Annotated in this window: 56 protein-coding genes and 2 pseudogenes; 16 read left to right on the top strand and 42 right to left on the bottom strand. The window is 48.4% G+C overall.

The window, feature by feature from the left end; all coding sequences use genetic code 11:
• Positions 1-90: 90 nt before the first annotated feature.
• The 10 genes from K6V26_RS03770 to K6V26_RS03725 all read left to right on the top strand — a co-directional run bounded on the left by K6V26_RS03770 (position 91) and on the right by K6V26_RS03725 (position 4,349).
• Positions 91-306: a hypothetical protein gene (locus K6V26_RS03770; RefSeq protein ID WP_005850429.1), complete on the top strand. Its 216-nt coding sequence runs from the start codon at positions 91-93 to the stop codon at positions 304-306.
• An 11-nt stretch (positions 307-317) separates the two neighbouring features.
• Entirely contained in the window at positions 318-539 is a 222-nt protein-coding gene (locus K6V26_RS03765; protein WP_005850431.1) for a hypothetical protein, read from the top strand.
• Positions 540-551: 12 nt separating this feature from the next.
• On the top strand, positions 552-1,148 hold the full coding sequence (locus tag K6V26_RS03760; RefSeq protein ID WP_005850434.1) for a hypothetical protein: 597 nt from the start codon (positions 552-554) through the stop codon (positions 1,146-1,148).
• 15 nt (positions 1,149-1,163) lie between these two features.
• The gene (locus K6V26_RS03755; protein WP_005850436.1) at positions 1,164-1,586 is read left to right on the top strand and encodes a PcfK-like family protein; all 423 of its coding nucleotides are present in this window, start codon (positions 1,164-1,166) and stop codon (positions 1,584-1,586) included.
• A 2-nt stretch (positions 1,587-1,588) separates the two neighbouring features.
• A complete protein-coding gene (locus K6V26_RS03750) occupies positions 1,589-2,878 on the top strand; it encodes a PcfJ domain-containing protein (protein WP_005850438.1) in 1,290 nt (429 codons plus the stop codon).
• Positions 2,879-2,902: 24 nt separating this feature from the next.
• Positions 2,903-3,160, top strand: a complete 258-nt coding sequence (locus tag K6V26_RS03745; protein WP_005850441.1) for a hypothetical protein — start codon at positions 2,903-2,905, stop codon at positions 3,158-3,160.
• A gap of 20 nt (positions 3,161-3,180) precedes the next feature.
• On the top strand, positions 3,181-3,414 hold the full coding sequence (locus tag K6V26_RS03740) for a DUF3873 domain-containing protein (RefSeq protein ID WP_005850444.1): 234 nt from the start codon (positions 3,181-3,183) through the stop codon (positions 3,412-3,414).
• Positions 3,411-3,656 carry a DUF6956 domain-containing protein gene (locus tag K6V26_RS03735; protein WP_005850448.1) on the top strand — a complete coding sequence of 82 codons (246 nt, stop codon included), beginning with the start codon at positions 3,411-3,413 and terminating at the stop codon, positions 3,654-3,656. Before K6V26_RS03740 ends, K6V26_RS03735 begins: the two co-directional genes overlap by 4 nt.
• Before the next feature lie 45 nt (positions 3,657-3,701).
• Positions 3,702-4,010 (top strand): hypothetical protein, encoded by a 309-nt coding sequence (locus K6V26_RS03730; protein WP_005850451.1) that lies wholly within the window; start codon positions 3,702-3,704, stop codon positions 4,008-4,010.
• A 117-nt stretch (positions 4,011-4,127) separates the two neighbouring features.
• A complete protein-coding gene (locus tag K6V26_RS03725; protein WP_009276858.1) occupies positions 4,128-4,349 on the top strand; it encodes a DUF7688 family protein in 222 nt (73 codons plus the stop codon).
• A 50-nt stretch (positions 4,350-4,399) separates the two neighbouring features.
• Here K6V26_RS03725 and K6V26_RS03720 read toward each other — a convergent pair whose 3' ends face one another.
• The 20 genes from K6V26_RS03720 to K6V26_RS03625 all read right to left on the bottom strand — a co-directional run bounded on the left by K6V26_RS03720 (position 4,400) and on the right by K6V26_RS03625 (position 19,789).
• Positions 4,400-5,383, bottom strand: a complete 984-nt coding sequence (locus K6V26_RS03720; RefSeq protein WP_005850457.1) for a phage exclusion protein Lit family protein — start codon at positions 5,381-5,383, stop codon at positions 4,400-4,402.
• A 93-nt stretch (positions 5,384-5,476) separates the two neighbouring features.
• The gene (locus tag K6V26_RS03715) at positions 5,477-6,004 is read right to left on the bottom strand and encodes a glycoside hydrolase family protein (protein ID WP_005850464.1); all 528 of its coding nucleotides are present in this window, start codon (positions 6,002-6,004) and stop codon (positions 5,477-5,479) included.
• A complete protein-coding gene (locus tag K6V26_RS03710) occupies positions 6,001-6,507 on the bottom strand; it encodes a DUF3872 domain-containing protein (RefSeq protein ID WP_005850466.1) in 507 nt (168 codons plus the stop codon). The genes K6V26_RS03715 and K6V26_RS03710 overlap by 4 nt, the downstream gene beginning before the upstream one ends.
• Positions 6,508-6,525: 18 nt before the next feature.
• Positions 6,526-7,401 carry a toprim domain-containing protein gene (locus K6V26_RS03705; protein ID WP_010185927.1) on the bottom strand — a complete coding sequence of 292 codons (876 nt, stop codon included), beginning with the start codon at positions 7,399-7,401 and terminating at the stop codon, positions 6,526-6,528.
• Positions 7,402-7,409: 8 nt separating this feature from the next.
• Complete coding sequence (locus tag K6V26_RS03700) at positions 7,410-7,985, bottom strand: conjugal transfer protein TraO (RefSeq protein ID WP_005850473.1); 576 nt, start codon at positions 7,983-7,985, stop codon at positions 7,410-7,412.
• A gap of 2 nt (positions 7,986-7,987) precedes the next feature.
• Entirely contained in the window at positions 7,988-8,974 is a 987-nt protein-coding gene (traN, locus tag K6V26_RS03695) for a conjugative transposon protein TraN (protein WP_005850475.1), read from the bottom strand.
• A gap of 46 nt (positions 8,975-9,020) precedes the next feature.
• The gene (gene traM / locus K6V26_RS03690; protein WP_005850476.1) at positions 9,021-10,397 is read right to left on the bottom strand and encodes a conjugative transposon protein TraM; all 1,377 of its coding nucleotides are present in this window, start codon (positions 10,395-10,397) and stop codon (positions 9,021-9,023) included.
• Positions 10,366-10,686, bottom strand: a complete 321-nt coding sequence (locus K6V26_RS03685) for a TraL conjugative transposon family protein (protein WP_005850478.1) — start codon at positions 10,684-10,686, stop codon at positions 10,366-10,368. The genes traM and K6V26_RS03685 overlap by 32 nt, the downstream gene beginning before the upstream one ends.
• A gap of 6 nt (positions 10,687-10,692) precedes the next feature.
• The gene (gene traK / locus K6V26_RS03680) at positions 10,693-11,316 is read right to left on the bottom strand and encodes a conjugative transposon protein TraK (RefSeq protein WP_005850480.1); all 624 of its coding nucleotides are present in this window, start codon (positions 11,314-11,316) and stop codon (positions 10,693-10,695) included.
• A gap of 204 nt (positions 11,317-11,520) precedes the next feature.
• Positions 11,521-12,525 carry a conjugative transposon protein TraJ gene (gene traJ, locus K6V26_RS03675; protein WP_005850482.1) on the bottom strand — a complete coding sequence of 335 codons (1,005 nt, stop codon included), beginning with the start codon at positions 12,523-12,525 and terminating at the stop codon, positions 11,521-11,523.
• Positions 12,526-12,528: 3 nt separating this feature from the next.
• Positions 12,529-13,158, bottom strand: coding sequence for a DUF4141 domain-containing protein (locus K6V26_RS03670; protein ID WP_005850484.1), 630 nt, complete (start codon positions 13,156-13,158; stop codon positions 12,529-12,531).
• Positions 13,159-13,181: 23 nt separating this feature from the next.
• A complete protein-coding gene (locus K6V26_RS03665; protein WP_005850486.1) occupies positions 13,182-13,562 on the bottom strand; it encodes a DUF3876 domain-containing protein in 381 nt (126 codons plus the stop codon).
• 49 nt (positions 13,563-13,611) lie between these two features.
• Positions 13,612-16,116 carry a TraG family conjugative transposon ATPase gene (locus tag K6V26_RS03660; RefSeq protein WP_005850488.1) on the bottom strand — a complete coding sequence of 835 codons (2,505 nt, stop codon included), beginning with the start codon at positions 16,114-16,116 and terminating at the stop codon, positions 13,612-13,614.
• On the bottom strand, positions 16,113-16,445 hold the full coding sequence (locus K6V26_RS03655; protein ID WP_005944155.1) for a DUF4133 domain-containing protein: 333 nt from the start codon (positions 16,443-16,445) through the stop codon (positions 16,113-16,115). The genes K6V26_RS03660 and K6V26_RS03655 overlap by 4 nt, the downstream gene beginning before the upstream one ends.
• 10 nt (positions 16,446-16,455) lie before the next feature.
• Positions 16,456-16,767: a DUF4134 domain-containing protein gene (locus K6V26_RS03650; RefSeq protein WP_005850490.1), complete on the bottom strand. Its 312-nt coding sequence runs from the start codon at positions 16,765-16,767 to the stop codon at positions 16,456-16,458.
• Positions 16,768-16,968: 201 nt separating this feature from the next.
• Positions 16,969-17,688, bottom strand: a complete 720-nt coding sequence (locus K6V26_RS03645) for a hypothetical protein (protein WP_005850492.1) — start codon at positions 17,686-17,688, stop codon at positions 16,969-16,971.
• Positions 17,685-17,927: a DUF3408 domain-containing protein gene (locus K6V26_RS03640; RefSeq protein ID WP_005850494.1), complete on the bottom strand. Its 243-nt coding sequence runs from the start codon at positions 17,925-17,927 to the stop codon at positions 17,685-17,687. The genes K6V26_RS03645 and K6V26_RS03640 overlap by 4 nt, the downstream gene beginning before the upstream one ends.
• A gap of 19 nt (positions 17,928-17,946) precedes the next feature.
• The gene (locus K6V26_RS03635; RefSeq protein WP_005850496.1) at positions 17,947-18,294 is read right to left on the bottom strand and encodes a DUF3408 domain-containing protein; all 348 of its coding nucleotides are present in this window, start codon (positions 18,292-18,294) and stop codon (positions 17,947-17,949) included.
• 2 nt (positions 18,295-18,296) lie between these two features.
• Complete coding sequence (locus tag K6V26_RS03630; RefSeq protein WP_005850519.1) at positions 18,297-18,737, bottom strand: DUF3408 domain-containing protein; 441 nt, start codon at positions 18,735-18,737, stop codon at positions 18,297-18,299.
• Between the two features lie 2 nt (positions 18,738-18,739).
• A complete protein-coding gene (locus K6V26_RS03625; RefSeq protein ID WP_075316682.1) occupies positions 18,740-19,789 on the bottom strand; it encodes a ParA family protein in 1,050 nt (349 codons plus the stop codon).
• 420 nt (positions 19,790-20,209) lie between these two features.
• Here K6V26_RS03625 and mobA point away from each other — a divergent pair, with 420 nt between their 5' ends.
• From mobA to mobC, 3 genes are read left to right on the top strand one after another with little or no spacing between them, the layout of a single operon-like run.
• Positions 20,210-20,638 carry a conjugal transfer protein MobA gene (gene mobA / locus K6V26_RS03620; protein ID WP_004291488.1) on the top strand — a complete coding sequence of 143 codons (429 nt, stop codon included), beginning with the start codon at positions 20,210-20,212 and terminating at the stop codon, positions 20,636-20,638.
• Positions 20,617-21,864: a conjugal transfer protein MobB gene (gene mobB, locus K6V26_RS03615; protein ID WP_004291483.1), complete on the top strand. Its 1,248-nt coding sequence runs from the start codon at positions 20,617-20,619 to the stop codon at positions 21,862-21,864. The genes mobA and mobB overlap by 22 nt, the downstream gene beginning before the upstream one ends.
• A gap of 30 nt (positions 21,865-21,894) precedes the next feature.
• Positions 21,895-23,913 carry a conjugal transfer protein MobC gene (gene mobC, locus K6V26_RS03610; RefSeq protein WP_004291482.1) on the top strand — a complete coding sequence of 673 codons (2,019 nt, stop codon included), beginning with the start codon at positions 21,895-21,897 and terminating at the stop codon, positions 23,911-23,913.
• Between the two features lie 131 nt (positions 23,914-24,044).
• Here mobC and K6V26_RS03605 read toward each other — a convergent pair.
• The 3 genes and pseudogenes from K6V26_RS03605 to estT (K6V26_RS03595) form a co-directional block, all read right to left on the bottom strand.
• Positions 24,045-26,423: pseudogene (locus K6V26_RS03605) on the bottom strand (P-loop NTPase fold protein); the annotation flags it as partial.
• Positions 26,424-26,557: 134 nt separating this feature from the next.
• A complete protein-coding gene (locus K6V26_RS03600) occupies positions 26,558-27,430 on the bottom strand; it encodes an NmrA family NAD(P)-binding protein (protein WP_091905360.1) in 873 nt (290 codons plus the stop codon).
• Between the two features lie 195 nt (positions 27,431-27,625).
• Complete coding sequence (estT, locus tag K6V26_RS03595) at positions 27,626-28,540, bottom strand: macrolide hydrolase EstT (RefSeq protein WP_006744646.1); 915 nt, start codon at positions 28,538-28,540, stop codon at positions 27,626-27,628.
• A gap of 301 nt (positions 28,541-28,841) precedes the next feature.
• Between estT (K6V26_RS03595) and erm(F) the strand changes: the two genes are divergently transcribed.
• Positions 28,842-29,642 carry a 23S rRNA (adenine(2058)-N(6))-methyltransferase Erm(F) gene (gene erm(F) / locus K6V26_RS03590; RefSeq protein ID WP_004331461.1) on the top strand — a complete coding sequence of 267 codons (801 nt, stop codon included), beginning with the start codon at positions 28,842-28,844 and terminating at the stop codon, positions 29,640-29,642.
• 209 nt (positions 29,643-29,851) lie between these two features.
• Here the strand turns inward: erm(F) and estT (K6V26_RS03585) are convergent, their stop codons facing one another.
• The 17 genes and pseudogenes from estT (K6V26_RS03585) to K6V26_RS03505 all read right to left on the bottom strand — a co-directional run bounded on the left by estT (K6V26_RS03585) (position 29,852) and on the right by K6V26_RS03505 (position 54,932).
• On the bottom strand, positions 29,852-30,766 hold the full coding sequence (gene estT / locus K6V26_RS03585; protein ID WP_006744646.1) for a macrolide hydrolase EstT: 915 nt from the start codon (positions 30,764-30,766) through the stop codon (positions 29,852-29,854).
• 181 nt (positions 30,767-30,947) lie between these two features.
• A complete protein-coding gene (locus K6V26_RS03580; protein ID WP_153927921.1) occupies positions 30,948-31,811 on the bottom strand; it encodes an AadS family aminoglycoside 6-adenylyltransferase in 864 nt (287 codons plus the stop codon).
• Positions 31,812-31,982: 171 nt separating this feature from the next.
• Positions 31,983-32,771 carry an APH(3') family aminoglycoside O-phosphotransferase gene (locus K6V26_RS03575; protein WP_154138269.1) on the bottom strand — a complete coding sequence of 263 codons (789 nt, stop codon included), beginning with the start codon at positions 32,769-32,771 and terminating at the stop codon, positions 31,983-31,985.
• A 171-nt stretch (positions 32,772-32,942) separates the two neighbouring features.
• Positions 32,943-33,857 carry a macrolide hydrolase EstT gene (estT, locus tag K6V26_RS03570; protein ID WP_006744646.1) on the bottom strand — a complete coding sequence of 305 codons (915 nt, stop codon included), beginning with the start codon at positions 33,855-33,857 and terminating at the stop codon, positions 32,943-32,945.
• A gap of 48 nt (positions 33,858-33,905) precedes the next feature.
• Positions 33,906-34,781: pseudogene (locus K6V26_RS03565) on the bottom strand (P-loop NTPase fold protein); the annotation flags it as partial.
• Between the two features lie 16 nt (positions 34,782-34,797).
• Positions 34,798-35,928, bottom strand: coding sequence for an ATP-binding protein (locus K6V26_RS03560; RefSeq protein WP_004291480.1), 1,131 nt, complete (start codon positions 35,926-35,928; stop codon positions 34,798-34,800).
• Between the two features lie 301 nt (positions 35,929-36,229).
• Positions 36,230-36,835, bottom strand: coding sequence for an RteC domain-containing protein (locus K6V26_RS03555; protein WP_004304269.1), 606 nt, complete (start codon positions 36,833-36,835; stop codon positions 36,230-36,232).
• A 238-nt stretch (positions 36,836-37,073) separates the two neighbouring features.
• Positions 37,074-37,496 carry a dihydrofolate reductase family protein gene (locus K6V26_RS03550; protein ID WP_004291474.1) on the bottom strand — a complete coding sequence of 141 codons (423 nt, stop codon included), beginning with the start codon at positions 37,494-37,496 and terminating at the stop codon, positions 37,074-37,076.
• A gap of 279 nt (positions 37,497-37,775) precedes the next feature.
• Positions 37,776-39,098 (bottom strand): sigma-54-dependent transcriptional regulator, encoded by a 1,323-nt coding sequence (locus tag K6V26_RS03545; RefSeq protein WP_004291471.1) that lies wholly within the window; start codon positions 39,096-39,098, stop codon positions 37,776-37,778.
• A complete protein-coding gene (locus K6V26_RS03540; RefSeq protein WP_004291467.1) occupies positions 39,091-41,409 on the bottom strand; it encodes a hybrid sensor histidine kinase/response regulator in 2,319 nt (772 codons plus the stop codon). The genes K6V26_RS03545 and K6V26_RS03540 overlap by 8 nt, the downstream gene beginning before the upstream one ends.
• Positions 41,409-43,334 (bottom strand): tetracycline resistance ribosomal protection protein Tet(Q), encoded by a 1,926-nt coding sequence (gene tet(Q), locus K6V26_RS03535; protein WP_004291466.1) that lies wholly within the window; start codon positions 43,332-43,334, stop codon positions 41,409-41,411. Before tet(Q) ends, K6V26_RS03540 begins: the two co-directional genes overlap by 1 nt.
• Positions 43,335-43,991: 657 nt before the next feature.
• Positions 43,992-49,808 (bottom strand): N-6 DNA methylase, encoded by a 5,817-nt coding sequence (locus K6V26_RS03530; protein ID WP_005850525.1) that lies wholly within the window; start codon positions 49,806-49,808, stop codon positions 43,992-43,994.
• Positions 49,798-50,385, bottom strand: a complete 588-nt coding sequence (locus K6V26_RS03525) for a DUF1896 domain-containing protein (RefSeq protein ID WP_004291461.1) — start codon at positions 50,383-50,385, stop codon at positions 49,798-49,800. The genes K6V26_RS03530 and K6V26_RS03525 overlap by 11 nt, the downstream gene beginning before the upstream one ends.
• A gap of 27 nt (positions 50,386-50,412) precedes the next feature.
• Positions 50,413-52,500: a type IA DNA topoisomerase gene (gene topB, locus K6V26_RS03520; RefSeq protein WP_004291456.1), complete on the bottom strand. Its 2,088-nt coding sequence runs from the start codon at positions 52,498-52,500 to the stop codon at positions 50,413-50,415.
• Between the two features lie 60 nt (positions 52,501-52,560).
• Positions 52,561-54,132: a DUF3945 domain-containing protein gene (locus K6V26_RS03515; RefSeq protein WP_004291455.1), complete on the bottom strand. Its 1,572-nt coding sequence runs from the start codon at positions 54,130-54,132 to the stop codon at positions 52,561-52,563.
• 20 nt (positions 54,133-54,152) lie between these two features.
• Positions 54,153-54,503: a helix-turn-helix domain-containing protein gene (locus tag K6V26_RS03510; protein WP_004291454.1), complete on the bottom strand. Its 351-nt coding sequence runs from the start codon at positions 54,501-54,503 to the stop codon at positions 54,153-54,155.
• 3 nt (positions 54,504-54,506) lie between these two features.
• Positions 54,507-54,932 (bottom strand): helix-turn-helix domain-containing protein, encoded by a 426-nt coding sequence (locus tag K6V26_RS03505; protein ID WP_004291432.1) that lies wholly within the window; start codon positions 54,930-54,932, stop codon positions 54,507-54,509.
• Between the two features lie 138 nt (positions 54,933-55,070).
• Here K6V26_RS03505 and K6V26_RS03500 point away from each other — a divergent pair, with 138 nt between their 5' ends.
• Both K6V26_RS03500 and K6V26_RS03495 read left to right on the top strand, forming a co-directional pair.
• Positions 55,071-55,370 (top strand): helix-turn-helix domain-containing protein, encoded by a 300-nt coding sequence (locus K6V26_RS03500; RefSeq protein WP_004291426.1) that lies wholly within the window; start codon positions 55,071-55,073, stop codon positions 55,368-55,370.
• A 31-nt stretch (positions 55,371-55,401) separates the two neighbouring features.
• Entirely contained in the window at positions 55,402-55,707 is a 306-nt protein-coding gene (locus K6V26_RS03495) for a helix-turn-helix domain-containing protein (RefSeq protein WP_004291424.1), read from the top strand.
• A gap of 77 nt (positions 55,708-55,784) precedes the next feature.
• On the opposite strand, the gene K6V26_RS03490 is transcribed toward K6V26_RS03495, so the two are convergent.
• Both K6V26_RS03490 and K6V26_RS03485 read right to left on the bottom strand, forming a co-directional pair.
• A complete protein-coding gene (locus tag K6V26_RS03490; RefSeq protein ID WP_004291423.1) occupies positions 55,785-56,147 on the bottom strand; it encodes a hypothetical protein in 363 nt (120 codons plus the stop codon).
• A gap of 11 nt (positions 56,148-56,158) precedes the next feature.
• The gene (locus K6V26_RS03485) at positions 56,159-57,394 is read right to left on the bottom strand and encodes a site-specific integrase (RefSeq protein WP_004291422.1); all 1,236 of its coding nucleotides are present in this window, start codon (positions 57,392-57,394) and stop codon (positions 56,159-56,161) included.
• Positions 57,395-57,671 lie beyond the last annotated feature (277 nt).

Genomic DNA, 57,671 nt, shown 5'->3' with positions numbered 1-57,671 from the left:
AAACGAGAGGCAGATAAGATAGTTTGAAACTCAACTCCCTCAGCTCTTGAATCCGCATTAAAAAATAAAAAAATCAAAAACAGCGAAGATATGACGGCAACGGCAAATTTCAGACAAATGGCACAGTACATAGGGCTTGCGATATGCGGCTTGATGGTGCGCACCGCCTTCGGGGTGTTCGGCATCCTTTGGGGCATCATTAGAGAGATTGTAAACGGAGTGTTCCGAGTGGCGATAGGCGTAATCGTGGCTATCCTTTCCGCAACCGCCTTCTTCGGTTTCATCCTTTGGTTATTCACCCTTTAACCCTTACCGACATGGCAAAGAGAAGCAGCAAAACGGCAGCGCAGCAGTGCAGATACTACGAGGTGGACAATATCTTCGTGTATATGGTTGAAACGTACATCAACGGCAACATATCCGTGTTCCGTGAACTCTACCGAGAACTGAACAAGGACGCACGGAGGGACTTTACAGACTTCCTTTTGAGCGAGGTGCAGCCGACCTATTGGAGAGAGATACTGAAACAGACCATCTAAAACGACAGCGATATGAGAACGATAACAAGGACATACGACCTTTTCCAATTAGCTGAACTCTCCGCAGCAGCGAGAGATACCGCATACAACGAATGGTTGCGCACCTTTGAATACGGTTGGGACAGCGACAACCGCAACACGCTGGAAGCATTTGAAAGTGTGTTCAAGGTCAAAGTGAACGATTGGAGTTACGACACGTGCCGTTATTCCTACCGCTTCACCTCACGTTACAGCGGAGAGGAAGAGGAACTCTGCGGCATACGGCTTCTGAAATACATCGTCAATAACTATTGGCATACCCTATTCAAGCCGAAAGCCTACTACCTCAAAGGCAATTACAAGAAAAGGCGCAAAAGCAGGGTATTCACGGACAACTGTTGCGTACTGACAGGCTATTGCGCAGACGAGGACATCCTGCGACCCATCTACGACTTTCTGAAAGCCCCCGACACCCGAACCACTCTGTACGACCTCATGGACAAGTGCCTTGACAGCTTCTTCAAGTCGTGCCGTGACGATATGGAATTTCAGTGCAGCGAGGAGAGTTTCGAGGAGAGTTGCGCAGCCAACGACTACGAGTTTTTGGGAAACGGAAAAATGTATAACTGATAAAACGACAGCGATATGAAAGGAACAGACCATTTCAAGAGAACGATACAGATGTATTTGGAGCAGCGTGCAGCGGAGGATGCGCTCTTTGCGAAGAACTACCGCAACCCTGCCAAGAACATAGACGATTGCGTCACCTACATTCTCAACTACGTGCAGCGGAGCGGTTGCAACGGCTTCACGGACGGGGAGATATTCGGGCAAGCCGTCCACTACTATGACGAGAACGAGATAGAGGTAGGCAAGCCTATCCAATGCCAAGTGGCGGTGAACCACGTTGTGGAACTCACGGCAGAGGAAAAGGCGGAAGCACGGCAGAACGCAGTCCGCAGATACCAAGAGGAAGAACTCCGCAAGTTGCAAAACCGCAGCAAGCCGAGAACCGCCACCAAAGCGACCGCACAAGAAGTACAACAACCCAACCTATTCAATTTCTGATTATGAAACCGAGAACACCCATACAGCAGGAAGTCGCACGATTGAGCGAGCGACTGCCGAAATTGACCGCCATACAGAGGGCATACGCTTTCCGCCATTGCTTCAAGCATTACGCCATCAAGAGGGCGGACGGCACGAACATCTGCACCGAGTGCGGACATTCGTGGAGGAGTGAACACGACCTTGCGGACACCGTTTGCGGATGCACCTGCCCGCATTGCGGCATGGAGTTGGAAGCGTTGCGCACCCGAAAGAGCGTGTTCAGCGAGAACGAGTATTTCTCCATCGTCACCACCTGCAAGCAGTATCAAGTTATACGCTTCTTTTTCGTCAAGTCCCGATACAAGGCAGGACAGGCAGCCGAGTATTCCATTTATGAAGTGGTGCAAAGGTGGATTTCGCCAAAAGGTACAACTACCACCGTTGCCCGACTGCGTGGAATGTCCATACTTTACTATGACCTATGGGCGGAATACAGCGACATGGAAGTACGCAAGAACAACAAACTACGTGCATACGATATAAACCCCGTCTGCACCTATCCCCGACAGCGTTTCATACCCGAACTGAAACGCAACGGCTTCAATGGCGAGTACCACAACATACTGCCTTACGACCTTTTCACGGCTATCCTTTCCGACAGCCGAGCCGAAACGCTGTTGAAGGCAGGGCAATACCCCATGTTGCGCCACTACATCCGCAGTTCCTTTGACATGGAGAGGTATTGGGCATCCATAAAGATATGTATCCGCAACGGCTACACCATTGCTGACGGCTCCATGTGGCGTGACACCATAGACCTCCTGCGGCATTTCGGCAAGGACACGAACAGCCCGAAATACGTCTGCCCTGCCGACCTCAAAGCCGAACACGACAGACTTATGCACAAGCGCAACAAGGAGATAGAGCGCAAGAAATTGGAAGAACGCATCCGCCAAGCGAAGAAACACGAGAAGGCATACCGCAAACTCAAAGGCATATTCTTCGGCATTGCATTCACGGACGGCACTTTGCAGGTGCGTGTGTTGGAGAGCGTGGCGGAGTTTGCAGCGGAAGGGACGGAACTGCACCATTGCGTGTTTTCCAACTCCTATTTCCTTGAAAAGAACTCCCTTATCCTATCCGCCACCATTGACGGCAAGCGCATAGAAACGGTGGAGGTTTCCTTGAAGACATTGGAAGTGGTGCAAAGTCGTGGCTTGCACAATTCCAATACCGAGTACCACGACCGCATTGTAAACCTTGTGAACAGCAATGTGAACCTTATCCGCCAGCGGATGGAAGTGGCATAGTATTAACCTATAAAACCCAACAAAATGGAAGTAAGAATTGAAAGCATGGTTTGTCTGTGGGACGATAAAATCCCCACGATGTTCCTTGAATTTGTGAACCTCCTCACTCTTGCAACGAGTGAGGAGCAGTTAAGACGGAGTGTAAAGGACTTTGCCGAGAAGCACGGACTTGACAGGTTTTTCCTTTACGGCTTCGGCTCCCACCATTTCTACCTGCACCAACGCTATACGAGTGACCCCGAAATGGTGATGCGCAACAGAGTTTTGTCAGTACATTTTTAACCACTCTAAAATCAACGATTATGGCAACACGAATGACCATCAACGGTATAAGCACCTGCACCGAAGCAGGTACGGAGAAATATGAGCGTTTCCAATTAGGTATCGGCAGACGCAAGCGGACACTTGTGCAGTACGACTACCGCCACCCCACAGACGGAGAGTTGTTCTCTTGTGTCAAACCCACATTGGACGAGTGCCGAGCCGCACGGGATAAGTGGCTCACGGCAAAGGATGGAAAGGAGGACAACCGATGAACACAGCCTATCAAACGCTGATAGTGAAATTCAGCGAGCCTATCAAAGTATTGGACGGCATCTTTGACGATGCCGAAGCGTGGGGAGTTGATACCCTAAAAGGGTGGATAGACGACTACGAGAGCAGCAGGTTTACCGCCATCAACAGCCATACGGCAGTCATCACAAGCGAGTACAATATGGAGTGCCTGATGGAATGGTTGAAACGAAACACACCCATTGCCGAGATAACAGAATGTTAAACAAGTTGGCGGTGTCCGCACCGCCAACCTAAAACCAAGAAAAGCATGATAGCAAAGACGATTTTACAGCAGATAGGCGGCAGACGCTTTGTCGCCATGACGGGAAGCAAGGACTTCATAGACATGGGCAACGGCTTGCGCATGAGCCTTGCAAGGAACAAGACGAGCGCGAACCGCCTTGACATCATCTACGATGCAGGATTAGACCTCTACAATATGCGTTTCTACCGCAAGACGTTCAGTAAAAAGACATTCGAGTGCAAGACAAAGGACATTGCAACGCACGATGGCATATACTGCGATATGCTGGAAGAAATGTTCACGATGGTAACGGGACTTTACACCCGTTTTTGAGTGGCGACGGCGAAAGCCGCCCTACTTTCTTTCGGTGAGCATGATGGCGGACAAAGAAAGTAGCAAAGAAACCGCTGTCCCAATCTACGATAGTATTCACAAAAACAAGTTTCAATCATGGAAGAAATCAGACAGAACGGAAAAATCATCCTGCACAGCGATGACGGAACAAGCATAAGGATGATTTTCAAAAACCTCACGGGGAGGAATTTTCAAGGTCAGGAATATGCGGAGTATATCCGGCATATCGCAATCGGGGAGATGGGATTTTCGCCCGGCATCATAGAGCATTGCAGGGACGGTGAGGTAATCGGCAAAGGAAAAATCCCGAATGTATGAAAAGCGGAAACTCCGATGAAGTTGCGGCTTCATCGGAGTTTTTAATTTAGCTATATATCCCAATCAGGTTTTACAATTTTGGGATAACGTTGTTGTCTAACTGTTTTCAATTTCTCCATGTAAAATAAATAAATCTCCTTATATGAGCCAAAACCGGGCTGTTGCATATCCTCTTCGATAGACAAACCACCAAATACCAGCAACCATAATCTTAATGCAACACCTAAGTAGCCCCAAAGTGGATCCATTTCATGTAATTCCAGTTTAGTAACCAAATTTTCTATTCGGACATCCATATCTGGATGAGTTCCATCACCAGAAATAGAATCTTCGCTCATCAATAAAATGGCTGCTAATACAGTTGCGACACCTGCCTTATATGTATTTCCCCATGCAGAGTCATATTCAGTTTGAATAAAACTAATTGCCGTATCATCTGCGGCAATTTCATCATCTATAGTATGGGGAAACGTCTGTTGTATTTGTGTATGACCTAAATAATTATGTGAAAATTCGTGGGCATATATAAATGCTATCGCAGCACAATATACACCATTTGTGTGACTTATAATATTTTCAAATTGCTGGGGATTACAGATGTTGGGTGTTACCCAATAAACATCCCTATTGAAGTTATGCAACAATTGCCGTCCTCTAAAAAAGCAATCATTAGCATACTCTACATCAATCAGATTGGGTTTATAACCATATTTGTTTATGCCAACAGCATCCATTATTGGAATATGTATGACATTCTCAAAATAGGCATTAAGATAAATACATACAGACCATAAATACTGACAAAAGTTTTCGTTGATATAGATATGATTTAATCCATTGCTATCTTTTTTTATTTCCGCAACATCGCTAATAGCTTTTCCTTCCCTTATGAATGTAAATCGACGAGAAAAGTTATTGATATTGCAATCGTCTTTTATCGCATCTAACAGTTCAACAACTTTTTCAATACATTGAATAGCATCATCAGATAGCTGTTCAACAGGTAAATAATATATTTCTTTCGCTTCTTTCATTTTACAAATTTTACTTGCAAAGGTAATGTGTTAATTTGTATTAGACGCTAAAATTCCTTGCGATATTGTTTACCGCAAGGAATTTCAGTCGTATCACAGGATATACAGCAGCGCAAACTCCGCCTTTCTCCGTTTGAGCAGCATGGCGTGCCGTTTACCTTTGTAGTTGCAGAAAGCGATATATTCCCGGTAAATGTTCCTGTCGCCCGCCTCCAATTTTCGGATCAGTGTGCTTTTGGGTATCTTCCCGCTCCCCAAAAGCCGGTATGGACCGACATTGTAGGCGAGCGTGGCAAGGAGCAGACTGTCACGCCCGAACTTGCGGAACATGGCGCAGAACTTCCGCAAGTCTTTCCGCAGGAGTGCGTCCGCCTGCCGCTTCGTCATGGTGCGTGCCGAATACCTTTCCCCCGGCTGCACCTGATGCCCCCAGCCCACGTATGGGTGGTGTTTCTCCGAGTGCCAGCCTTCAAAATACTTCGTACAGCGAACCGCCCGCTCGAAAGGCGGCAGGCGGTAGATTGACGCCTGCCCGTCCGTCCCCTTCTGACAGCTGTCCCGTGCGGACACGGAGCAGACCGCCAGAAGGGAACAGAGGATAGCCATGAATACACGCATCATCGTGTAAGGGGTTTGAAGTTTCCGATTGGGACAATAGAGATAGCCCCGTCATCCTTCACGTTGCGATTGTTGAAGTCAAATTCCAATTCGTAGGAGTTGCTGAAATTATCTTCCACCACTACGATGAAGTTGTGCACCTCGTCACCTTGCGCCGTGTAGTACAGCCGGAACTTCTCGTTTTCGAGCAGGTAGCGGTCGTTGGGCAGGAACGTAATGCCGTTGTCCATTTTCAATGTTCCTTCTCCCTCGAATTGGAAATACCGGATGGTATATAGGGTGTTGGCGTAATCGCCCGTCTTTTTCAACTCACAGCGGATTTCCACCGTCTGCCCCTTCGTTACCTTGTTAGGCACGGGCATGGTTTCCACTGTGAAGGGATAGGATTGCTGGATGTCCATGTCATCGTCACACGATGCGAGCGTGAGCAACATGGCGGCGAACAGGCAGAGTGCCAACGCCTTGAAGATGGATGTTCTCTTGTTCTTGTTGTTCAGTATGTTCATTGTTCTTTGATTTTTAAGTTATTGTTCATTTTTTGCTGTCAGTTGCAGATACTCGTTCAAGTCCTTGTAACCGTCATGGAGTGCGGAACGGTCGGTGACACGTCCGCCGTAATATCCTTTGAGGGCTTCCAGCGTCCTCCGTCCGGCTTCGTCACGGTCGAGGAAGCAGTCTATGCGCCCGTACCCGTCCAAGTGTTTCACCGCCTTACCCACGTTGGCAACGGAGTTCAGCACAAGGCTGTCGCTATTGCCGCCTATACCGAGTGCAGCAGCGGACAGAAAGTCCATGAAGCCCTCAAACACGCTGCATACGTCAGAGGCGGTATCTTTCGGTTTTATCAGTGACACATCTTTCGGTGGTACGCAACCCTTGAAGTAGCGGCTACGGATTTCATAGCCGCCAGCCACGTTCGGGAAACCGATTGCGAAATACCGCTTTCCACGCACGCCGTAGTTCAGGCGGCAGCAGTGGCGGGATGCAACGGCATAAGGGATGCCCCGTTCCGCCAGATACTCTGTTAATGGTGAGCGGAGCAGCGGGACGGCTTCCACTCCCTCAAAGGCAGGTTCGGACGGCTCCGGCAGGAACAACGGCTTTTCCGATGCGACAAACGGCATACGGGCGGTTTCCGCTATGAATCTCGCCTGCGCCATGAAGTCGCCGCTTCGGGCAAACTCCCCGGCAAGCGTGAAGATGTCACCGCCCTTGCCCAAACCGAAATCGTACCAGAGCCGTTTCGCCACGTTCACGCGGAAAGAGGGCGTGCGCTCATTGCGGTACGGCGCGAGATACCACAGCTCGTTTCCGCTTCTCCGTACAGGCTCATGTCCCAGCCGTGCGAGAAAGTCCGCGAGGGATATTTGCCTCATGGTGTCTATATCCGTCCGTTCCATGCGGCGCATCAGTTGATGATGAACTTGATGCCGACCCCGAACTGCGTGTGGAACTTTCGTGTGTCGCCACCCCACAGGCAACGCTCCCGGAGATTGGCGAGCAGGGCGATACGGTCAGCCACGTAAAACTCCACGTCCAGCGTCAGCGCACCGCCATAGATGAAGGCGTCCCGGTTATGCAGGGTCGAGCCGTCTTGCAGCACCTTTTCGCCCCAATTCACCGATTCATATCCGACGAGAGCCGAAGCCCCCGCATAGACGAACATGATTTTACGGGCATCGGAAAGTATCTTGAAATAGTAGCCGCCTTCCGCCGTGAACTGCACCACAGGTATGGCGGTATCCTTGTACGGGTTGTTCTTCAGGAGATACTCACCTCCGAACATCCATTTGTTGCCCTTCTTCGTGTAGGTGGAGAGAGCCGCCCCGAAACTGTACCCGCCGTCGTTGCCGCCGGGTTTGAAGCCGTCCGCCAGATTCGCCCTTACCTCGATGCCCTGCATTTTCGGCAGACATCGCTGGGCGTACGCCTGCCCCGTGAACAGGGCAAGCGACGCGATGATGATTGCGATGTACTTTCTCATGGTCAGCGCACTTGGAGTTCGTTGATGTTATTGGCACGCACCAAATCCTCATTCTCGATCACGAAAGACTGATGACGACCTCCGTTCTTCTCGTTCAGCTCCACCACGAGACACTTGCCGTCGGGGATGGTGAACTTCGCCATCGTGAAGACCGTGCGTTCGCTTTTTTTGCCCGGCACGAGCGTGGCGTAGTTCTGCGCACGGAGCGGCAGGATGATACGCTCCTGCACTGCGGTACGCTTCATCACCTTCTTGTCCACGATTTTCCATGTGATGTAGTCCACATCGAAAGGCACGTTGCTCTGGTTCCTGATTTCCGTGTGGAAATACAGAAGCCCGTTGTGCGTGTAGATGCCTTTCAGAAGGTACTGGATGCCGAAACGCTTGCAGCCGATATGCTTCACCTCACGTTTGTTCTGCTTGTGGATGGACTTCATGATAAGGCGCACCAGCATGGGACTTTCACTGCCCAGCTCTTTCAGGTAGATTTCCTGCGCATTGTTCGGACGGTTCACCGCCTCGCCGTCATGGATGAAGTCGCACATCTCCACGTTGAGCAGCAGCGGTTCGGTGGCATACTTCACGTTGAAGGTGTAAAAACTCCCGTCCTCCGTGATTACGGACATGTTGGTTTCGTTCGGGAAGTTCCTCACGGTAGCCTTCACGCGGATGACGTTCTCCGCACCTTCGGCTTTGCCCGCAATCAGGTCGGGCGAGCCTAAATCGACATAGCGCACTTCCGCCGGGAAGATGACATGCACGGTCTTGTCGTAGGTCACTTCCAAGCCGTGCGGGGGAACCATGCGGTCAAAACCCAGCTTTCTCGTCAGACCGTGATACAGGTCGCCGTCCGCCTCCTTCTGCGGATAGACCTCCTTTGTCAAGGTCGGTTGTTCACTTCCGTTGCTTTGCCCAACGGTTACGTTTTCCTGCGCGTTGGCAGTTGCGATGCCCATAGCGAGGGCAAACATCATGATTACTTTTCTCATTACTTTGGATTTTTAGTGGTAAATAAAAATTTGATTGATTGTTTTCTTAATTCACTTCCTGATAGAGCATGACCCTGTACCCGGCTTTCAGATGCACCTTGACGGTGCGCATCTTCTTGGCAATGTACTGGCTCGTGCCTTGTATCAGCCCCTTGCCCAAGTCGGAGGCGAGCTGCGCCCCGGCATTGGTGGAGATGTTGATGCTGCTGCCGAGCGAGCCGCCCATGTTGGCGGCAACCTCCCTGACGGCGTTCATCTCCATCGAGTTGGGGATGAATATGCCGGGCTGCCCGTCCGTGTCATAGACCTCCAACTCCACCGGGATAATCGTACCGTCGTGTTCCAGAGAGGTGATTTCGATGCCGAGCCGTTCGCCCTGAATCTTGGCTGCGCCGACCACCACCGCATTACGGGGGATGATCCGGTCTGCTACCGCCATCGGCTCCAGCAAGCGCAACCTGACCGCCTGCCCGTCCGTCACGCTCTGCGTCCCATAGACATATGCCGGTATGGTGTTCCTGTCCGATACGGTCGTGACGCCCACCGCCGTGTTGAAACTGCGGTTGCGCTCCTGCGAGAAGGAAGCGACAAATTCGGCATTGCTCACGGGCTGTCCGAGCGAGGACACCACCTGATGCGTCACCTGCCTGACGGGTTTTGCCGTGTTCTTTCCGGCTTTCTGCACGGGGGACGGCTCTGCGGTCTGTCCCGCTGCCGCCTGCGTGCCGTTCTGCCCGCCCATGTACTTCGCCGCCAGCTCGTAGGATTTTTCCATGAGTGCCACCTGCTCGTCCATCGTGGAGCTTCTCTCTTTTCCGCTTTCCAGTTCGGATTCGAGGGTGGCGATGCGTTCCAGCAGTTCGTCCATCTCCGCATTGTCGTTTTTCGGCTGCTCGTAGAAGTTGCCGAGCGTGGCATTGAGGTCACGGTAGGCGGCTGCCGAGGATTGGATGGTCTTCGGTGTGGGCTTCACGGCCTCTTCTGTTCCGCCGGGATTGGCAAGGTCGAAATCGCTGTCTCCATCCGCTGCCGCAGTTTCGCGGTCGAACAGGTCGCCCAACTGCTGCATGGCGCGGCTGCGGTTCTCCTGCCTTTCCTCCATTGCGCCCTGTTCGTAGGCTTTCGCCTTGTCACCGATAATCCGGCGGTTCTCCTTGTCCGCGTCGGGCATCTCGATGTTGTAGCCGCCTGTTCCCGGCTCCTGCTCTTTGCCGGAGGACGGGGCGAATATCAGCCACATCGCCCCGATGAATACCAGCACCATAGCGGGCAGCACTATCATTTTCTGACGTTTCAGCCGTTGGGCTTCGGTCAGCGGCTTGCGCTCCTTTTTCGGCTTCCCCTTGTTGTCGGGTGCAGCCGTGCTTTCGGACTTGCTCTCCGTCTTGTTCTCAATCTTCGTTTCGTTCTTCGTCTGTTCCATATAAATAAGGTGTTACGTTATGATTGTTATCCGTCTTCACGGACAGTTCCACCTGTCCGGCATGGTCTGTCACCATCCGGCTGCCGTCATTCCTGCCGATGTCATACACGGCTTTGCCGAAGGTGTAGAGGGCAAGCGCGGAGAATGCGGCGAGCATCGCCAGCACGATGCGCCTGCGTGTCTTTGGCGGCAAGCCGTCCAGATAGCCCCTGAGCCTTGCCACCAGCATTTTCTTTTTGTCGTGGAGTTTCCAATATGCGCCCCAAAATGATTTCTTGATTTTCTTCATATCCGTTTACCTTTTGATGGTTTGTAAATCCTTGTTCTCGATGATGGTGAATCCCTCGATGGTGAACCCGTTCGGGTTGTTGTCCGAACGGGACGAGTTCAAGAGGCGGCACGTGGTCACGAGGCTGCGCTCGGTGACGTTGCTCTGCCGGATAATCTTCTGCGTGGCGTAGGTCACGGCACGGTAGGGATAGCCGTTGAAGTCGCATACCACGCTGTCCACCTTCAGCACTTGGTTGATGTTCCCGGCGATGATGCGGTTGTAGTACCCCTTCTCGGCGAAGTCCGAATAGTAGTTGTACACGCTCTTGTCCGCCAGCAACAACGCACGCTTTACGTTGTGTTCTATCGCGCTCTTTTCGGGCGAGAGCGTGAAAAACAGTTCGTGGAAGCGGCGCACATGCTCCCTCGCTTCCGCCGGACGGTTCTGCGACAAGTCCTGCGAGAGTGCCAGCATCAGCGACTTGCCGTTGTCCAGCACATAGATCTTCTCACGCTGCCGTTCCGCGAAGCGGTAGGAACTCCACACGCTCCATACCGTTATCACGGCGCACAGCGAGAGGAAGACGATACCGAACAGGCGTATCTGCCTGAACGATGATTCGATGTTTTTGAGTGACTTGAATTCCATTGTCTGATTTTATTTTTCGGTTCTTAATTCGTTATACAATAGGATTGGTATGCGGTCGTTTGCCACATACGTATGTAACGGGTTACCACATACGTATGTAATGAGCCGCTGCATACGTATGTAACAGGCTGCTACATACGTATGTCATGACAGGCTACATACGTATGTTACTTTTATGCGGATGCCTCTCCCGTAATTCAGCCTCTATTTCAGCAGTTTCCCGGCACGTCCGACCATGTTGCCTGCGGTAGCACCCGCCACGCTGCCCGCCATGCTTCCGGCTCGTCCTGCCGTCTGGTTCACGTTGCGACCGTAGCTTCCCATGCCTCCGGCTTGGATAATCCAGCCTGCCACCGTCGGGATGGTGAAGTAGCCGATGATGCCGATTATCATGAAGACGATGTACACCCCGTCGCTCGAATCCAGCGAGAAGTTCGGGTCAGCCTGCATCCGTTCGATGTCGCTTTGCAGCATCAACACCTGAATCTTGGCGAGTATGGTGCTGAATATGTCCGACACGGGCAGCCACAGATAGACCTGAATGTAGCGGCATATCCACTGCGTGAGCGTGCTTTGGAAGCCGTCCCACACCGATATGGCGAAGGCTATCGGACCGAGTATCGCCAGCACCACAAGGAAGAACGTGCGGATGGTGTCTATCACGAGGGCGGCGGCTTGGAACATCAGTTCCAGTATCTCGCGGAAGAAATCGCGGATGCCCTTCTTCATCTTGTACATCCCCCGGTCGATATACATCCCCGCCATCGTCACCATGTCGGAGGGCGACCAGCCCAATTCCTCCAGTTGCTTGTCAAACTCCTCGTTGGACACGAGGTAGGCGGTTTCGGGATTGCGCACCATCGCCTCGTATTCCAGCCTGTCCTTCTGCTCCCGGTACTTGTTCATGTCCAAAGTCTGCGTTTCGAGCAGTTTCGCCGTACCCTGCACGACGGGCGAGAGGACGCTGTTTATCGTGCCAAGCACCACCGTAGGGAAGAACATGATGCACAGACCGACGGCAAAGGGGCGGAGCATCGGGAAGACGTCTATCGGTTCGGCTCTCGCCAACGACTGCCATACCCGGTAAGCGACATAGAAGAGCGCGCCCAGCCCGGCGATGCCTTTCGCCACGCCCGCCATGTCGGCGCACAGCGGCATCATCTGCTCGTAGAGCGAGCGGAGAATCTGGTGAAGGTTGTCGAACTCCATAGGCTACCAGTATCTTTCGTTCATACTGCCGTACAGCCCCATGATGCGGTCGAGGTCGTTTTTCTTCTTCGCACGCAGGTAGCTCACGCTGATGTTCTTGTTGGTGTAGTAGCTCACGAGGTTGCGGTAACGCTTCATCTTGGAGTGGCAGCGTTCCACCACGTCCATGCGCTCCTTGTCCGTCATGGAGAGCGTGGTGATGTTCACCACGTTCTTCAGCTCCGTCAGCACGTCGTTTGATTCCTCCAGCAGCTTCGTGTAGCCGAAGGCGATGGCTCCGAGTTCCTCCACCGTGAAGTTGTCGTCGCGCAGCATCTTCTGGAAGCTGGTCACGTAGATGTCCGTGATGTCGCCCACCATCAGGATGGTCTGCTGCACCTTGCGTGCGTCCTTGACCAGATTGTTCACCGATTTGAGGGCGTCGTAATACTTCTTGCCCTGCTCGTAGATTTTCACCGTTTCCTGAAAGTTGTTCACCATGTTCGTGGCGGTCTTCGAGGTATGGATGATGTTCTTCGAGGCGTTGATGATGCCCTGCGCCAGATTGCCCGGATCGCTCACGACCCATTGGGCGGAAGCCCTGCCCGCGAAAAGCAGGCACAGGCAGATGACGAATGTTATTCTTGTTCTCATGTTTCTTTGGATTTTAGCGGTTCTTATTTTTCTGCCGGAGTTTCCGGCTGCGGCTTCACACGCACGTAGTCCCCGTTGGGTGAGAAGGTCAGCACGTCGGTAGCCTCGTTATACGCCACGTCGATGCGGAATCCCGTGTTCATGAACAGGTTGCCGTTCTCCTCCTGCAAGAGGTAGGTTTCCGGCTTCAGCCTGCGGCGGATGCCGCTCCGCTTGAAAACCGTCACCTTGTAGGCTTCTCCCTCCTTGTAGATAAGCACGTCGGGTTTGCCCTCCACGCTTTCCCAGTTTCCGCACAGCAGGTCGCGGCGGTTCTCCGCCACGTCGCAGGATTGCAGCACCATGACCGCCAGCCCGATTAAACACTTGCTGACTTGCAGCATCTTCATTCTTGATATGCTCATACGCTTTTCTTTTTTTGTTGATAAATCTGTTTTACTGATTATTGATTACTTATTGCTTGTTTCTCCGCCTTTCGGCAAGTTGCCGGATGGCGGCTTCGATGTCACCGCCCAATTGCTCTGCCAGACGGTACACCTCCACCTTTTCCGTTTCCTCGGTGGTGTACGCCAGATACTCTTCAGCACTGACCTCGGTGGCATAGACCGCCGACTGCGTGCCGCCCAAGCCTATCCACACCTCCTTGTAGAGCCGTGAGGGGTTGTTCGCCATGTTGATGGAGAGTATCTGCGACTTCTCCTTCTCCGTCAGTCCGAGCAACGCCTGAATCTGGTCGAACTTGTTCATGTACTTGCGCTGGTCGAGCAGGATTTTACAGTCCGAGTTGTTGATGATGCTCTCCTTGACGACGGGCGAGGAAATGATGTCGTCCACCTCCTGCGTCACCACGATTGCCTCACCGAAATACTTACGCACCGTCTTGTACATATAGCGCAGGTAGTCAGCCATATTTGCCGAAGAAAGAGCCTTCCAAGCCTCCTCCACGATAAGCTGCTTCCGCACCCCTTTCAGACGCCGCATCTTGTTGATGAAGGCTTCCATGATGATGATGGTCACTACCGGGAACAGTTCGCGGTTGTCCTTGATGGAGTCAATCTCGAAGACGATGAACCGTTTGCCCAGCAGGTCGATGTTCTCCGCCGAGTTGAGCAGGAAGTCATAGCGTCCGCCCCGGTAATACTGCCGCATGGTGGTGAGCATGTTGTCGATGTTGAAGTCCTCCTTCTCCACCTTGATGTCACGCTCCGCCAGTTCCCGGCGGTAGTCGTCGCGCATGTACTCGTAGAAGGTGTTGAACGAGGGGACGATGCTCCGGTCTGCCCTGATGCGCTCGATGTAGGCACTCACGGCACTGCCCAATTCCCCGCTTTCGGTTTTCGTCACCTTGTCGTCCTCCGACTTCCAGAGCGTCAGCAGCAGCGTCTTGATGCTGTCCTTCTTCTCCACGTCGAACACGTAGTCGTCGGTGTAGAACGGGTTGAAGCTGATGGGCTTCTCCTCCGTGTAGGTGAAATACACGCCGTCCGTGCCGCCCGTCTTGCGCCGTATCATCTCGCACAATCCCTGATAGGAGTTTCCCGTGTCCACCAATACCACATGCGCGCCCTGCTCGTAATATTGTCGCACGAGGTGGTTCATGAAGAACGACTTGCCACTGCCCGAAGGACCTAATACGAACTTGTTACGGTTGGTGGTGATGCCCCGCTTCATCGGCAGGTCACTGATGTCGAGGTGCAGCGGTTTTCCCGTGAGCCTGTCCACCATCTTGATGCCGAAGGGCGAGAGCGAACTGCGGTAGTTGGTTTCCTCCGTGAAGAGGCACACCGCCTGTTCGATGAAGGTATGGAAACTCTCTTCCGCCGGAAAGTCCGCCGCGTTGCCGGGCATAGCCGCCCAATAGAGTGTCGGGCAGTCGATGGTGTTGTGGCGAGGCACGCACTCCATGCTTGCCAGCTGGCTGCCCACGTCGTTCTTTATGTGTTTCAGCTCTTCCGCGTCGTCGCTCCACGCCATGACGTTGAAGTGCGCCCGCACCGAGGTCAGCCCGTAGGAGTGCGCCTCGTTCAGGTAGCGGTCTATCCACTCGCGGTTGATGCTGTTGCTCCTCGAATAGCGCGAGAGCGACTGCATATTCCTTGCGGACTTCTCGAATTTTTGGAGGTTCTCCTCGCTGTTGTCGATAATCACGTACTGGTTGTAGATGTGGTTGCAGGAGAGCAGCAGCCCCACCGGGGATGCGAAGGAGAGGCGGCAGTCCGAGCGGTCGGTGGAGAGTTTCTCATACCGGGTGTCGGTAGCCACCGTGCCGGGCAGATCCTCCGCGTCGGACAGGGTGTGCAGGCACAGGCGGTTGTCGCCGATGCGCATTTCCCGTGCCGAGAGGTCGATGTCCTGCAACGTGGCGTCGCCTTCGGGCATGAGCGAGAAGTAACGCTCTATCAGTCCGGCTTTGCCGTCCGTCCCCACAATCTCGTCGGTGGAGAGGCGGCGCAGCCTGACAAAGCCGCTGTCGTTGATGATACGCTCGAACTGTTCCGCAGCCTCCATGAACTTCGCGGCGGTTTCCTTGTCCAGCTCCTTCGGGATGATATGCCCACGGCACAGCGTGCTGAAATTGCTCTGCATCCGGTTACGCTCCTTCGTCGTCTTGGTCAGGTAGAGGTAGCACGTGTGCTTCAGGTACGGACGCTCGTTGAAGTGACGCTCGAAAGAGCGGCTTAAAAAGCTCATGTCGTCCTTGTGAAGTTCCGGCGTGTACTTCTCCTTGATGAACCAGTCCTGCTTGTGGACGACGGAGAAGTCCGGCAGCACCTTGATTGCCTTGCACCAGCAGCCGTGTATCGCCTCGTACTCCGCGCCCGTCACGGTGTAAAGCTCCGGCAGCTCCACCTCGAAAGCCACCGTGATGTCGGCGTCTTTGGAGATGATGCAGCCTTGTTCCACCGCCAATAGCGGGAACTTGTTTTCCAGTGTTGTCATTTTGGATGTATTCCTCATGTCGTTTCTTCCTTTCGTTTCCGTTTGAATAATCGGGTGATCCGCCGCCGGTTGATAAGGTATCGGGGATGGCTCCTTGTTGCCCCTAATTTCATAAGCCCGTGTTCGCCGTACCGGGCGTTCAGCGCGAAGGTCTGCCATACGAGGACGGAGGACGATGCCACGCCGAAGCCGATACATACCCACTGGTCGATGCCGACCATGTAGAGGATGACGAACAGGACGAAGAGAGCCAGCAGACCTCCGCAGAAGATGAAGAGGTACTGAGCCTTCAAGCCCTTGAATTCTACCGGACGGCCGATACCCTTGTTTATCGGGTATTCAGCCATACATCGTTTATTAAAGGAAGAATGAGCGCAGGATGGTGGCGGCGACAATCAGGAAGATGCACGCCCCGAACCACGAGGCGGCAGTCTTGGAGGTGTCGGGGTCGCCGGACGAGAATTTCCCATATACTTTCACGCCCCCGATAAGCCCGACTACCGCGCCGATGGCGTAGATGAGTTTCGTGCCGGGGTCGAAGTACGAACTCACCATAGAGGTGGCTTCGTTGATGCCCGCGATGCCGTTTCCCTGTGCGAAGGCGGAGGCGGTTGCGGCAATCATAAGTGCCGCAGAGAGGATAAACTTTTGTCTGATGTTCTTGTTCATAAACTGTTCTTGTTTTTGCCGTCAAAAGAGTGGATGGTCCTTTGTCGGGCAGTTGATACTCGGTTACTTTACTTTGGTTTAGTGGATTGCCCGTTTGTTTCTACGGACTTGGGTGTGTCCGTTGCGGACCGGCTGTACCTTGTACTGCCGTGCGCGTGGGTGATGCCGTCTTACGTTTTCATTTTCATTCTTTTTTACTCGTTATACATAGTTGCGGATGTCGAAGTCCTCAATATTGTCCGGGACTACAAAATCCTTTTTCGGTTTCTTCAGCCGGATTTCGATAAGCCCCTTGATGCGGATGCTCATTTCAGACGAGCCGGTCATCAGCTTCTCGTACAGCTCCGTCCCTTCCATGTCGGTGAAGACTTTTGCCGCCCGCTCCCGTTCCGTCGTTGTCGCTTCCGGGTTCTTGGCGGTTCTGACCGCATCGTCTATCTCGTCGAAGCTGCTTCCGGATGCCCTCGGTGCGTCGGACGTTTCTTCCTCCGGCTCGTCCTCCCCGAACTCCAGTTCCGAAGGCGTGAGGCTCGTGAAGGTTTCGTCGAGTTTATCCTCCGGGACTTGGGCGGGACGGGATACGGTTTCCGTGTTTCCGTCGTCAAAAGTAGCCTCTTCCTCCGTCAGCTCAATGCCTTTTTCCGAAGTGGCGGCTTCTTGCGTCGGTATGGCAGCGGTTGTCCGGGTCGATGCCATCCTGAAACGGCTCTTGCCGATGATGTCCGCTGGGGTCTCTGCGGGCGGTGTTACCCTTGCCGTTTCGGGCTTTGCAGCCGTGCCGCCCAACGACCGCCACAGTCCGGCTATGCTTCTTAGGAAGCGGACAAGTCTGGTTTCCATGATCCTGTCATAAAGGAGCAGGAACAGGAACCACAGGTTGCAGCCGACCGATACGGTCAGCAGAATCATAGTCATGTTCATAGCTCTACTTTGGGGACTGAATCCAACATACGGTTGATTTCGGCACGGTGTGTCTGGAAATGTTCGTTAAGCACATTGTCCAGATAGTCGGCGATGGTCAGGTTTCCCTTACCTAATAAATAGGTGATTTCGGTTATCACGCTGTGGTTTGCCAAACTGATGTACACTTGCTTTCCCTCTCTCGCCTTGATTCCTGATTTTTTCAGGAAGGCGCGATAATCATTCTTCTTTCCTTTCATGTCTGTTACTTTTTGAGGATTAAAATACTGCGTCGTAATTCCGGGCGTAAAGGCTTTTTATCGCCTCCTCGCACTGGTTGAAGTGGTGCGTAAGCACATGGTCGATGTAGGCGGACAGCGACAGCCGGTCATGCCCGATCACACGGGTGATACGCATGATGCGGTCGTGATACTCCGGGCGCACATACGCCATCTTTCCCTCGCGTGCCTTCACTTCGGCTTCACGGATGAACAGCCGTTCATAGTCCTTCTCACCGCATTTGCCGCCTAACGGCACGGGAGAGAGGATTTCCACACTCGCCTGCACTTGGGCAAGCATACCGCCGCCGTCATGCTGCGGACTTCTGTTTTTCTGGTTCTTTTCCATATTCAAATCAAGTCTTCACGTTGTTTCTTGTACAGTTCGTTTATTTTCTCCTTGTGCTGTTCCAGATGTTGGCGCAGCACGGTGTCCACGTAGCCGCCTACCGAGATTTCACGTCCGGCGATGTCGTTCACGATTTTGAGAATCTTGCTGTGGACATCGCGGCTGATATAGACGCACTGGCGCGTCTTTATCTCGTTGCGGCGGAGGAACAGCCCGGAATAGTCGTCCTCCTGCCGTTTGCGGCGGACGGTGTCCCTCTGCGGTTTTTCTTTTGCCGTGGATTGCACGGGCGGCGGTTCCGTTTCCGGGACGCTTTCTTCTTCGGGAGCAGGCGCGGGCGGCTCCTGCGCGTGGTACAGGATCCCGTCCTGCCTGCGTCTGCCGATGGAGGCTATCAACAGTTCCTCGTCGATGCCTTCGGTGTTCACTTTCCTGCTGCCCATGATTATTGAGGTCTGATGATACGGCTTATCTCTTCCGAGAACTCACGGATGCCGCTCCCTTTCAGCAGGGACGCATCCATCGGGAAGATGGTCGAGCGGAACACGCTCTTGCGCTCTTCCGAAAGGTCGCGCCGGAACTTCTTGCTGTCGGGCAGGCGGGTGGACAGCACCGGCAGCCCCATCTCGGCGATCACATCCTCATACAGGTCGTAAAGCCCGTTCTTCTCCCTGCCGTCCACCATCGTCCAGAACAGGTACAGCCCTTTTGTTTTCGCCTGTCCCGTCGTCATGAGGTTGTCACGGAACATCACGGCGAATTGCAGGGTGCTTTCCACGACAAAACGGTCGGCACTCATGGGCGCGAAGATGTAGTCCATCTGCGAGAGGGTCTTGACCACGCCGTTGCTTTTCAGGGTTCCCGGCATGTCGAAGAACACGACGTCGGGTTTCACCTCTTCTGCGGCAAGCATCCTTTCGGCATCATCGAGGGCGTTAAGGGCGTCGCTTGCGATGACCGGGTAGGCGTTCTTCCTTATCTTGCGGAAGTGGTCACACGCGAGTGCCTTGAAATAGAGGCTTCCGCCGATAAGTCCCGTTTCACGTTCACGCAACCCGTGTATGCTGTGTTGCGGGGCGTCGCAGTCCATGACGGCGACATTGTGTCCTTTCACGTTGTGGAGGTAGTTGGCGGAAAGTGCCGTGACGGTGGATTTGCCGATGCCCCCTTTCTGTGTTGCGAATGCAACGAATGTTTCATTACTCATGGTTCTGTTGGTTTTAATGGTTGATGAATTGTTTTCCTGCTCCGATACGGAATCGGTGACATGTATATCCGCGTCAGCGAATCTCCGCCTGTCCGGTTCGTCACGTATCCGCTTCAACGGTGAGGCAGGGATTCGGATAACTGGTGAATGACGACATTGCGTCATGAAGTCATTGAATCCGTGAATCACCGCGTCATTGGAAAGCCGGGTATCCGAAGGTTCGGGTATCCGGTCAGGCAAATAGCCGCCAAAGCGGTTTGCCGGGTATTTGAAAGCCTCATTTTTCATATCTTCAAATCGTTCGTTTCTTGAATCATGCTGCAAATAAACAAGGATATTTTTGAATCCGTACCACTTCCCCGGCAAGTGGCGGCATGTTGCGCCGGTTGGCACTGACTGTCCGGGTCAAGCCTCTGTCCGATACCGCTTTAAGGGCGTAACTTTGCACCCGAACGGCAGGGTTCGCCGCAGGTGGCGCAGCCCGGAGTTTGAAAGGCATTCCCCCAATCCGTCCCCGACGGATTTTTATGTTCGCCGGAACATAGCAAGATGTCTTTTCAGCCGCTCAAAATATTTTGAGCAGCCACGAAAAGCACTTGCCCTTGCAGGGGGCGGGCTTTCCCTCCGAAGTCGGGAAGCCTTTCAGAACTGCGGTGCTGTAATCCGAAGCGGCGGCTTATGCCGTCAATCCGCTAAATCCAAAGTAATATGAAAGAGAAAAGGAAAAGCAAATCAGGGAGAAATCCCAAACTTGATCCGGCGGTGTACCGGTACACCGTCCGTTTCAACGAGGAGGAACACAACCGTTTCCTCGCCATGTTCGGAAAATCGGGTGTCTATGCACGGTCTGTTTTCCTCAAAGCGCACTTCTTCGGGCAACCGTTCAAGGTGCTGAAGGTGGACAAGACGTTGGTGGACTATTACACCAAACTGTCGGATTTTCATGCACAATTCCGTGCCGTGGGTACGAATTACAACCAAGTCGTGAAGGAACTGAGGCTGCATTTTTCAGAGAAAAAGGCGATGGCGTTGCTCTACAAATTAGAGCAACACACCGTCGAACTCGTGAAACTGAGCCGCCGGATTGTGGAACTTTCAAGGGAAATGGAGGCAAAATGGTCGCAAAAATCAGTGTAGGAAGTTCGTTGTACGGCGCGATTGCCTACAACGGGGAGAAGATTAACGAGGCGCAGGGGCGGCTTCTCACCACCAACCGCATCTACAATGACGGTTCGGGAACGGTGGACATAGGCAAGGCGATGGAGGGTTTTCTCACCTTCCTGCCACCGCAGATGAAGATCGAGAAGCCGGTGGTGCATATCTCTCTCAACCCGCACCCGGAGGATGTGCTGACCGATATTGAGTTGCAGAATATCGCCCGCGAGTATCTGGAAAAACTCGGTTTCGGAAACCAGCCTTATCTTGTATTCAAGCACGAGGACATCGACCGCCACCACCTGCACATCGTGACGGTCAACGTGGACGAGAACGGGAAAAGGCTCAACCGGGATTTTCTCTACCGCCGCAGCGACCGTATCCGCAGGGAACTGGAACAGAAGTACGGATTGCATCCGGCAGAACGTAAAAATCAGAGATTGGATAATCCGTTGCGCAAGGTGGCCGCATCGGCAGGTGATGTGAAGAAGCAGGTAGGCAACACCGTGAAGGCTCTGAATGGGCAGTACCGTTTCCAGACGATGGGCGAATACCGTGCGCTCCTTTCCTTATATAATATGACGGTGGAGGAAGCGAGGGGCAACGTGCGCGGACGGGAGTATCACGGGCTGGTCTATTCCGTCACGGACGACAAGGGTAACAAGGTGGGCAACCCGTTCAAATCCTCGCTTTTCGGGAAGTCCGCAGGCTATGAAGCCGTACAGAAGAAGTTTGTCCGTTCCAAATCGGAAATCAAGGATAGGAAACTGGCAGACATGACGAAACGCACCGTCCTTTCCGTGCTGCAAGGCACTTATGACAAGGACAAATTTGTATCCCAACTCAAAGAGAAGGGCATCGACACCGTACTGCGCTACACAGAGGAAGGGCGCATCTATGGGGCTACCTTCATCGACCACCGCACGGGATGCGTGCTGAACGGTTCGCGCATGGGTAAGGAGCTTTCGGCGAATGCCTTGCAGGAACACTTCACCCTGCCATACGCCGGACAACCGCCGATACCGCTATCCATCCCTGTGGATGCTGCGGACAAGGCACACGGGCAGACCGCCTACGACAGTGAAGATATATCGGGCGGTATGGGCTTGCTCACTCCCGAAGGTCCGGCGGTAGATGCCGAGGAAGAGGCTTTCATCCGGGCGATGAAGCGCAAAAAGAAGAAAAAACGCAAGGGCTTGGGTATGTAATCAGAGTATCAACAATTAAAAAATCAATGTATGTCACAACAAGAAGACGATTTGAGGGCATTGGCGAAAATCATGGATTTTCTGCGTGCCGTGAGTATCATTTTAGTGGTCATGAACGTGTACTGGTTCTGCTACGAAGCCATCCGGCTGTGGGGCGTGAACATCGGCGTGGTGGACAAAATCCTTCTGAACTTCGACCGCACGGCGGGGCTGTTCCATTCCATTCTCTACACGAAGCTGTTTTCCGTCCTTTTGCTTGCCTTGTCCTGTCTGGGTACGAAGGGTGTCAAGGGTGAGAAAATCACTTGGGGGAGAATCTGGACAGCATTTGCCGTCGGGTTCGTGCTGTTTTTCCTGAACTGGTGGTTGCTGCCCCTGCCGCTGCCGCTTGAAGCGGTGACGGGACTGTATGTCCTTACCATTGGAACGGGCTATGTCTGCCTGTTGATGGGTGGTCTGTGGATGAGCCGCCTGTTGAAACACAATTTGATGGAGGATGTTTTCAACAACGAGAACGAGAGTTTCATGCAGGAAACGAGGCTTATCGAAAGCGAGTATTCGGTCAATCTGCCGACACGTTTCTATTACAGGAAACGCTGGAACAACGGTTGGATCAATGTAGTTAATCCCTTCCGTGCGTCCATCGTGTTGGGTACGCCGGGCAGCGGCAAGTCCTATGCCGTGGTAAACAATTTTATCAAGCAACAGATTGAAAAGGGCTTTAGTCAATACATCTACGATTTCAAGTATCCCGACCTATCTACTATTGCCTACAACCATTTGCTGAACCACCCGGACGGCTACAAGGTAAAGCCGAAGTTCTATGTGATCAACTTCGACGACCCGCGACGCTCTCATCGGTGCAATCCCATTCACCCGGATTTTATGGAAGATATTACGGATGCCTATGAGAGTGCCTACACAATAATGCTCAACCTCAATAAAACGTGGGTGCAAAAGCAGGGCGACTTCTTCGTGGAGTCACCTATCATTCTGTTTGCCAGTATTATCTGGTATCTCAAAATCTATCAGAACGGGAAGTTTTGCACGTTTCCCCATGCTATCGAGTTTCTGAACCGCCGTTACGAGGATATATTTCCGATACTGACCTCTTATCCGGAGCTGGAGAACTACCTTTCGCCGTTCATGGATGCGTGGCTTGGAGGGGCTGCGGAGCAGCTCATGGGTCAGATAGCGTCGGCAAAAATCCCGCTTTCGAGGATGATTTCACCGCAGCTCTACTGGGTGATGTCAGACAGCGAGTTTACGCTGGACATCAACAATCCCGAAGAGCCGAAAATCCTCTGCGTGGGTAACAATCCCGACCGTCAGAATATCTACGGTGCGGCACTCGGTCTGTATAATTCCCGTATCGTGAAGCTCATCAACAAGAAGGGGATGCTGAAGTCATCGGTCATCATCGACGAGTTGCCCACAATATACTTCAAAGGGTTGGACAATCTTATAGCTACCGCCCGAAGCAACAAGGTTGCCGTGTGTCTGGGCTTTCAGGATTTCAGCCAGTTAGTGCGTGACTACGGGGACAAAGAGGCGAAAGTGGTGATGAACACTGTCGGCAATATTTTCTCCGGTCAGGTGGTGGGGGAAACAGCCAAGACGCTCTCCGAGCGGTTCGGTAAGGTGTTGCAGAAACGGCAGTCCATCTCCATCAACCGGCAGGATGTTTCCACCTCCATCAACACGCAGATGGACGCGCTCATTCCACCGAGTAAGATTTCCGGGCTTACGCAGGGAATGTTTGTCGGTTCTGTATCCGACAACTTCAACGAGCGTATCGAGCAGAAGATTTTTCATTGCGAGATTGTGGTGGATGCCGAAAAGGTGAAACGGGAAGAAAGTGCCTACAAGAAAATTCCCGTCATTACAAACTTCACGGACGAGGACGGCAACGACCGCATGAAGGAAACGGTGCAGGCGAACTACCGGCGCATCAAGGAAGAGGTGAAGCAGATTGTGCAGGAGGAACTGGAGCGTATCAAAAACGATCCGGTGCTGTGTAAACTGCTACCAGATAATGAGACTGTCTAACAAGTCCCCAAAATTGAAAATTATCCCTATCGAAGTTTGAAGTGACCCCCAAAAGTTGGATACAATTTTTTTGGGGGGCACTTCAGTTCTGACGGGTAAAATCGTAAAATTCGGACTTGTTAGACAAATACTTACGCGGTTTCAACCTCAGGTACTGAATCTATCGAATTGACAAATTTAACCAATTGCGGATCTGAATCTTTTTGTATGAGGTTTCGGAGACTCTTTTTCAATTCATAAGCATCATCCCCTGCTGTATTTATTAAATCCATATAAAAATCTTTGTTTTGCAGAATCAATGAACGGCATGCCCCATCGGAAATTACAGGTTTCACTATTTTATCAATAACGTCTCCAGCTTGACTTTTCAAATTACCATGCGATCTAAGCCATGTTTCGAAAAATTGAAACTTTATTGCATTGATAGTCTTTTTACCGATGCAGAAATCATTTCTTATATCGGTAACTGTCGATTTAATTTTTCGTTTATCCAATCTTTCAACTATATTCTTGAAACAATTAGGGAAAGGATTCAAACTTTGAGTTCCAGAAGCAATATCCATCAGAATCTTTTTGCCAAATTCAGTCAAGTTATCTGGCAAGGATTTGATTTTAGCCAGTAAATGTTTTATTGCGACAAACCAATAATATGATGTATGTGCTGTTCTTTGGGCGTATAATGTATCAACACTTATTTCAGACAACGCTTCGAACGCTATTTTATTGATATGATCGGTCAGGACATTGCTTATTTTAGTGGTCAAATCGTAAAAAGATGCGTCAGGAATTACATCTTTAATATTGTTCTTAGTGATATACTTATCCAAATCGGTATTCCACTCTGCTAAATGCTCGATAAATACCTCATCCGTTACACCTATTCTGTTCTTAATATCTTCAAATTGGGGCAATATGTCTGAGAGCAATAATTTATAGCCAAGTTTATGATTTACCATGTATTGTAGTGTTTCATTTAATAGCGGTATATTCCATCCCACACTATTTACTAATAAGTCTCCATGATCCACATAATAGTCCATGAGTTCTGCAACATATTTTATATCTCCACCCTCTATTAAGGAAACGGAATGACCATGTGCCAATTGCATGGCGACTAAATCGTAATATCCAGACTCTTTAATGTTTCGGCCATCAGTTTCTAATTCAGAATGCAACTGATTTATGTAGGTTGAATCTAACGTTACAGGTAAAGGTCTTTCTTCGTCAGATGCCAATAAACGATAGGTTGTAAATATAGCCCCTATATTATCTTTATTTACATTCTGTTCATCAATGCAATTCGTGATCGCTTGCAAAAGCGTTGGAAACGTATAGGTAGAATTATCTTTTAACGTTTTTACAATATCTGCATGGTCGAAATTATCGGGTAGTAAGTTTGCCAAATAATTATCGAGCGCCTCCGAATTTGTTGCTACTTGATAATATTTATATGCTTTAGTTGTCGCGTTATCCCGATAGGCAGCATCTGTTGCATTTGCAGCTTGAATATAATCGATAAATGTATTTGGCTTGACTGTTTTTGCTTCAATCAATGACGTAAAATCGCACGCCAACTTATTTTGCGCAATAAACCTGTCTATTGCATCTAACGTTTTGAAATAGTCGCCGCCATTGAAGTCATTGAACCGAACTATCTTCTTATATAATTGAGCAATCACATGGTTTTGGCTTTCCGTGTCTAAATGCAACAGCAGTTCTTGGTATTCGACAGGGAACACCTGCTTCTCTATGGATTCTTTTAATTTCAATTGTGCTATTCTTTGCCATACACGCAGAATAACATCGCTCTTTCGAGTTAATTTATGCAAACAATGTATAATCTTATCGATAAGCGCATTGTCCATACATTGTATAACTTCTTCTAATACAGTGTCAAATTGTTTATTAGTCTCTGCATATTGATTTATGTCGTGGTCTTCTTCTCCGTTGATGCAGCCTTCAATATATTTTTTCAATGGAATTTGTCGAGCATCTTCAACATCGACACCATATACCAAAGCTGCAATTTCGCGTTGTGTTTGCAGATCATTGTTAATTATTGTTTGAATGCCATTCAGATAGTCGCCGGACAATATTTGTTCTACTGGATTTGCCAGAATATCCGTCTTCTTCAAACAGAACAATGCTATGTTTATCATCAAAATTTCGTTACACCACTCTTGTTTAAGAGCGACCATCTCATTGATATATGATATAATTTCCCTAACATTGGCATTAGGATTTACCAATCTGAATATCCGATTTATAGTTTCTTTCGCTTCATTTTCTGTTTCTCCAAATGCTTCAACAAACAGTTTGTTGAATATACTTCGATAGTCGGTAATAACAGGAGGAGCAACACGATAAACAATAGGGAAAGTTTTATTGATAAAATACTTGGTCAGTTGTTTCGTTTGTTCGTCGGTCTCATCTCCGAATGCACAAGCTAAATGTGTTTCATCGAAAGGAATAACAGCCCAAACATTTTCAAAACCGCTATCGGCGAAGAACGGTTCTCGGCTTTGCGTAGTGGCGGATTTTCAGCACTAAACTTGAAACGAAGTACTCAGTTCAAAATTAGCACAAATGTTCGTGCGAAGAACGTCACTCGCCATTACGCAAAACCGATGTTAGCGGGTCGTTGTTATTTTTCGAGTTGTTGTTTCAGGTATTGCTCAATGGTTGTTTTTAGAGTCGTTATTTTGTCTGGGAACTCTGGAACTGTCAAGCCGTCAATTACTGCTTGCGTCATATCAATTAGATTGTCAGCAGTATTGTCCGTAAAACCTACCGATAAAAGTGTTTCTTTCCATTTGTCGTTGGGTATTGATTGTACGAATACATCTTTACCGACTAAAACAGAAAAAGCTTTTGCAACCTCAAGAGAGTTATATTTCTCTTGTCCAACCATTTCATACACTTTATAAGTTTTTTCTTGAATAGGTTTAGCAATGATTTCTGCTAAAAATTCCGCCAAGTCGAGTGGTGAGTGCATTGCAATTTTCAAGTTTTCAGGAAAAAATGTCGGCAAAACACCATATTGTTGAGCTGTTTCAAAGTAACCAAGCCAATTACTAAAATAGTATGATGGTCTAACAATTATTTTTTCGATTTCAATATCTTGAAAGCTTTGCTCTAAATGTCTTGACATTAGAATATTGCCTGTGTCTCCTTGATTGTGGGCACCAATACAAGATAGGCATACTATTCTTTTAACTCCGTTTTCGATAACTGCTCTTTTATAGTTTTCTACTATTCGTTTGGTGTCTCCAATGATGTCATTGGAACTCGGATTCTCTGGTGTTAATAAAAATGCGGTTGAAATACCTTGAAACGACTTTATCACTTGTTCTGTGTCAAACAAGTCAGCTTGTCGAACTTCAAGGTTCAAGTTTTTAATTTTTTCAGGATTACGAACTAAGGCTATGGCAGGAATGCCATTTTCAGATAGTCTTTTGATTAAATGAGAGCCAACTTGTCCTGATGCTCCAACGATTATTGTCTTATTATTTTCCATTTCTATTTGTTGTTACTGTTCTTGATGTCTGTCGTTTTACAATGCCCGGTAACGGTTAGTATATGAAAAGTAGGCGATTTCGAAGTGCCAAATTTTCGGTTAAGCACAAAGTATAATACGAGCCAAAAGCCTTGAATTTACTACTGTTTCGCCTATTTTTTATATACATTGTTAGCGGGTCGTTGTTTTTGTTTATCAGTCATTTATGTGTTTTTCTATTCCATCAATTATTGATTTCCAATCATCAACGTGTAATTCGTGTCCTGTACCTTCAAGGGTGATTAGATTTGAACCTTTTATTTTTTCTAGTAAAAAACCTGCATTCTTATAATGCCAAATTTTGTCGTCTGTTCCGTGGATAATTAAGGTGGGTTGTTTGATTTCGTTTAATCTGTTCCAATATTCTTCACCACCTTGCAATGCAGCGTGATTGAACATACTTATATAATTGTTGGCTCTATTGAACTCAGCTCTTATCAGTTTTTCACTTCTTTGTTTGTCAAATTGTTTCTTGCCACTCATTAATTCTGCACCCTGAATTAAATAGTTTACCACACTGTCTTCATTTGTCCAATTGACTGTACCTGCTTTACTATGGAAATCTAAAATACTCGTGTCCATTTCAGGTATAGTTGGGTCTGAGTCTCCCCAAGGGCCTGATGACATAAGAGTTAAGGAGTTAACTCTGTCGGCAAACTTTATTGATGCTATTTGAGAAATTAGTCCGCCCAAAGAAATCCCCACAAAATGTGCTTTGTCAATCTTGTAGCCATCCAATATTGAAATAGCGTCATTAGTTAAGTCAACAATATCGTATGGAGTAGAACCTGGTTCATAATTAGTGGATTTTCCTACATCTCTGTTGTCGTAACGAATAACAAAAAATCCTTTTTCAGATAATTGTTGGCAAAATTCAGTGTCCCAATACAGCATTGATACGGTTGCACCTGCTACCAAAAGGATTGCTGGATTTTTCTTATTTCCAAAACTTTCCGTACAGAGTTCAATGCCGTTTGTTTTAATTATTTTCTCTTTCATTTCTGTTTTCCTTTGTTTGCAACTGATTATTATCAGTCCTAAAATTAATATCCAAAGTAGTTTTTTTTTCATTTATCAATGTTTAACTGTTATGCTGGTATCTTTCACAATGCCCGCTAACGTTTCTCAGCTATACGCAGGCAGGGATTTTAACCACTGAACTTCCTACGAAGAACTGAACTTCAAATTTACCACTTCACTGTCATAGAAGCACGAAACCCCTGCTTGCGTATAGGTGATGTTATGCTGTCGGCTTTCATTTTTTCTTCTTTCTCGTTAATTTATCGAGCAAAGTTACTAAATTTGCCGTTGTATAATTATAAAAGAATATCTCTGTGATTTGAATTCAAGTATTCACCTTAAGAAGTAATTAATGACAAAAAAGAAATTGCCCGTTCGTTTTACGGGTCAGCACTTTACTATTGATAAAGTGCTAATAAAAGATGCAATAAGACAAGCAAATATAAGTAATCAGGATACGGTTTTAGATATTGGGGCAGGCAAGGGGTTTCTTACTGTTCATTTATTAAAAATTGCCAACAATGTTGTTGCTATTGAAAACGACACAGCTTTGGTTGAACATTTACGAAAATTATTTTCTGATGCCCGAAATGTTCAAGTTGTCGGTTGTGATTTTAGGAATTTTGCAGTTCCGAAATTTCCTTTCAAAGTGGTGTCAAATATTCCTTATGGCATTACTTCCGATATTTTCAAAATCCTGATGTTTGAGAATCTTGAAAATTTTCTGGGAGGTTCCATTGTCCTTCAGTTCGAACCTACACAAAAGTTATTTTCAAGGAAGCTTTACAATCCATATACCGTTTTCTATCATACTTTTTTTGATTTGAAACTTGTCTATGAGGTAGGTCCTGAAAGTTTCTTGCCACCGCCAACTGTAAAATCAGCCCTGTTAAACATTAAAAGAAAACACTTATTTTTTGATTTTAAGATTAAAGCCAAATACTTAGCATTTATTTCCTGTCTGTTAGAGAAACCTGATTTATCTGTAAAAACAGCTTTAAAGTCGATTTTCAGGAAAAGTCAGGTCAGGACAATTTCGGAAAAATTCGGTTTAAACCTTAATGCTCAAATTGTTTGTTTGTCTCCAAGTCAATGGTTAAACTGTTTTTTGGAAATGCTGGAAGTTGTCCCTGAAAAATTTCATCCTTCGTAGTTCAAAGTCGGGTGGTTGTCAAGATGATTTTTCTGGTTTGGTGTCGTCTTTTAAGCTGCCGCATAACGGTTAGTATATGAAAAGTAGGCGATTTCGAAGTGCCAAATTTTCGGTTAAGCACAAAGTATAATACGAGCCAAAAGCCTTGAATTTACTACTGTTTCGCCTATTTTTTATATACATTGTTAGCGGGTCGTTGTTTTTGTTTATCAGTCATTTATGTGTTTTTCTATTCCATCAATTATTGATTTCCAATCATCAACGTGTAATTCGTGTCCTGTACCTTCAAGGGTGATTAGATTTGAACCTTTTATTTTTTCTAGTAAAAAACCTGCATTCTTATAATGCCAAATTTTGTCGTCTGTTCCGTGGATAATTAAGGTGGGTTGTTTGATTTCGTTTAATCTGTTCCAATATTCTTCACCACCTTGCAATGCAGCGTGATTGAACATACTTATATAATTGTTGGCTCTATTGAACTCAGCTCTTATCAGTTTTTCACTTCTTTGTTTGTCAAATTGTTTCTTGCCACTCATTAATTCTGCACCCTGAATTAAATAGTTTACCACACTGTCTTCATTTGTCCAATTGACTGTACCTGCTTTACTATGGAAATCTAAAATACTCGTGTCCATTTCAGGTATAGTTGGGTCTGAGTCTCCCCAAGGGCCTGATGACATAAGAGTTAAGGAGTTAACTCTGTCGGCAAACTTTATTGATGCTATTTGAGAAATTAGTCCGCCCAAAGAAATCCCCACAAAATGTGCTTTGTCAATCTTGTAGCCATCCAATATTGAAATAGCGTCATTAGTTAAGTCAACAATATCGTATGGAGTAGAACCTGGTTCATAATTAGTGGATTTTCCTACATCTCTGTTGTCGTAACGAATAACAAAAAATCCTTTTTCAGATAATTGTTGGCAAAATTCAGTGTCCCAATACAGCATTGATACGGTTGCACCTGCTACCAAAAGGATTGCTGGATTTTTCTTATTTCCAAAACTTTCCGTACAGAGTTCAATGCCGTTTGTTTTAATTATTTTCTCTTTCATTTCTGTTTTCCTTTGTTTGCAACTGATTATTATCAGTCCTAAAATTAATATCCAAAGTAGTTTTTTTTTCATTTATCAATGTTTAACTGTTATGCTGGTATCTTTCACAATGCCCGCTAACGTGCCGCGTATTGGCGATGGGCGGGATTTTTAGCACTGAACTTTAATCGAAGAACAGAAGTTGAATTTTGCACTTCCGTTGATACGAAGCCGTTCAGCCCGCCTATTGCCAATACGATGTTGTACGACGTAGTTATGTTTTGGGTTTTAGTCCAGCTAAATATTTTCGTATGTCATTTTCTAATTTATCCGGGTATTTGTACTCTAATTTTTTTGACAATTCAGTTCCTATTTCTGAAACTAAATCAGTCATTGAAAATAGAGCAGTCCAATTTTCCTTTATATCGCTCCCTGAAAATGTTTGTTCTGTTTTAGCCCACATTTCCTGGTTAAGATACTTTTTGAAAAGTCGTCCATATTTATTGGTCGTTATGTTCCAATTGTGTTCACTTGCAATGTGCCATTCAATTAAAGGAATTAAATATTCTGTGCGAATAACGGTTTCCGACATAAATTTCGCATAGAATATTTCATCTCTCACAAGACACTTTGCCACGTAAGTTGTGTCCCACCAAAAATCGTTTATTAGATTTTGAAACTCTTTTTCAGACGGTTTTTTGATAATGGAAATTTGATAAGTTGGTTTCAGCATTTGCTTTGTAATACCATCTTTATCAATTAAAATTTTATAACCAATATCCCAATCTTCTGGTAATTCTTTCTCTTGCGTTTCCTTTATAAATTTTGATTTGCTGTAAAGTTTAAAATCTACTTTCACACCGTCTTCATAAAGTAGCATTTTCATTGCGTGTTTATGGTTAAAACAACTTTCGTCTTCTTCAATCATAGCAATTGGATTTCCGAATTTAAGCGTCCAGCTTTTGTCTGAAATGTAATTTGTATTATCCTCAAAAACAAATTCAATGTCTAAGTCGCTAAAATCGTCAACAGGTGCTAATGGATTTACAAGTGAACTTGTCAATAATACTGCTCTTATGTCTCGGTTATTTTTAGACCAATCAATTATTGCTTTTAGTTTTTCGTCACGAACTTTCATTTTTACGAGGTGGGTTTTACTATGTCGTACAACGGTTACGTATTGGCGATGGTGGGGCATTTGAAAAACGTCAGCCCAACATTTGCACTAATGCCCGATAGAAGCACAAATGTTGAATTTATAACTATCAGCCCCACTATTGCCAATACGATGTTGGTGGCTGGGCTTCTTTCAAAAGAACTCGTCTAATAATATATAAAACTCTATTTTATTTTTGTTTGGCTTATCAAGTCCATATACCTTGTAAAATATGTCAACCATTTCTGGTCTAAAATTATCTCGTATGTTTCTAACAGCAAGTGCAATATCTTGATATTTATCTGTTATACCTCCATTGCCAATGTCTATAAAACCACTTAAGTTATGATTGTCAAAAATTAAGTTGTCAAAACAGTAATCTCCGTGTGTAAACACTAATTCATAGTCTGATGGCTTTATGCTTAATAATTTCACAAATAGTTCTTCGGGGCTGTAAGTTTGATTTTCGGGTTGTAAGTCTGTAAAATCAATTAACCCACTATCTAAATTAAATCTTGCTTTTGAAATTTTCAAGTCAAGGTGTTGAACCAACGCAGTATTGTCGATTTTCAAAGAATGAAGTTTTTTCAATGATATTGCATATTGCTTAATAATTTCTTCAGTTTCTATTTTATCAAAATAATATTCAAGAGTTTTTCCTTGCAGTTCCGTCATACATAACAATTCAAAGTCGCTTAATTGTTCATAAAAAATAATCTTAGGAACTGGAATTTTTCCGTCAAGCCATAAATAATTTTGATAATCGTATTTGAGGTTTACATTATGGTTACTATAAATTTGTTTTTTGAGAATAAAACTCTTTGATTCATCTGTCGTAACCCTGAACAATTCAGCATTTGTTGAACCACCTGAAATTTGTGTGGTAGTATAATTTCCAAAATATTTGTCAAGTTGATTTTTTACGTCTTTACTGATGTCCATTTGCTGTGTCTTTTAGCCTTGCCACCAACGGTTAGTATATGAAAAGTAGGCGATTTCGAAGTGCCAAATTTTCGGTTAAGCACAAAGTATAATACGAGCCAAAAGCCTTGAATTTACTACTGTTTCGCCTATTTTTTATATACATTGTTAGCGGGTCGTTGTTTTTGTTTATCAGTCATTTATGTGTTTTTCTATTCCATCAATTATTGATTTCCAATCATCAACGTGTAATTCGTGTCCTGTACCTTCAAGGGTGATTAGATTTGAACCTTTTATTTTTTCTAGTAAAAAACCTGCATTCTTATAATGCCAAATTTTGTCGTCTGTTCCGTGGATAATTAAGGTGGGTTGTTTGATTTCGTTTAATCTGTTCCAATATTCTTCACCACCTTGCAATGCAGCGTGATTGAACATACTTATATAATTGTTGGCTCTATTGAACTCAGCTCTTATCAGTTTTTCACTTCTTTGTTTGTCAAATTGTTTCTTGCCACTCATTAATTCTGCACCCTGAATTAAATAGTTTACCACACTGTCTTCATTTGTCCAATTGACTGTACCTGCTTTACTATGGAAATCTAAAATACTCGTGTCCATTTCAGGTATAGTTGGGTCTGAGTCTCCCCAAGGGCCTGATGACATAAGAGTTAAGGAGTTAACTCTGTCGGCAAACTTTATTGATGCTATTTGAGAAATTAGTCCGCCCAAAGAAATCCCCACAAAATGTGCTTTGTCAATCTTGTAGCCATCCAATATTGAAATAGCGTCATTAGTTAAGTCAACAATATCGTATGGAGTAGAACCTGGTTCATAATTAGTGGATTTTCCTACATCTCTGTTGTCGTAACGAATAACAAAAAATCCTTTTTCAGATAATTGTTGGCAAAATTCAGTGTCCCAATACAGCATTGATACGGTTGCACCTGCTACCAAAAGGATTGCTGGATTTTTCTTATTTCCAAAACTTTCCGTACAGAGTTCAATGCCGTTTGTTTTAATTATTTTCTCTTTCATTTCTGTTTTCCTTTGTTTGCAACTGATTATTATCAGTCCTAAAATTAATATCCAAAGTAGTTTTTTTTTCATTTATCAATGTTTAACTGTTATGCTGGTATCTTTCACAATGCCCGCTAACGTATGGATAGAAGACCATAATTCTTTTACTTTTTCAGCGGGGAGACGATCCATGTTGTCAAAAACAAGGACTAATTTACGTTGTCCTTTTTCCTTGATAAAATCAGAAATGTCTTGCATCCATGTTTTGAACTCGTAAACCGTTGGTTCGTCTTCGCTCAAAGTCTCATAGCAAACGTCCTTTTCGACTTTATCTTGATAAATAGCTAACATATAACTCCATCCATATTTATGATCTTTGCTATATGCCCATTTCCAAACGCACAATGCAATAAGAACTGGCAGTGCAGCTATGATAATAGACAATAAAGAAAACCACCATGTTGTGGGTGTAGGTTTTACTGCATACGCAATAAATGTAAATATCGGAGTTAAAACTGCAACCAAAAATGCCGCAACCATACCATTACTGATAAGGGGATATTTTTCGGTTACGGTCTCCGTTTTACGGGCTAATAAATATTTCAGCTTTTCAGACCATGATACGGTTTTCGTACCTCCACCTTTGACTTTTATTGTTGCATTTCCAGATAGGATACCATCATCAATAAGTTTGCTTGTAAGCAATTCCAATATAGAGCGGCGTTGCAAGTCCTCTTGATGTCCCCATGCGTCATACTCAAAAAAGTAATAGTCGTCTGATAATTCACGTTCCAACATTTTAACCACGTTGGATTTTCCAGATCCCCAAATACCTTCGATGCCGATAATTCGAGGTAAAGTACATTCCTCATCCAATGAATCATTCTGACAAAAATGGCGAGCAATAGTTTTTGCCAACCTTTCTTGCGAACCTCCATCGAATTTGTCAATACCACACGGTTTATTTTGGATAAACCGCGGATATTGCTGTTTGGATTGTAGTTTTGTTTCCATATACGTAATTTATTGATTATACGAACTCCAAATAATTCTCCCGATTTACCACATGAAACTCGGCATAGGGATAGGCTTCTTGGAAGGCTTTCGGTGCGGCCGGCATTTTATTTCCCCACTTGAACTCCAAGGCGGTAAGACTGTCGGCACTCTCCTCAATCAGGTCGATTTCCTGTTTGTCGTAGGTGCGCCAGAAATAGAACTCCCTGTGCAGTCCCTCATTGAAGTTCGCTTTGCGCCGCTCTCCGATGATGTAGTTCTCCCACAGCGCACCGACATCCTGCCGAATGGCCAGCGGTGAGAAAGCCCCGATAATGGCATTGCGAATGCCGTTGTCGTAGAAGTACCACTTGCCAGCTTTTGTAACCTCCTTGCGTAGGTTACGCGAATAAGCCCCCAAACGATAGATAACGAAGACCTTTTCCAATAGGTCGAGGTATTTTTCAACGGTCGTCTTGCTCATGCCGAGTTGTTTACCTAACTCTTCGTAAGAAACTTCGCTGCCCAACTGAAAAGCTATCAATCGCAGTAGATCGCGCATCTTGCTCGAATTTTTTAAGCCGTCAATTGCTAAGATATCTTTAAGCAGGTATGCACCGACAATATCACGTAGGTAGTCTGTTTTACGTTCATAGTTCTCCATCATTACTACTTCGGGATAGGAACCGTAAATCAAGCGCGCTTCGAGGTTCTGGCGGGTTTCAAGTGCCGTTTCCGTCTGTGCGATTTCCCGTTGCGAGAATGGTGTAAGGAGAAATTGCGTACTGCGGCCGACCAACGGTTCACCAGTCTTATTCAGCAAATCGAATGACGAAGAACCACTTGCCAAGACACTTATTCCCGGTATTTCATCAACTATCAACTTCAGAATACTACCGATTTGTGGTATGTTCTGTGCCTCATCAATAGCCAGCAAATCAATACCATCCAATAAATGCCGATAATTGGCTATTGAGCGATTCTCCAATAGTGCTAATGTGTCGTAGTCTTCGCCGTTGAGCATCATCGTCCTACCTGAATAGTTGTCCACAATTTTACGCATCATTACCGTTTTACCAACACGGCGAGCACCAAAAATCAGTACTGCTTTATTGGGCGCGATTCGTGCTGTAATCTTCTCTTGAAGTATTCTATTTACTGTTTCCATACCTTATAAAATATAATGCAAAGATAATCATATTTTTTTAATTGGCGAATTTTACAAAAAAAACGGGCTATTAAATGGCGATTTTTACAACCACAATCTTATGGAAGTTGTTTCATTGTTTTTAGTAATGATATATGTTCATACTATGATGACTCAATAATTTACCAGACATACGTTTCTGAAATTTGTCCTTATAGGAATGAAAAACTCACATATATTGTGCTAATTAATATATAATTAAATGAAAATAAAAAGACAGGATACGAGTATTCCTGTCTTCTCATATGTAATGGATATTTTTTTATTTTCTCATCCGCTCCAACTCCTCATCACGCAACATTCTCTCGTTCAGTTTTTCCTGCATCCTGTCAATGAAATAGGTGCGGCTTTCGTTCTTCCGGCGTTTGATATCAGTGTAGAAGCGGTAGCAGTCTTTAGAATCAACCCCGAATATCTTATAGAGAAGTGGGGCGAGCTGTTTGAGCGGCATATTGCCGTTGTTGATGCAGCCCATCACGTCTATGCCGTAGATAAGTTCCACGAGGTCGATGGCATTGCCCGTCCATTGAAGAAGGCTGGCGGTGGTTTCTGTTGCGTTGTTGGCGGATATTAGTGGTGGCACTTGGGGCGTGGCAAGGAATTTCTGCATCTTTCTTACGAAAGACAGAGCCTTGCTGACGTAGGCGGCAATCTCTCTTTTTTCTTCTGACAGATTACGTACGGGATGGTGCTGCAACTCGATTTCGATGTAGGCAAGCGCGATGACGGTAAGGTTCATGTCCATGCCGCCGTTGCACAGTTCGATCACTTGGGTGGCGAAAGCCGTGTATGCCGTTTCCATATTGCAGTCGCCGGCTTCGTTTATCAGGCGGAAAAAGTCGGTTTCCGCCAGCAAGAAATAATTCATGGTTCTGTCAATTTTGAAAATTACACTTTGTTTTCTGCGTGCGCACATGAATATAATTGGCAAAAAACGCGGCAGAAAATAAAAAATCCAACACTCAATTTTACAAAGTGCTGGATTTCAGAGGTATAAAATTCAGTATTTTTTCACAAGGACAAATTATCTCCGACTTAAATTGTTTGTAATCGGAACATTTATTCTATTCCTGAAAATAGAAATGTATGCTTGCCGCACATTTTGGCTATCTTGCTTTTTTATCAAGGATATAGATAATGCGACATACACCGTTGGGATAGCTTTTCAAAGAGGAAAGCGTCCAGTGTTGCTCTGGCAGAGCCGACTTAAAAAAATGTCGTCCGCTTCCGGATATGAAAGGAACGGTGTATAGTATGATTTCATCCACAGCGTGCATCCGCAGCAGTCCGTTTATATAGTCTGCCGTGTCCGGTGTGGCTTCCGCGAGGTAACGGATGTTTGTGCAGTCTTTTCTCCATTCGTGCAGCATTGAAATGGAATAGTCCGGTGTCACACGGTAAAAGGCTTTCTTCCTGATTTCATCAAGACCGCAACGGTCAAGGCACAAATCCTGATGTGCTTTATCATATAACTCTGAAGAAAGACATCCGTCCATCGTCAGTACGGCGAGAATCTGAACTTTACCCATAATCGTTTCCTTTCGTTAGGCAAGGGTAAAAAAGTAGCGTGCAATTCACACTACCTTCAAGCGATGGCTCTGGTAAAGCCTTTACGGAGAGTACGTGAATGCACGCTATGCGTAAGCATAGCATAAGCATCACGCAATCGTCTCCGTAGTTCCAATTTACCAGATTTTCGCTTGAAACGCCTTGCGGTCTTATCCTATATGTTGGCGGCGAAAAGCTCCTGCCAATCGCCGTTTTTCTCAAATGTTATGCAAAGATAGCCAAATTCAGTGAATTACGGGCTATGATTGCTTGAATTTATATTTAAGTCCATACTCTTCAAGTTTGCTGTATAGTGTTGTCCTGCCTATGCCGAGCAGTTCTGCGGCGACACTCCGGTTGCCGTTTGCCTGTTTCAACGCACGCAATATCCGCTCCTTATCCTCCGCGTCATTGCGCAAGGCGAAGCTGACAGTAGAGGTCGGTTTCGTCACGGCAAGTTCCAGATGCTCTTTCATGACAACACCTTCCTGCGCCTGCAATACAGCACCCATAACTTTCTGCCGAAGTTCCCGCACGTTGCCCGGCCATGCGTGTGTCAGCAACGCTTTACGTGCTTCGGAACTGAACCCGCTCACGCTACACTCCAGCTCTCTGTTTGCCATATCACGGAAGAACTCTGCCAGCGGCATAATGTCTTCTTGACAGTCACGCAACGGAGGAACGGTTATCCCGAAGTCGTGCAGGCGGTACAGAAGATCCTGCCGAAAACGCTTTTCATTCACCGATACCTCCAAATCTTCATTGGTAGCAGCGATGATGCGGACATTGAAATTCCGGTCTGCCTTGTCTCCGACCGGGCGATACCGCCTCTCCTGTATGGCACGGAGCAACATCTGTTGGGTTTCCAACGCGAGGTTTCCTACCTCGTCCAGAAACAACGTGCCGCCTTCCGCCTCATGGAAATATCCTTTCTTGGCATTGTCCGCACCTGTAAATGCACCTTTGACGTGTCCGAAGAAAGCCGACGGTGCAAGCTCTTTGGAGAGTGAACCGCAGTCCACCGCCACAAATGGCTTGCCTGCACGTTTGCTCTTGTCATGCAACAGGTGGGCAATATGCTCCTTGCCCGTGCCGTTCTCACCAAATATCATCACGCTCATATCGGTGGCGGCTACCAGCCTTATGCGGTGCATGATTTTCTGAAAGGCGGAACCTTCACGGGCGAATATAGGCATACGGCGTTGTCCTGCCTGACGTTCTTTCAGTATGGAACGGATCAGGGGGACAAGTTTATCCTCCACAAGCTGTTTGGGAATATAGTCTATCGAGCCGAGTTTCATGCTTTCCACGGCGGTATTAACTTCGGCGTAGTCGGTCATAATGATGAAGGGCTGCATCTTTCCCTCCTTTCGCATCCAGCACAAAAGGTCTATGCCACTGCCGTCAGGCAGACGCAGGTCGGCAACCACGATATCATTATCTGTTGCCTGTTGCAGATGTTTCTTCGCGGTTGAGAGGTGGTAAGCCTTCATATTGCGGTAGCCCTCCCGTGACAGCATATTGCAGACATATTCGCAATACACGATGTTGTCTTCCACCACAATTATTTTTGTCTTATTCATCTTCGTATTTTCTCCTTTCCTCTTCTGCCAACCGTATTATTTCCACTCCCTTATCCAGCACGGCAGTCACGGCATGGCTTAACGCTTCACCATCCGGGAGAGCATCGCCACGAAGCAATCCGTAAAGTACATTCAGCGGTTGGTCGGCACGGAGCACCTCCCACGAACTGCGCAGGTGGTGGATCAGGGAATCCAGCTTTTGCAGGTCTTTTTCTTTTGCTGCATCCCGTACCGCCTGCATTTCCTTTTCTGTTTCAGTTATCAACTTTTCCAGCATGACGGCTTCATTGCCATAGGACAATAAGGCGGAAAAGTCCGGTTTCCCGTCCGGTGTCGCTTTTATGGCACACCTGTCGGAAACCTCCATCAGTTCCGATATGGAGAACGGTTTGAACAGGCATCCGGCAAAGCCTTTTGCCAATAGTTCCCCTTTGTTACAACTGCCCGAAGCGGTTGCCACAACCACCGGGATTGTTGGTGAATTGCCCACGTTGGACGAACGCAACAGTTCCAGCAATTCGAAACCGTTTATATCGGGCATATTCAAGTCTGTCAGCAACAGGCTGTATTCTTTCTGGCGTATCATTTCCATCAGTGCCGCAGCATCGGTGCAAGTGTCGCAGTGTATTCCTTCTTGGGAATACATCTCTTTCAGCATCAGAAGTAATACCTCATCATTGTCAATGGCGACAACATCATGGAATTTATTGTTATGATAAACAGGTGTATTGCTTGTATATCCAAGCTGTTCTTCAGCTTCCTGCATAGAAATTTCAACTGTGAAACGACTGCCTTTCCCTTTCTTGCTGTCTAAACGGATTGTTCCGCCAAGCATCGACACAATATTACGCATTATGGCAAGCCCAAGCCCGAAACCCTCCTTTGCGGCGGCATTTGATAGACGTTCAAACGCACCGAACGCTTGTTTCTGTTCCTCTTCTGTCATGCCTGTACCTGTATCTTCAACGACCAGTGTCAGAACTCCATTATCATATTCAGTAATCAAAGAAACACCGCCTTCTTCTGTGAACTTGACAGCGTTTGACAGCAGGTTATTCCCGATTTGTATTATTCGCTCTTTGTCGGTCAATACAATGGCATCGTGTCCAGTCTTCACGGACAAGGACAGCCCTTTGTTCACGGCAACAGGCATGAACTCCGTTTCAAGTGTGTGCGTGATTGCTGAAATCCGGCAGGGTGACAGACGGGGCTGTTCCTTGCCGTTGTCCAGGCGGAAGAAGTCAAGCAAAGTGTTAAGCATATCCCGCATACGGTCGGAGGATTGCAGTATGTTTTGGATATACTGCCCGGACTTATCCTCACACTGTTCTTTCCGTATCAGTCCGGCATAGCCTGTTATTGCTGTCAGCGGTGTGCGCAGTTCATGGGTGATAGTATGTACCGCCTTCTTCCTTGACGTTATCAGTGCCTCGTTCCGTTGTACGGATTGTTCCAGTTGCCTTATCAAATCAGTTGTCTTGTGCTTGTATTGTTTAATGCTTTTTGCATCACGATGTATGATGATGTAGGAAATTAACAACAATAGAAGAACGAATCCCATTAAACCGCCTACTTGCATAAATGACTTTTCACGCATGGCAACTATTTCGTTTTCCCGGCTTTGCAGTTCGGTTTGTACCTTTTCTTCTATTTGGCAAATCAATTCTTGCAGTTGTCTGTTAAGTTCTGCATTACGAGCTGCAAGGCTGTCGGCTTGTTCCGACAATTGGCGATCCTGCACTTTCTGTTCGCTGATTACGTTTCTATTGACCGAATGAAGGATAGTGGTTGATACTGCTGGAGTTACTTCCTTTTTTTTGCCGAATATGCCTAAGAAACCTTTTCGTTTTGGCTTTTTGGACTGTTCCTGCACACTTTTCTGTACAATAACCGGAATTTGATTGGCTATCTTCTTGTTAATAGATTGTTGTTCATCCATTAACCGGACTATCTGGAACATCTGTCGTTCCTTATCCTCTAAAAGACTGCGCACACTATCGATGCGCTCTGCTGGATAGGTGGCCTTGAAACGGCAGAGCATACTGTCCATTGCCATACGCCGTGCATGGTAATGCTCGATATCTTTATCGTTCCATTCCAGTATTGTTTCACCCAATAGAGAAAATTTTATCATTTGAATATTGATATTGTTTATTTCTTTTCGGAGCTCGTCTATTTTTTTATTGCCAAGTTCTAATGCTTCTATCTCCTGCCATTCATAGAGGCTATTATATGCCATACATCCGATAAGAATGGAGATAAGTATATATCCCAACCGTATTGCCTTATAGAAATTTCCTGACCGCTCCATTATTTTAATGACATTGATTTTTGGAACATGAATAAAAGTTTATCTTTTTCGTTCATGCGGATATTATCAGAATAACCGTCTTTTGTTATTTGATACCCACATGGCTTAACCATAAAAATGCCTAAGCCCTTAGTGTACGAACTTACTTCTGAGGCATAGTCTTTACTTGTATTTAATGGAACTTTCCCTTTAATATGACACCACTCATTATTACAACTGATGTCTTCAATCTCAGACATCAGTTTTTGCAAATCTGTAATAGCTTTGGAACTCGCTACTTGGGGTATCTGCAACTCAAAACAGAGCATCGGTTCGAGAATGTCCACACCTGACTGTTGCAAAGCCAGCCTGAAGACATAAGGGGTCAGCTGTCTGAAATCAGCAGGTGTACTTACCGGGCTATAATACTCGGCTTGAGTAAAAGTTACTTTCAGATCTGTCACTTCCCATCCATGTAAACCAGATTGGCAAGACATACGAATCCCTTCAAAAACGGCATTTTGAAAAGAATGGTTCAGATAACCATAGGAGATGTCACTTTCGATTTGCAACCCTGCCCCTAACGGTAAGGGTTCAAGAGTCAGCCCTATTGTGGCCCAGTAAGGGTTGGGTGGTACTTCGATCTGAATAATCTTATTGACCTTTTTTATAGGTCGTTCTTTGTAGATAGTCTTGATCTCATCAAAATGGACCTTTACGGAAAATCGTTCTTCCAGCAATGTCTGTATGATTTCCTTTTGGGTCAAACCATATAACGAGATTTCCAATTCATCACTATATGAGTTTATGGAAAAGGACAAAGACGGGTCTTCAATCCACAATGTATTCAGAGCGGATATCACCTTGCTTCTCTCTTCGGGCTTATTTGGCCGGACGGAGGATTTGAGAGCGGGATGCTGATGAGATAATCCTTGAATCAAACAAGGTTTAGCACCTAAATAATCTCCGATTCGAAAATCTTCTATATCTTCTACAATCGCGATATCATTGGCACCCACTTCATCAACATTTATCTCTCTGCCCTGATAAATAGTCTTTAGATTTTTAATCTTGATGAATTTTTCCGAATCGTTGATTCTTACAACGTCTCGAAGTCTCAGACTTCCGTCAATTATTTTAAGAAAACTTCTTTTATGCCCTTTGGGGTCATGCTCTATCTTATAGAGATAAGCTGAAAGTCTGTTTGAGACTGATGCCGGAGGAAGTATAAAAGAAGAAATGGCGTCCAACAACTCATTGATACCGATATTGAACATTGCTGATCCATGTAGCACCGGATAGACTTTGGCTTTTGCCACAAGAGCGATTATCGTATTCCAATAATCAGCCGGTGAAATTTCGCTATCCGCCAAATATCGTTCTAATATATCGTCGTCATGGTTGCATACAAATTCTTTGTATTCTTCCTTTATATATGTTTGGGAGCAAACCGGATAAACCGATCCATCGACAACAGTTTGCATAAACAGGACATCTTGCGACAGATTTGTTTTTATATCCATATACAAACGCTCCAAATTCACACCGGCACGGTCAATCTTATTGATAAATATAATTGTCGGGATTTGCAGCTTTTGTAAAGTACTGAACAGCAACTTTGTCTGCGCTTGTATGCCTTCCTTTGCGGATAAGATGAGGACTGCTCCATCAAGCATTTTGAATGTCCGCTCCACTTCCGCAATAAAATCCATGTGTCCCGGAGTGTCAATGATATTGCATTTCACTCCATTCCAGATAATAGATGTCGTAGAAGCCCGGACAGTAATTCCTCTACGTTTCTCTATATCCATAGAGTCCGTTATGGTGTCACCATTATCCACACGGCCGCACTTTTCCGTTGCTCCACTGGCAAACAGCAGATTCTCGGTTACGGAAGTTTTTCCTGCATCAATGTGAGCAAGAATTCCTAAATTTATAATATTCATTTGGATTAAGCAATAATATACTACAGTAGATGCATTGTCGAAACGCACCTTTTAATACCTCCTCGTAGCATATGAGAACTACAGGATTACTAACTCGTATTAATATGTATATTATTACTGCCGCATAACGATTACAAAATTACACAAAAAAATATATCTAACAAAAGTGGGAGGATTTTTTAACTTTTTACCATAGACATTTTATTAGGGAAGCGTAGGTTCAACTGGCAAGTACAAATAAGTAGAAATGTTTGAACAACACCGTTTTAGGAAGTTGAAAAATCAAGTTTCTCTCTCGGTATAGCGTTTATTTTGGCCAATATCTTCTTTAGTTTAGCATTTGTGTATTTCCCATTCGTGTTCTATTTAGCTCCTTATTATGAGTATGTAGCAAGTTACTTATCAAATTCAGCCTCTTTGAGGGTCAAATATGGTTTTGCAAATGGTGACTGACAAGACATAAACAAGGTCAGCAGGAATTTTTTACATAAATGGACATGAATGTATATAACCTAAAATAAGAATAAATTTTAATAAGGGCTGCCCAAAAAGAAAAAAATGCAGTTGCCATCCTATAGATACTTGCAGAAAGGATAAAATTTACTTTTAGACCTTTTGGGATAGCCCTTATTAATACTTCAGATAAAATTCCTTAGGTTATATTTTCAATCCTTTGGACCGGGTTTCCTCCTTGGCATACAGTCCCGGACGCCCGATTATGACATGGTTGGCAACGATACTATCCGCCGGACTGCGTATCTGCGGCGGTGCATTTTCGGGATATTGCGCCTGCCTGTTCCTCACATCTTCCGCTTCCGGCTTGAGCTGTTGCCCTTCATTCTCCTTTTCTGCGACTTCGGGCGTGGGTGGCGCAAGCTCCAGCTGAATTTTTCGGTCAAGGGCGGCAAGTTCGGACTTCAACTGCTTCAGCTCGTCCTCCTTCTTCCACACCTTACCCGCTATCTCCTGTAACTGCGGTATCTCCATCTCCAGCACCTCGTTCTTCGCCTTGTACTGGTCGATGATGGAGGGTATCCTCTCCATCGCGTTGAGGAAGTTGCGGGCGGCGGCCAACGGGTCAGCCATCGCCAGATGCCCGTTGTTGTAGGTGTACTTGTAGTTCCCCTCGACCACGAAGCGGTTGTCGGTGAACTCCAATCCCTCTTTGAGTATCCTTTCGCTCACCACCTTTATCGGAAAACCGTAAAGTTCACCGACCTGCGTGTACAACCCTCCGGTCGTGGCATTCTTGGCTATCTCCTGCAAACGCTTTCCGATGACCTTCTCATCGGCGGAATCCACTCCGTCCACCTTTATTATATTAAGGCGGTTGCCCTCCTTGTCGGTCTGCACCACCGACAGGAAGCGGTTCCAGTCCTCCGTCATGGCATCTATGAAAGCCGTGTTGTTGCGCAACTCGCCGGTCTTTGACTCCAGCTTGAACTCCGAATCACGCTTGCCCTTGTTGAACGACTTGCGTTCCCCTTCGAGCGATGCGATCCGCTTTTCCAGTTTCGCCTTGTCCAACAGGTCGGTATTGCCGGAGAGCAACGCCATGTATTCCGAGAAATTCATGCCCGATTTTTCGTCCATTGCCCCCTCGTCGATGGTACGCGCACCCATCGCACCGCTTTTGAGCTGGCTTATGAAAGTCTGCTTGCAGTGCAGGAGGTTGAACTTGTAGCTGTCCAGTGACTTCTCCACCGCGTAGATGATTACATCCACGTTGTTCCCGGCGAAATGTTTGGCAATCTCATTACCTGCCCTAACTCCGCGTCCGTCACGCTGTTGCAAGTCGGACGGTCGCCACGGCGTATCGAGATGATGGATAGCCACACACCGTTTCTGGGCGTTCACACCCGTTCCGAGCATAGAGGTAGAGCCGAACAGCACACGCACCGTCCCGGCGTTCATGGCGTCTATCACCGCCTTCCGCGCCTTGTCGGTCTTGCACTCCTGAATGAAGCGCACCTCGCTTGGCGGTATACCGTAGTCCTCCGTCAGTTTGCGCTTGATTTCCGAATAGACGTTCCACCCGTCGCCCGGCTGGTATGTCCCCAAATCAGAGAAAACGAACTGCGTGCCTTTCTGGGCGTCGTATTTTTGATAATACTCCGCGATCATCTTGGCACAGTGACTCGCTTTGTTGTCGGGATGATCTTCGTAATTCGGGTCTATCATGCGCATGTCGAGTGCCATTTTCCGGGCATAGTCCGTGGCGATGAGCATCTTCGCCTTTTCTTCCGTTTCCGAAAGCGGCAGCCTGCCCAACAAGGTGGCATCGCCCGTCTTGGCGAACTGCATCAGTTTCTGTATGAAGTCCTCCTGTTCCGGCGTGGGCGGTATATGGTGCAGTATCTCGTTCTTGGCAGGACGGTCAACGCCCACATCCTCCGCCGTGCGGTAGTCCGTGATTTCATTATAGAAGGCGGCAAGCTCCGGCACTTTGATGAAGTAGCGGAAACGCTCCTTCTGGACCACATTGTTCGTCACGTTAAATTCAAAATCCGTCGTCTTCTTGGCAAATATCGCCGCCCAAGCGTCGAAACACCTTATGTCCTGCCGTTCCAGCTCCTTCGGGCGCAGGTACTTGAACAGCAGGTACAATTCAGTCAGTGAGTTGCTGATAGTCGTGCCGGAGAGGAAGGTCGCACCCAAGTCTTTTCCTGTGCGCTCCTGTATGGTGCGTATGGCAAAGAGCATGTTAAGTGCCTTCTGGCTTCCCTCGCTGTTTCCCAATCCCGCCACACGGTCGTGGCGCGTGTTGAAAGTCAGATTCTTGAACTGGTGGCTCTCATCTATGAAGATGTGGTCGATGCCCATCTGCTTGAAATCCACCACGTCGTCCGTGCGTGACTTTATGGCGTGTTCCACCTTCTCCAGCTTCGCTTCAAGGTTGTGCTTGCGCTTCTCCAATCCTTTCAGCATCGCCCGCGACACGTTCTTTCCCTGCTGCCGTAGCACTTCGAGGTTTTCCTCCACCGTGTCAAGCTCTGCTTGCAGGATGCGCTGCTGCAATTCCGGCGACTGCGGTATCTTGCCGAACTGGTCGTGCGACATGATGACGCAATCGTAGTCGTTGTTCTTTATATTATTGAAGAAGCGCACACGGTTGGCGGTCGAAAAGTCCTTCTCCGAAGCGTACAGAATACGTGCGTTGGGATATGCCGCCTGATAGGTGGCTGCAATCTCCGCAACGTTGGCTTTCAGCCCGATAATCATCGGCTTGTGTGCCAAATTCAGACGCTTCATCTCATGCGCGGCGATGCACATTATCAGCGTCTTACCGGTTCCCACCTCGTGGTCGCAAATTCCGCCGCCGTTCTGTTTCAACATCCAGACGCAATCCATCTGTGAGGGATAGACGCTCTTGATACCCCGGCTTGCCAGCCCTTTCAGGTTGAGGTCGGGAAAGGTCTGATGGGAGCCGTCGTAGCGCGGGCGCACGAAACAGTTGAACTTGCGGTTATACATCGTCACAAGCCGCTCCTTGAACTGCGGCGACTGCTCTTCGAGCCATTCGGAGAAGCCGTTTCGTATCTCGTCAATCTTGGCGTTGGCGAGTTGTATTCCCTCGCTGTCGCGCATCTTGATGTCGTTGCCATGCTCGTCCTTGCCGATGGACTTCATCATGTCAGGGCAGGTGTTGTGCAGGGCGTGTTTTAGGAGGTGCATACCGTCATAGTTCCGGTAATACCCCTTCACCAGAAACTCGTCCGTGATTTTCATGGTGCGGTAGCCGCACACCACCGAAAACTCGTCCATGCTTGCGGAATAGGCGATTTTCACCTCCGTGTCGAACAGCCGGCTCATGTAGGCGGCATAGACACCCGTCGGAATCCAGCGTTCCCCGAAATTGAAGTCCAGATCCTCGAAGGCGATGCGCTGCGGCTCGGCATCTTTCAGAGCCTCCAACGCCTGCTTCACCTCCGGCATACGCTCATTTTCGGGATTGTCACCCATCCATGCCTCTATGCGTTCCGCTTTCTCTATGACATTTCCGGCGATGAAACGGTCTTTGATTTCGTAACCGGTCACGAGCGGATTGTAGTAGATGCGCCCTTGCAGGGCAGTGAGCAAATCCTCCGCCGTGCTGTCGGTTATCTCCCGCATATAGTCGAGATTGACCGTACCATATTTGTTGAGCGACGCAGACAGGGCTTCTTCGGGAGAGCCTACGTTGGCATGGCTCTCCACCGCGAAGGAAACAGGATGCTCGAAGATGTCCGCCTTGACGAACTTTCCGTTTTCCATCCGTTCCAGCGAAAGGATGTCGCGCCCGCCCGCATCCATCATCACTAACTTCACGTTCTGCTTGGCGTTGAGGTTGCCGTAGCGCATGACAAACTCATCGTAACAGGTATTCAGATGCTCTCGCCACGGAACATTTGCCTCGCGCCGGAGCGATTCATAACGGTACAGACGCTCGTAGGCGTCACGCAGCGACACATACAACAACGCCTTTTCCTTCTGGTATCCTTTCAGGTCGAGCGGCTGGAATGTCGCCCCGTATGGCGTGATGTCTTTCAGGTAGCCGATGTTATGACGCCCCCGGTCAGCCACCAGCGACCCTTCGCGCAGGTGCATCTCCGGCGTGCGGTGGTAGGCACGCGGAGAAAGGTCCACGACTTCCTCCTTCGGCTTTTCCGCTTCGATGTCGGGGAAAAGGAAAGTCCCCACCGCTTCCGATGGGGTATCTGTAACGGCAGGTGCGGCGACTGCCTCCGGCTGTGTTTCCTCCTGTCGTGGCTGCTCACGGGAAGTTTCCGGCACGGCTTTCACTTCCGTCTTTTCCGCCACTTGTTTCTCTTTATGCTGCCTTGCCAGTTCCCGAAGTTCTTTCCTACGCTCCGGCGTCAAACCCATCATCATTTCATAGAAACCGTTGATGGGAGGATTGGTATCCCAGTCCAGTGTGGCATAGATGTCGTCCGGGTCGGCAGGCTTGGCGGTGTTCTCCGCTTTCACCTCCTTATTCTCCATTGCGGGTTTTGCAGTTGGAGCTGTCGGTGTAACCGTGACTTTCGGTTTGGGCGGAGTGGACTTTGCCGTAACTGCCTTTTTCACCGTCTTTTTCTTTTTGGAGGTTTTCGGTTGGCTGACCTCTTCCGTCATCCCCCAGAGGTCAAGCAGGGTGAGCTGCACGCCTGCGGAATATTGCGGGCGCGGTTCTATCTCCGGCTTTTCATCTGCGGGTTGCGGCTTTTCTGTCGGAGTTTCCACCGTCTGCGCCGAGGATACTGTTTCCAATTTTATGGCAGGACGCTCTACTTTATTTTGAACGGCAACTTTTTCTTCCGTTCCTGCCTGCCGGATTGAACCCGAATACAAGCGCATGGCAAGCCTGTAATGGAAATCCTCGTCGAGCATACGGCGCAAATCCCCGGCGATGCCTGCTGCCTTGCCCTCGTGCAGATAAACCATAGCGGGCTTCCCGTAGGGGTCTGTGTCAAGTTTCGCCATCGTATGCACGATGCGTTCCGGGTGGTGGATGAAATAGGCGTTGTCGGTCAGGGCGGTTTTCGTGTCCGTCTGTATCACGGTCATCAGCCGCTCGTCCTGCGACATTTCCTTCTTGCTGAGGTTCTTTTGCAGGACAATCAGGTCACTGCCCACCTCCGTGCCCGCGTTGTCCGTGAACAGGTTGTTGGGCAGGCGTATCGCGGATACCAGATTGGCCTGACTGAACAGCTCGTTACGCACGGAGGTCTTGGTGCTATTCAATACCCCTTGCGAGGTGATGAACGCCACGATACCGCCGTCACGCACGGCATCCAGTCCTTTGAGAAAGAAATAGTTGTGGATGGTTTTCTGGGCGGAGCGTCTGCCGAAAGAGTCGCTCCGCTGAAACTCCGCGTCGAACACGGCAATGTCACCGAACGGAATGTTGGACACCGCCAAGTCGAAATAATTGTTGAACGGTCTTTCGATTTTCTCAAAACCGCAGGTGCGCATTTTCTGGTCGGGATAGAGATGCCTCAAGATTGTACCCGTGAGCAGATCCTTCTCGAAAGCCATCACATCCGCATTGGGGCTGTGCCGCAGCATGGAATCCACGAACACGCCGACACCTGCCGACGGTTCGAGCATACGGGCGGGGCGGACGCTGTAATCTGCCAGCACGTCCGCGATGGTGTCGGTTATCTCTTTGGGGGTGTAGAAAGCGGTCAGCACGGACGCTTTCAGCGAATCCACAAACCGCTTGTACTCTGTTTCGTCCTTGCTGTTCTCACGGATAAGCCTGTGCAGCTCCACCGTCGGGGCGAACAGTTCGAGGTCGGATTTCGCCCACCGGACGGCATCCGTCAGTTCCTTTGCAGGGTTGAGGATACATTTCAGACCGCCGAAACCGCAGTACCTTTGAAGTATGGCACGCTCTTCGGTTGTCGCTGTCCTATTTTCCCTGTCAAGGATGAATGCCGTCCGTATCGCCTCGATGTTGTCCCGCAGTTTCTGTTTGCGGTTAAACGCCATATTCGTCTAAGTAAAGGACGGTTGCTCCCGTCAGCTCCGTGTAGAGCAGGTCGTAATCGGAAGACAGGGCGAAATTGTCATCCGAGAGGTCATAGACGGAGAACACGTTGCCGACAAGCGGCAGCAGTTTCAGGACAAAGGCTTCACGCTTCTCTTCCGGCACTTCATCGGCAAACTCGTTTTCCACGACTTCGCGGAGGATGGCGTAACGGGAATAATGCAGCCCGCGCAGCAGCGTGTCCATCGCCAGTTCCTGCGCACCATCGGCGGGATAGCCTTCAAGCCGTGCCCTCTCATACGTTTCGGCGGCACGGTCGGCCCGTTCCCGTATGAAAGCGGTGTCGTCAGCCTGTTCAAACTTGTTCGTGCGGAGATAGTCCAGCAGGTACAGACCGTAATAGGAAAAGTCGGTCTGACCCTCGTTTTTCTTCTTGTTGTTCATTACTTTGGATTTAGCGGATTGATAATTAACGGGATAATCGGTTGGAAAAAGGAAGAAAAAGGCACTCGGTATCCCTCCGAGTGCCACCACTAAATCCAAAGTATGAGTGTAATCCGGTATCGAAGAACAATTCATTACTCTGAACAAGTGGCAAAGTTAATACTATTTCTTCCGTCCTGAAAATTTCTTGTCCTTTTTAGCCTCCGGGAACACAAAAGTCGTGTTATATTCCCCGTCAAAGGCGACAACAGCATCGAAACTCTTGCCCTGTTTGCTCTTGAACCCTTTGAGCAGCTTGGTATGCCCTTCGGTGAGCAGGTCTTTGATTTCATCGTCGGACAGGGTGCGTCCCGCTTTCAGCCGGAACACGGGCAGTCCGCACTCCGTGTTGTCGCAGCGTACCACCTTGCCGTAGAACCGCATCCTGCCCGTGCCACACTTGGGACACGCGCAGCCGGAGTCACGGCTGCCGAAGAGCTTGTCGCACGAGATCAGTTCGGAGGTTATCTCACGTGTGTACGCCTCTATCTCCTTGCGGAAGGTGTCGTCGGACAGTTCCCCGCGCTCGATACGCGCCAGCTCCTTTTCCCATTCGCCCGTCATGGCAACATCGGCGATGCGCATCGTCTTGACGACGGAATTGAGGGCAAGTCCTTTTTCGGTGGGAACAAGCGACTTCTTGCAGCGTTCCATGTAACCGCGCTTGAAAAGCGTTTCGATGATGGAGGCGCGTGTGGCGGGAGTACCGATGCCACAGTCCTTCATCGCCTGCCGCAGTGCGTCGTCCTCAATTTCCTTGCCCGCCGTTTCCATTGCCGAGAGCAGGGTGGCTTCGGTATGCAGCGGCTTGGGTTTGGTCTTTCCTTCGGTAATGGACGAGCCTTTCGGTGTCAGCGTGTCGCCTTCCTGCCAGCCGGGGATGGTAATTTCCTCTTTTTCCTCGCCATAGACGGCACGCCATCCGGTTTGCTTCACGACGCTGCCTTTTACGGTAAACTCCACTCCGGCACATTCCGCCGTGACAGTGGTCACATCCTTGACGCATTTCTCAGAGAATGCCTCGACCATGCGCCCGGCAATCATCTGATAGATGGTATTGTCCTCTTTGGAGAGGAAGAGCGGTTTCTCACCCGTGACGAGCAGGGCATGGTGGTCTGTCACCTTGCCGTCGTCCACGCTGCGGCGTGTCGGGGCGGCTTTTGCCCGCACCTTGTCTTTCCATTCGGGCTGTGTGCCGATGAAAGCGAGCAGTTTGGGAATTTCGGCAAACACGTCTTCGGGGATGTAGCGGCTTCCCGTTCTCGGATAGGTTATCAACTTCTTTTCGTAGAGTTTCTGCGCGATTTCAAGCGTCTGTTCCGCCGTGAAGCCGTGCTTGGCGTTGGCTTCTTTCTGGAGCGTGGTCAGGTCGTAGAGCAAGGGAGTTTCCTCCGTCTTCTCCTTGCGCTCGGCTTTCGTGACAGTGGCGCAACCTGCCGCCTTTACCTTATTATATAGTTCCATCGCCGGTTCTTTCTCTTTCCATTTCTCGGAGGATGAGAATTTCACGACTTCGCCGTCGCAACCGTCCGTTGCGATATGGAGCTGCCAGAATGCTTCGGACGTAAAGCGGCGGTTCTCCCAGTAGCGTTCACATACCATAGCCAACGTTGGTGTCTGCACCCGCCCCACGGAATACGTGCCGTGTCCGGCGGCGATGGATAACGCCTGTGTGCCGTTGATGCCCACGAGCCAGTCGGATTCGCTCCGCGCTTTGGCGGCGAGGTAGAGGTTGTCGTATTTGCTGCCGTCTTCGAGTTTCCGCAGTCCCTCGCGGATAGCTTTGTCGGTGAGAGAGCTGATCCACAGGCGCACGAAAGGAGTGGTGCAACCCGTATAGTGGTAGAGGTAGCGGAAGATAAGCTCTCCCTCGCGTCCGGCATCGGTCGCCACGATGATATGTTCGCTTGTGTCGAACAGTCTTTTGATGACTTTTATCTGCGACACCACGCCGCTGTCGGGCTTGTAACCTTTCTCCGTCCTGACCTGACGGGGGACGAGCGTGAATGTGTCGGGAATAATCGGGAGGTTGTCACGGACAAATCCGCGCACGCCGTAGCCGTCGGGCATGGCAAGCTGAACGAGGTGTCCGAATGCCCATGTCACGGCATAACCGCCTCCCTCGAAATATCCTTCCTCTCTCTTTGTCGCGCCCACGATGCGGGCGATTTCACGTGCCACGGAGGGCTTTTCTGCAATGATTGTCTTCATGTCTTCTTCTTTTTTGTTGATACTTTGGATTTTATTTTGGATTCAGTGGCGGACACGGGATTACATTTTCATGCCCTTGCCCGTTTTCTTCTGCGGCTTCTCCTGCTGCTGTTGCTGGCGGGCGTCCTTCGGGTTGGTCTGACCTTTCTGCAACGGCTCTCTCAGATTCTTTGTAGCCTCGTTGGTCTTGCCATCGTTGTTCACCGCCACCTGCGTGCGGCTCTCGTTGGACGGAGCAACCTGCTGTGCATTGTCAGGGTTCGTGTCGTAGCGGTACGGGCGTCCCTTCTCCGGGTTGAACTTGATATACATCGTGGCATGGAAGCCCTGCTTGTCGGTCACGTTCTCCAGCTTCACGGCTTTACCCGCCACATAGTCGGCTTTCTGCTGGTCGGTGAAGCTCACGCCGCTCCATTTGCTGATGGGGCGGATGCTGCCGTCCTCGTTCGTCCACGTGTTGCGGCGTTGCTCCTTCTTGGTCTGTGCGGCATTTTCCCCGCCCTGCGCCTGACTTTTCGATGTGTCGCCTTTGGTTTCCTGTGTCTGTGCGGTACGGGGCGACTTGCCGGTTCCCGGCACGAACTCCACGCCGCGCTGCTCCACGTTCACTTGCAGGGTGGTGACGAACTTTCTGCCGTCGTTGCGCTCGATGAGCTTGTCGCGTACGGGCAGTCCGGCGCGGAGCATGTCCCGCTCCTGCGTGGTGATTTCCGTCTTGCCGATGCGCTCCGGGATGCGCACCCTGCTTGCCGGAATGTCCGTGATTTCATTCGTCTTGCGGTCGATGCTGATGTAGGAGGGGATGATCTCGCCCGTTTCCCTGTCCACAATGTCCACGACCCTACCGAGATTGCCCGTTTCGCGGAGGTTCTTCCGGTCATTGTCGGAGAATTTGTGTTCCTTGTACTCATCCAGCTTCTGCTCCTTGCGGATGAAGTGCGGCACGAGGCTGATGTTTCCCTCACCGTCCTTCTTGAAGGAGAGGCGGGCGTCCAGCTCGAATGATTCGCCGCCGAAGGTCGGTTTGACCTTTACCAAGTCGGACTTGCCATAGTTGAGCATCTTCGTAAGGTCGCCGGACTTTTCAAGGTTGTCCCGCTTTACGCCCCATCTGTCCTCCAGCTCCTGCCAGTTGATTTTACTCTCGTCGATGGGCTGGTAGCCACGTTTGCCCTGCATCTGTTCGGATTTGTCCTGTTGCTGTTCTTTCCGTTGTTCCATGTTCTCCTGTTTTTGAGGTTCTTGTTTCTCTGTCTGTTGTGCTGCCATCTCTTCCTGCACCTTCTTCTCATAGTCGGAGGTGTCCACCTTGTGAGGGGCGAGCAGCTCCTTGTTCGCTTCGGGGTCTTTCAGCAGTTGCTTCATCACCTCTAAGAGATTTTCAGCTTGGTCTGCCGCAATGCGGTAGAAACCGAAGCGGCTGGGTTCCTTGCACTGCCGGAAGAAGTTCTTGAAGAAGTTGTCCAGCACGTCGCCATGTCGGTCGAATTGCAGGAAACTCTGCGCGTTCTCCGCTTTTGCGGGGGTGCGCTTGGGTGTGCCGTCCGCGTTCAGCCCGGCTACCACGCTGATCTCGCCTGTCTTCTCGTCACGGACTACCAGCACGTCCTTTTCGTCTTTTTTCTTTGCCATCTGAAAAATGTTTTAATGGGTTATTTATGAAAGAAATTATGGATACGAGCCTTGTAGAAGGCTATATCTTCCTTTTTGAAGTCCTTGATATGGTTGGAAAGGAATGTCAGCACGTCCTCCTCGCTGTAATAGGTCTTCTTGCCCAGCGTCTTGTAGGGCAATGCGCCTACGCTGCGGTAGCGTTGGAGGGTGCGTTTGCTTATCTGGAGCAACATGCACAAATCCTGATTGTCGAAAAGGCGGATGCTTTCCGTGATAGTGGGCTGTTTCCCCTCAGCCTTCATCGCCAGCAGCAGTTCGTCCTGACGGTCGAGCCGTTCCATCAGCTTCTGCATCCAGCCCTCGAAGTTGTTTCGTGTGAGCAGTTCCATGACCTATGTCCTCCTTCCTTTTGGTTTGCCGCCCGTGCGCAGCGTGTGGTTGTGGAACAGGGTGTCTATTGTCCCTTCCTCGTTCCTTACTGTGTTGTCCTCCAATAGCCGCAGTATCTCGGAAAGGCGGTAGCGGCAGCTTCCGCGTACCACCACATACTCGATACGGTGGTCGGTGCGCATACGCTGCATGGTGCGCTTGCTCACGTTGAGCATCTTCGCCGCCTGTGCCGTGTCAAGCAGCTTGTCTTCGGTTTCCCGCTTCCGTTTCTTCTCGTCCCTTGCCTCGCGGATGTACCCTGCGATGTTCGCAATCTGCGCCATCATCTCCTTGTAGGCGGAACTTTCCATTGTTATCACTTTCATGTTCAGTCCTTTCTTTTTGTTTCTGCGACAAAATTCGGCAATAAACAAAAGGGGCTTTAACAACTCACTACGTGACTCACGTAAGATTTTTGCGGAAGATGGCTCCGTAACCCGGTCAAACGGCGCAACAGGCAGCCTTTCAGCGGAAAACGATACGTCTTGTATGCCGTTTCGTTACCTTTGCGGCAAACTCTAAATGACATGAATATGGAAATAGTATCTATCGAGAAAAAGACTTTCGAGATGATGGTGGCGGCATTCGGCGCACTCTCGGAGAAGGTCGCCGCCCTGAGGCGCAAAAGCGACACGGGGCGCATGGAAAGATGGCTCACGGGCGAGGAGGTCTGCGGGCAGTTGAGAATAAGCCCGCGCACGTTGCAGACGCTGCGTGACAGGCGGCTTATCGGCTACTCGCAGATAAACCGCAGGTTCTATTACAAGCCAGAGGAGGTGAAGCGGCTGATACCGCTTGTCGGCACGCTCTATCCGCACGGCAGATGATTTGATTTATTCACCCACTGAATCCGAAGTTATGATGAACGAGAACAACGATGTTTTTACGATGGAAGACGAGCCGATAGCCTCTGTGGTGCAGGATATGCGCAAAGGCTCGAAATGGCTGTCCGCATTTCTGGAAAGCTACCGTCCTCCGCTGGACGGGGAACGTTACCTGACGGACGGCGAGGTGTCGGAACTGCTCCGTGTGAGCCGGCGCACCTTGCAGGAATACCGCAACAACCGCGTGTTGCCCTTCATACTTTTGGGAGGGAAGGTGCTTTACCCGGAAACGGGGCTGCGCGGGGTACTGGAAGCGAACTACCGCAAGCCGCTGGAGTGAGGCGGTTTCATGAAAAAGTAAACGGGTGACACCTTTTGTGGTGCTACCCGTTTACTTGTCTTATGGGGTATGTGCAATCAGCAATACCCGGCTTTTCCGTTCTGTATGAACATCACGTATGTCTGCCGTTTCTCTTGTGAGAGTGCCTTTCCCACCAGCCATGTGCGGAACAGGTGGGTGTTGTAGGTATTCACCCTGAAAGCGACCGGGATGATGATTTCAAGGGCGTACACGTCCGCGTGCAGCCCGTTTTCAAGCTGCATGTAGCGGCACACCTCGTAGTCGTTCAGCACGTCCGACTTGCGGACGGCTCTGATGGCGGCGTTCACTGCCGGGACGGTCGTATGGAACAATCCGGCTATTTCGGTGGCGGTCATCCACACGTCGTTACCGGTTACGCTGACTGCCTTGTCCTCGATGATGATTGTGTCACGTTTCATGGCTTTTCTTTTTAGATGGTGCAACCTGCAAATTCCTCGACGCCGTTCAATCTTGCGGCAAGGTTCTCCATGTCCTGATTGAGCTTCTCTTTGGTTATCTTTGCGTAAATCTGCGTCGTCTTTATGCTCTTGTGTCCGAGCATGGAGCTGACCGTTTCGATGGGAACACCGTTGGAGAGGAATATCGTCGTGGCTGCCGTGTGGCGGCTCTGATGCCACGTGATATGCTTGGTGATGCCGCAACGCTTGGCGACGGCACGGATACCGGCAAGGCACGTGTTATAATGCGGAACGGGAAATATCCTGCCGTCCCCGCACAGTCCCCGGTATTTGCCGATTATGCGGTTGGCGATGTCGAGCAGGCGGATGTTGGACACCACGCCCGTTTTCTGGCGGTTGATGTTTATCCACTCGTGTTCGTCGAAGTAGGTGCGGATATTCTCTTCCGTAAGGTTGCGCATATCCGCGAACGACAGCCCCGTGAAGGCGCAGAACAGGTAGAGGTCGCGGTACAATTCCTGTTTGGCGTTTTTCAGTTTCCCCTCCATCAGCAGGCGGATCTCATCTTTGGTCAGGAAACTGCGTGTTGTTTCCTCCTTCTTGATTTCATACTCGCGGAACGGGTCGCGCGTCAGCCACTCGTTGTTGATGGCGATGAATACCATCGTCCGTAACGGGCAGACGTACAGCCACACGGTATTGGTGCAGCAGTGCTTGTCCGTGCGCAGGAACATCTCGAAGTCGGAGATGAAAGCCGGGGTAAGCTCTTTTAGGGCGATGTCCTTCACATGGTAGCGGATGTCGAGGAACTCTTGCATGTGCTTGTAAACGGTGCGGTACTTCAGCAGCGTGCCTTTGGCTTTCATGCCTGCCTCCACCTGCTTCTCGTAGTCCTCGTTGTGCTGGCGGAACACCTGCATCAGCGTGTGGTAGCGGTGTTCCAGTCCGAGAAAGGCGTTCTTCACCTTCTCCGCCGTGACGAAGTTGTCACGCTCCATGATTTCCTGATAATGCCTGTTGATGCGTACCCGCATCTTGTCAAGCATACGGTTCGTTTCGAGTGCCGCCGTGCTTCTGCCCGTGACACGTCCACCTTTGGTGTCCCACAGTTTCGGATCGACAGTCAGTTTGCAGCTGAACTGTGTCTGGCTGCCGTCCACCGTGATGCGTCCCATGACGGGAACTGTCCCGTCCTTTTTCACTACCTGACGCTTGAGGTAGTAGATTACTGAAAATGTACTCTTCATTGTCCTTAATTTTTGGGTTTCAAAATTAGTTGGTGAAGAGTCCGGTGTTGGTACGCAAAACGGGGAGGAACGGCGCAATCTTTTTCCGTAACCTGATTTTTCGCATGAGTTATGGATAACTCACTATTCCTTAGAGCCTTGTTTCGCTATTCGTACCCGTTTGTCGCATTTTCGGGCATGGTTACGAACAAGTAACGTAGCGGCGTCAGGATTTGGCTTCGGCAGGGATTGTAATGGCTTCACGGATTATCGCCACTTCAACCAAAACCCTTGTAAC

Source organism: Parabacteroides goldsteinii (assembly GCF_020091425.1).
Lineage (GTDB): Bacteria > Bacteroidota > Bacteroidia > Bacteroidales > Tannerellaceae > Parabacteroides > Parabacteroides goldsteinii.
This window is presented reverse-complemented; position numbering and strand designations above follow the sequence as displayed.

Coding starts and splice junctions, on each gene's coding strand:
- K6V26_RS03770 (WP_005850429.1), top strand. CDS start 91: ATGACGGCAACGGCAAATTTCAGACAAATGGCACAGTACATAGGGCTT.
- K6V26_RS03765 (WP_005850431.1), top strand. CDS start 318: ATGGCAAAGAGAAGCAGCAAAACGGCAGCGCAGCAGTGCAGATACTAC.
- K6V26_RS03760 (WP_005850434.1), top strand. CDS start 552: ATGAGAACGATAACAAGGACATACGACCTTTTCCAATTAGCTGAACTC.
- K6V26_RS03755 (WP_005850436.1), top strand. CDS start 1,164: ATGAAAGGAACAGACCATTTCAAGAGAACGATACAGATGTATTTGGAG.
- K6V26_RS03750 (WP_005850438.1), top strand. CDS start 1,589: ATGAAACCGAGAACACCCATACAGCAGGAAGTCGCACGATTGAGCGAG.
- K6V26_RS03745 (WP_005850441.1), top strand. CDS start 2,903: ATGGAAGTAAGAATTGAAAGCATGGTTTGTCTGTGGGACGATAAAATC.
- K6V26_RS03740 (WP_005850444.1), top strand. CDS start 3,181: ATGGCAACACGAATGACCATCAACGGTATAAGCACCTGCACCGAAGCA.
- K6V26_RS03735 (WP_005850448.1), top strand. CDS start 3,411: ATGAACACAGCCTATCAAACGCTGATAGTGAAATTCAGCGAGCCTATC.
- K6V26_RS03730 (WP_005850451.1), top strand. CDS start 3,702: ATGATAGCAAAGACGATTTTACAGCAGATAGGCGGCAGACGCTTTGTC.
- K6V26_RS03725 (WP_009276858.1), top strand. CDS start 4,128: ATGGAAGAAATCAGACAGAACGGAAAAATCATCCTGCACAGCGATGAC.
- K6V26_RS03720 (WP_005850457.1), bottom strand. CDS start 5,383: ATGAAAGAAGCGAAAGAAATATATTATTTACCTGTTGAACAGCTATCT.
- K6V26_RS03715 (WP_005850464.1), bottom strand. CDS start 6,004: ATGATGCGTGTATTCATGGCTATCCTCTGTTCCCTTCTGGCGGTCTGC.
- K6V26_RS03710 (WP_005850466.1), bottom strand. CDS start 6,507: ATGAACATACTGAACAACAAGAACAAGAGAACATCCATCTTCAAGGCG.
- K6V26_RS03705 (WP_010185927.1), bottom strand. CDS start 7,401: ATGGAACGGACGGATATAGACACCATGAGGCAAATATCCCTCGCGGAC.
- K6V26_RS03700 (WP_005850473.1), bottom strand. CDS start 7,985: ATGAGAAAGTACATCGCAATCATCATCGCGTCGCTTGCCCTGTTCACG.
- traN (WP_005850475.1), bottom strand. CDS start 8,974: ATGAGAAAAGTAATCATGATGTTTGCCCTCGCTATGGGCATCGCAACT.
- traM (WP_005850476.1), bottom strand. CDS start 10,397: ATGGAACAGACGAAGAACGAAACGAAGATTGAGAACAAGACGGAGAGC.
- K6V26_RS03685 (WP_005850478.1), bottom strand. CDS start 10,686: ATGAAGAAAATCAAGAAATCATTTTGGGGCGCATATTGGAAACTCCAC.
- traK (WP_005850480.1), bottom strand. CDS start 11,316: ATGGAATTCAAGTCACTCAAAAACATCGAATCATCGTTCAGGCAGATA.
- traJ (WP_005850482.1), bottom strand. CDS start 12,525: ATGGAGTTCGACAACCTTCACCAGATTCTCCGCTCGCTCTACGAGCAG.
- K6V26_RS03670 (WP_005850484.1), bottom strand. CDS start 13,158: ATGAGAACAAGAATAACATTCGTCATCTGCCTGTGCCTGCTTTTCGCG.
- K6V26_RS03665 (WP_005850486.1), bottom strand. CDS start 13,562: ATGAGCATATCAAGAATGAAGATGCTGCAAGTCAGCAAGTGTTTAATC.
- K6V26_RS03660 (WP_005850488.1), bottom strand. CDS start 16,116: ATGAGGAATACATCCAAAATGACAACACTGGAAAACAAGTTCCCGCTA.
- K6V26_RS03655 (WP_005944155.1), bottom strand. CDS start 16,445: ATGGCTGAATACCCGATAAACAAGGGTATCGGCCGTCCGGTAGAATTC.
- K6V26_RS03650 (WP_005850490.1), bottom strand. CDS start 16,767: ATGAACAAGAACATCAGACAAAAGTTTATCCTCTCTGCGGCACTTATG.
- K6V26_RS03645 (WP_005850492.1), bottom strand. CDS start 17,688: ATGAACATGACTATGATTCTGCTGACCGTATCGGTCGGCTGCAACCTG.
- K6V26_RS03640 (WP_005850494.1), bottom strand. CDS start 17,927: ATGAAAGGAAAGAAGAATGATTATCGCGCCTTCCTGAAAAAATCAGGA.
- K6V26_RS03635 (WP_005850496.1), bottom strand. CDS start 18,294: ATGGAAAAGAACCAGAAAAACAGAAGTCCGCAGCATGACGGCGGCGGT.
- K6V26_RS03630 (WP_005850519.1), bottom strand. CDS start 18,737: ATGGGCAGCAGGAAAGTGAACACCGAAGGCATCGACGAGGAACTGTTG.
- K6V26_RS03625 (WP_075316682.1), bottom strand. CDS start 19,789: ATGAAAAATGAGGCTTTCAAATACCCGGCAAACCGCTTTGGCGGCTAT.
- mobA (WP_004291488.1), top strand. CDS start 20,210: ATGAAAGAGAAAAGGAAAAGCAAATCAGGGAGAAATCCCAAACTTGAT.
- mobB (WP_004291483.1), top strand. CDS start 20,617: ATGGTCGCAAAAATCAGTGTAGGAAGTTCGTTGTACGGCGCGATTGCC.
- mobC (WP_004291482.1), top strand. CDS start 21,895: ATGTCACAACAAGAAGACGATTTGAGGGCATTGGCGAAAATCATGGAT.
- K6V26_RS03600 (WP_091905360.1), bottom strand. CDS start 27,430: ATGGAAAATAATAAGACAATAATCGTTGGAGCATCAGGACAAGTTGGC.
- estT (WP_006744646.1), bottom strand. CDS start 28,540: ATGAAAAAAAAACTACTTTGGATATTAATTTTAGGACTGATAATAATC.
- estT (WP_006744646.1), bottom strand. CDS start 30,766: ATGAAAAAAAAACTACTTTGGATATTAATTTTAGGACTGATAATAATC.
- K6V26_RS03580 (WP_153927921.1), bottom strand. CDS start 31,811: ATGAAAGTTCGTGACGAAAAACTAAAAGCAATAATTGATTGGTCTAAA.
- K6V26_RS03575 (WP_154138269.1), bottom strand. CDS start 32,771: ATGGACATCAGTAAAGACGTAAAAAATCAACTTGACAAATATTTTGGA.
- estT (WP_006744646.1), bottom strand. CDS start 33,857: ATGAAAAAAAAACTACTTTGGATATTAATTTTAGGACTGATAATAATC.
- K6V26_RS03560 (WP_004291480.1), bottom strand. CDS start 35,928: ATGGAAACAGTAAATAGAATACTTCAAGAGAAGATTACAGCACGAATC.
- K6V26_RS03555 (WP_004304269.1), bottom strand. CDS start 36,835: ATGAATTATTTCTTGCTGGCGGAAACCGACTTTTTCCGCCTGATAAAC.
- K6V26_RS03550 (WP_004291474.1), bottom strand. CDS start 37,496: ATGGGTAAAGTTCAGATTCTCGCCGTACTGACGATGGACGGATGTCTT.
- K6V26_RS03545 (WP_004291471.1), bottom strand. CDS start 39,098: ATGAATAAGACAAAAATAATTGTGGTGGAAGACAACATCGTGTATTGC.
- K6V26_RS03540 (WP_004291467.1), bottom strand. CDS start 41,409: ATGGAGCGGTCAGGAAATTTCTATAAGGCAATACGGTTGGGATATATA.
- K6V26_RS03530 (WP_005850525.1), bottom strand. CDS start 49,808: ATGGCGTTTAACCGCAAACAGAAACTGCGGGACAACATCGAGGCGATA.
- K6V26_RS03525 (WP_004291461.1), bottom strand. CDS start 50,385: ATGAATTGTTCTTCGATACCGGATTACACTCATACTTTGGATTTAGTG.
- topB (WP_004291456.1), bottom strand. CDS start 52,500: ATGAAGACAATCATTGCAGAAAAGCCCTCCGTGGCACGTGAAATCGCC.
- K6V26_RS03515 (WP_004291455.1), bottom strand. CDS start 54,132: ATGGCAAAGAAAAAAGACGAAAAGGACGTGCTGGTAGTCCGTGACGAG.
- K6V26_RS03510 (WP_004291454.1), bottom strand. CDS start 54,503: ATGGAACTGCTCACACGAAACAACTTCGAGGGCTGGATGCAGAAGCTG.
- K6V26_RS03500 (WP_004291426.1), top strand. CDS start 55,071: ATGAATATGGAAATAGTATCTATCGAGAAAAAGACTTTCGAGATGATG.
- K6V26_RS03495 (WP_004291424.1), top strand. CDS start 55,402: ATGATGAACGAGAACAACGATGTTTTTACGATGGAAGACGAGCCGATA.
- K6V26_RS03490 (WP_004291423.1), bottom strand. CDS start 56,147: ATGAAACGTGACACAATCATCATCGAGGACAAGGCAGTCAGCGTAACC.
- K6V26_RS03485 (WP_004291422.1), bottom strand. CDS start 57,394: ATGAAGAGTACATTTTCAGTAATCTACTACCTCAAGCGTCAGGTAGTG.